The following is a 48,474-nucleotide window of genomic DNA, read 5'->3' as shown; positions in this document are numbered from 1 at the left end:
CAGGATCATAATGAGATGTAGACTCGTAAACGGCAATCATTCCAGTCTTTTTGTTTGTGTACTTCACTATCGACATCTTTCATCCAACCTCCTTAACTGTACTTGGTACTATTTATTATATATCATACCAATATTTATGTCAATACGTGTATTGGTATTATTTAGTTATATAGTACCATTATTTTCCACAAACTTTCAATCAGAAATTAGTGCAAAATGCAGAGAGGCCGTAACCCCAGACATAATCTGAGTTTACGACCTCTTGCATCAATCAGCACTTATATATTTTTAGTCAATCATTAGACCGTGAATAGTAACCTATTATTCGCCATTATTACTTCTGAACAATAAATGCAGCTTCAAAATCAGTTTTTGTTGTAATCCAAATACTTCTATACAATAAATACAGCGCTAAAATAAGATTTTGTTGTAACCCCAAAAAGGCAAAACAACAAATTTTCATATCGAGCCATTTTTGTTGTAATATGAGGGTCCTATGTACAACAATTTTGTGATATAAACTGAATTTGTTGTTTCCAAGTAAAAACCATACAACAAATCTTCTGTCAGCTCATTATTTTGTTGCATCTTAGCTGATACCTATACAACAAATGACATGATAATAGAGTTATTTGTTGCAACAAGAAAAATCTCCAACAAATCTAAAATCTCCAATACAAATCTCCAATAAAATAGAGTATTAATCAGTTTTACCTGGATTCACCAACATCTGTCTCCTTACAAGTTTATGAAAAAATAATAATTCTCTGGTTTCACGAAGATTCTAACTTGCTATAATATACGTATCACAACATTTCGTTATATTTTGTTTCTTATGTGTTTCTTATCGGAAGGGGGATTATATGAAGAATAAATCCGTAAAAAGACGCATCTTTAGTCGATTTTTGTCAATTGCTCTTGTCTTTGCGATGAGCGTATGTCTGCTGCTTCCCATCAATGTTAAAGCTGCAAAGAAGATTACACTTGCTCAGAATCTTTTCTCGACTGAATTAGAGGATATTGAGCCTACCGTGTCTACCATTACCAAGACCGGCAAGTACAACATCGTTACTACCAAAAATGAAGCCGGAAATTTTTGCGGTTTTCTCAAGTTCGTTGCTCCAAAGACCAAGACCTATACAATAACTGCAGGCCCTGTTAAGGGCAAGAAGAAAGACTTCATTTTCGGATCGGTTGAATTCTTTGTACCCGGTAATGCCACCAGTCTTGCCGGAACGACCGTAAAGCTAAAAAAGAGTACCAAGAACCATTTTATGATGATAGCAACCAAGAAATATTCTAACAGCGAAAAGAAGCGCGTCGGCACAATTAAGCTCAGAAAGGGAACTCAGCTTTATATGTATTTCCAGTTCCACCAAGGCAATAAGAGCAGCGCCTGCACTACAACACTCAAAATAAAGTAACAGCAAAACCTCTGAAGTGCCTACCTATTTGCATTTCAGAGGTTTTTCTTATTCTATTCATTCCCCAACTAAATTTGTTTTCCTTGTTCTTCTAATATTCTGACTTAATTTATCGAAACCATCACAGCTTTGCTGTGTTTTTTGTTGTCAGGACATTCGTCCATTATTTCAAAAGCAGCTGACAATAAACAGACTAAGGTGACAGGAACACTGTTAAACGGATCGTATTTTTGTAGTGCTATAAAAAGCTTGTTAAGGCTGTCGCAAAGCAGACAAATGCCACTGTAAAATAGAAAGATACGTGCGCCGCAAGGAGCACATAAAAAACAGCCCCTATCATGCCTCGCACGATAAGGGCTGTTTTTCGTTTTTCCTCAATTATCTAACCTTTACACGTTTTGTGTTTGACCAGTCGGAATAATAGTAGTTGCCTGATCTTCCTTCTTCAAAGGTTCTGATCTGGAAGTAATAGGTTTTATTCTTCTTAAGTTTCTTGATTGTTGCATACAGGTTATTGGTACTGCTGTAGCCTTGCGCAAAGGACTTAGTTTTAACCTTGCCCTTGAAGTTCTTGTTGGTTGAATATCGAATCTGATATCCGGTTACATCATCTACCTTCTTGAAGGTAATCTTGGCAGATTTCTTACCGGCCTTCACCTTCTTAATTGCTGTAGGTGTTACACCTGTTCTCGCAATAGTGAACTTATATTTTGCCTTACGGCCGCCAACAATCTTGATGTAGTAAGTACCTTTAAGGAAATAGCAGTTAGCGGTTTTAAGCTCATTCCCTTTTACACTGATATCATACCAATAACTATTCAGATCATTATCCAATATATTGAAGTCGAAATAACCGGTGTTAGCTATGTAACTGATCTTATACTTATCGTTTTCCGGAATCTCGAACTTATACCAGTCATACTCATCCGTATATCCGACCGCCCCGTTTGCCTCTGTTCCAAGACTGTACATCTTGGGATTTTCATAGACATCGTCGAACTCATCTTTAAAACCAAAACCGGAGAACTCGGTTTTGATCTTGAAATTTTTGCCGGCTCCGTAGAAATACAAATAATATCTTCCGGCTGTTGCAGTAAAGTGCGCAACATAGGGTCTATTCGTACTTATATTCTCATACGCATCTATAAAATTGTATGAGTCGGTGTAAAATTTTTCCAAACACGCATTATCACTGAGAATAGTAATCTTAAGATCGCCGTCCTCAGGCAGATCCAGCGCATAATAGTTGTCGCGATACTGAGTCGTATAGCTGGCATAATCGCCTGTGTTGTACGGAATAATTATAGGATCAAGGCCATTCTCCCCTGCAGCCTTAACACTACTTACAGAAGCATCCGTCATCTGAAAAGCTGAGGCCGTTAAAATTACAGCCAGTAATAAAGAAAGATATTTAGTTACTTTTTTCATACGTCTCGTGATCCCCTTTCCCTCATTCGGCGCTGCGCGCCACCTTCCCCCACACATGTGGGGGAGGGCAGGATTCTTTTTTATCAATGCTTTACAAATTTATACTTTGACTTCTTCATGCCGGCCTTCTTTAAGCGCTTAACAGCCTTATTGAAAGTCTTTTTATCCTTGGCATGAACGTAAACCTTAGCATTTTTAACACCTGTGAAGGCTTTTGCTCCAACTTTTGAAAGGGTGTCACCATTAATTCTTACGGTCTTAAGATTGCTGCATCCGTAGAATGCTCTCTTATCGATCTTGCTTATCGGAGCAACGGAAAAATCAACTTCGCGGAGATTCTTTGCCTTATAGAAAGCTTTCTCGCCTATGCTTCCGAGGTTATGTCCGCCGTCAACTTTTCGAATAGAAGTATTCTTGTAAAATGCCTTCTTGAAAATACCGATAACAGCATACTGCTGATGATACATCTCGATGGTATCAGGAATTGTCAGTGTTGATGTATAGCTCTTGCAGGTCTTAACATCTGATGTTCCGTTTGCATAAGTGTAATAAGTAGTTTCGCCGCTTTCAAATACAGCGTCTTCCCTGTAGTCGGGTGTGTATTCAAACTCTGCTGCGTTGCTTACGCGCATGCTCCATATTCCGTTATCTGTGGATCCGATAATTGTACCTGTTGCAGGATCGATGAAGCCTGTCAGTTCTACGAATGACCAATTTGAAACGCCGTCTTCACTTGCAGGATACTCAATCCATTCATATCCCTGAATGTTGAAGGTTGCCAGTGCCTCATCGTAAGTTCCCTTGAAGTAGTATTTTGCTGTTGCTCCATACTGTGAATCTGCCTTTGATGAAGGGAGCATTCTGTTGACACCCTGGATTTTACCGCCGGCAAGATGTGTTATATGTGTCTTAAGGTTTCTTCTTACAACAGTTGATCCGCTGGATCCGTCATATTCACCTGTCCAGTACTCAGCAACCTTTGTGGCCGGAACTGCCGTTTCAACATAGTTAGCGGAAGTGTGGCTGATAGTGAAAGGTCTGTCTGTTGCGCCATCCATCGTACCATTGATTGTTTTCTTTGAATCGCCGAAAGTGCCGCCGAAAGTGCCGAAACCAAAATTACTGGGATTGTGACGCCATTTTTCACCTTCGAATCTTATCTCACCTTCTGAATCGATAGAGCCTTCGAAGTAGTAGTTTCCATTTCTGTTGTCATCGATTGATGCTGTTCCGGAAAACTTACCGTTCTTTGAATACCTGTTAACATTTAGCGTGATTTTTCTGTCGATTTTAGTACCCGAGTTGGTTCCGGTATAAGTCCCGGTCCAGGTGCCAAGCATATCTTTGTCTGTTACTGAGATTGTTGAATTCGCCGCGTTTACATTGCCTTTAGAGAACACAAGAAAAAGGCACACGACTGTTAGAAGTAGTGCTTTGAGTGATTTCTTCATAGATTCTTTCCCCTTAGAATTATATTTTTTACCGCAGAAAGCGGCGTCCCCTCAAGGAAAGATTATAACAAAAAAAAGATATGTTTGCATGGGAAGTTTCGTCACATTGAATCTATTTTCTGTGATTGTGTTCTTTATTGGCCAGTAATAGCGGAATTAGTGTCATCAGTAAAATGACAACTCCTGCAATAAACAATGTATTGGTGGGGAGATACTCTGTGAATCCATATTCGTCCACAAATTCTCCGCTGGTCTTGATAATTGGATTGGAAATAAGTGGTGCAACAACCATTGGAATCAGAACGTAGAAAATAATGCGGATTCCTTCGAACTGTCCTCTGGCATCTTCCGGGTACAGACGCTTGGACCATACTGTAATGGTCTGCAGGAAAAGGATATAACCGATGCCCACAAACAGTACCCCTGCCAGAAGATGCGGATTCCAGATTGTGGCGGGATTTACATTTGAAGGTGATACGAATAGTCCGATGATAAAAAGTCCTACTGCATTAAGGATTACTGCCACTAATATCAGAAGTGAGGATCTGTCGTCGCGAATAAGCCTGATGGCAGGGATTGCGGAAAACATCGCAATAAGAAGTCCAACACCCTCGATAAGTCCCATCATATCTGCAGTAAAGCCCAGATAATAGATCATGAAATTACCAAGATGAGAAAAGTAAACATTGAAGGAAATGAAGTAAACTGCCAGCATCAGGTTTACAAATACCAGCTCCCTGTGCTGCAGGTATTCTTTGACATTAAATATTGAAAAGAACTGTTTTGAAAAAGAACCTTTCTTTGAGGGCTTAAGACTTTCCGCATCCTTCATGCCAAAAAGGGATACGATTCCCAGCAGGATTACCAGAAGGCCGATAACAACGAAGAGTCTCATATAATTATCATCAGCGCCTACCAAAAGTCCGCCCATGACGGTTCCTGCTATGGTTCCGATAACAGGCTGGACAGCCAGGGCCGCACCGACAGAGCCTGAATTTTTTTCATTCATGTGGTCGTTAATCCAGGCATTGAAGCCTATGTCATTACCCATGGATCCAAAGAAGCTCATGATGGCATCCGCAGCGATAACTGCAAAGGCAACACCTACAAATACCATTTCATCCCCGTTTCCATGCTTCATGAACTGTGTGGTTCCAAAGAGTATGGTGAACACGCCCCAGAGGATATAGCCTATGGCCACCAGTTTTTTTCTGTTTCCAATTCTGTCTGAAATACAGCCAAAAAGGAATGTAGATATAGTTGTGGCGGTGGCAGATATGGCCAGCATCCATGAGATTATGGTGGGATCCTTGGCTATTTTGGCGTAAACGAAAGTATTGAACCACTGATTTTCCATGTTCCAGCACAGCTGCCCTGCAAGGCCAAGAAGCCATACCAGTGACCAGAATCCAAGCGTGCTGTTTTTTGCATCCTTACTCATACCGTTCTCCCCCTACCATATTTTTCTATATCTATGATACCCTAATTTAGGGTAAAAAGTTGCCACTTCTTAGTTCTCGTAAATATTTGTAGCTTTTTTGCACTTTGGTATACATTTTAGACGGATTTATACACTTTACCAAGGGTATTATTTACTTTTCCGTTGATATTATCCCTGGTATTCCAATGGCTTAATCAAAAAGAGCGGCACACTAAATATTAGTGCACCGCCTCGTTTTTCGCATTCAGCTCATAATTCTTATTTAATTTTCACACTCTTGGAGAGCCCCTTCTTAGCAAAGATCTTTCCGTAGCTCTTCTTCATTTTTGCAGGAACCTTGATTGTAGCGTTACTACTAACTCCTGAAAATGCCTTGCCCGCAACTGACTTCTTCGTGAGCTTTGTAGACTGAATTTTAATAGTCTTAAGGCTGGAGCATCCCTTGAAAGCATTTGCTCCGATAGATTCAATGTTGGATCCGAGAGTTACTACTTTAAGTTTGCTGCAACCCTTGAAGGCCTTGGAGCTGACAGCTGTTACTGTGTAGGTAACATCGTCAACGGTTACGGTCTTCGGAACTGTGACTCTTGTAGCCTTCTTATCTGTGAGTCTCTCGAAAGTTACTGTAGGATTAGCCTTATCATCGGAAGTTACTCTGAATCTCTGTCCACGTCCAAATGCAAATGCGCTTCCGCGTCCCTTTGCTTCCTTACCGCTTAATATCTTGTCAGTTTCAGGTCTGTGAATCTTGTCAGGATCTATCTGTGATTTATCTTCTACCCATTCTGCATAAAGAGTAAAGCTGTTATGTACCGGTTTTGAAAAATCGTAGCCTTGTGTGCATGCTTTATCAATATACCATCCACCAAAGCCATATCCTCTGGGGTAATTGCTTATACTGATATGATGCGCACATCTTCCGTCAGCAATCTGCTGAGGCTTGGGAGCAGTTACATTCTGGCCATTCATATCAAAGGTAACCGTGTAAACCGGACGGGATGCATCAAATCTAACCGTCTTCGCATCCTTGGAATCACCACCCATAATTGTGTAGAATGGATCACCGCTTTGACTCTTGCCGAAGCTGTAGCTTTCTGGTTCGAGAATAGCCACAGTATCTGCGACATTAACGCTCCTTTGCTTACCACCGTAAATAGCACACTGACCAGCTTTTATCGTTGTTAATCCGCCCTGAATATCAATAAGTCCTGCGCTTGTTTTGAGGCCATAGGCTTTCGCATCAATATCAACTATTCCATTGTTTATCGTAACTCCGGATCCTCCGAAAATACCTATATCTGTATCTTTAATGGTAAGCTTTGTATTCTTGCCATCAACCTTTACGCCCATTGCTGAGAAAATACTTGTGTTTGCACCACTAATACGAATATCACCGTCAATGGTTACATTCCCCAAATAACTGTAAATCGGGTATGCATTGGCGTCTCTGGCAACAATATCAGCATCTCCTACAATCCTGATTGGCATACCTGTATAAATAAATGATTTAACACTATTTACAGTCTCGCCATCCTGATAAATTCCAAACCATCCGTCAAGGTTAAGGGTATTATTTGCCGGATCAAATGATACCTTGCCATTAGCATTTACCGGAATATCATCCATATTAAGAGTTGTTACTCTGGTACCGTCAACCCAAAGGTTATACTGCTTACCCTTGTTCCACTTTGCATAGAGAGTTATACTTCTTTCTACTTTAGTATTAAAATCATATTCTTCACCATCTCTGCAGTCTCTTGAGGTATACCACCCGCCAAAGAAATATCCTTCCCTCGTAGGATCTTCGGGACGATTAAATGTGCTTCCTTTGGGCCTACCATTCCAAGATGTTTGTTTTGAATTAAAGCCCAATTGTTCATTAGTGTCAAATGTTACATAGCATATGCTATCTTGACCCATAACAAGATCAAGATCATAGGCATAAAGGCGATCCAGCTCACCTTCTTCATGCTTCAGCTTTACTATTGTCGAATAATCTCCATAGGTACCAACTCTTCCCTGTATAGGCTTATTCAGAGTATAACCATAAGCTAAGAAAAGACCGCCTTTTCTAGCCTTTACTGCCATACCTCCATTGCAGGCCATCTTATATGTACCTCCAAATAAGCAGACATCCCCCCAAGATGAATAAATGCCGTCTGAATAGCCCTCAATATTAATTGAGCCATTATTGACACATACTCCAAACAATCCATAGATGGCTGCCGAATCTTGTGGTGTTTTCGTAATTGTGATTTTTGTATTTTCTCCGTCAATAGTAATCTTTTGTCCTGCAAATAGTGCGCCATTACCGCCTTCAAAAGAAAAATCACCTTGAATATCCAGATATGATTCTGTTGATATCGCTGTAACATCATCTTCATTTTTGAGGTTTAATTCAGCGTTTCCTCTGATTTTCAGCGGTAATTTGGAATAAATCTTGGAACGTGTTCCATTATGCATAGTGTTCCCGTCAATTCTAAGAACCTCATCCAGATACAGAGTATTAGTGTCCGGATCAAAGTATGAATGTGTTTTGCGAGCAAATGGCCCCACCACAATATCACTAAGGTCATTGCAATTCTCACTGGTTATCCTGGTTGCGCCAATCCACAAATCATATTCAGTTGCTGCGTGTACCCTTGTCTTCACCCCCGCGAACACAAGCAGCGTCATGCAGAGCATGAACAACCATTTTGGCAATCCTGTTAATAGTTTCCTTTTCTCCATTCTCTTTTCCCCCTTGTGGAATTTTATTTCAAAGAACACGCTTTAAATTGTAATAAAATCACAAAAATTCCACTACCGCCATTTGGGGGTATTTTCACATCACATTTATATTAATTCTGCAGTCTCCGATCTCTTCTGTGATTCGGTGCTTCATCTGTTCCGAGACAGTTCTGACCTCGTCATAGGTCATATCCGGCCTAAAATGCAGGCCGATATCTATATGCTTGTATTTGCCGTTAACTCTGCTGTTTACGTCGCCGAGAAGTTCATAGGAATCGTAGAATTCGTTCAGCACCTTCACTATCTTAAGCTGGCTCTCCTCGTCTATAGTGAGGTCCGCCAGTTCCATGAAGGCTTCACGAATATGGCCGTAGATTATTATTGAAAACGGGATGGCCATGATTATGCAGACGATCGGGGGAAAATAGTATATCCAGGATTTCTTGCTGAAAACAAGGCTTATGGCAAGCGTCAGAATTGATACGAGATCAAATCCAAACTCCTTCTGGGCACCAATGTATGCGGTGTGCAGCATCCTGCTGTGCTCCTTCTTGGAGAGTTCTTTTTCCCTGAAAAATACAAAGATATCAATAAGAACGCCGATAATGCTGACTATGAGCGCAAATACCAGAAATTCCTCCTCCTGTTCCCGCTCTATTAGTTTTCTTACTGAAAAGAACACCACACAGAAAAGACCTGCCATGTCGAACATCTCACAGCTAAGTGCGGAAATTGCCTCAACCTTACCGGTGCCGTAATTGAATTTGAACTTCAGATTTTTTTGAAGTTTTTTGGAAATAATAAAGAGTATAAGGCTCGGTAGGAGCACACTCAGGTTCTCAATGAATTCCATCCACAGGACCATGTAATCACTGGCCATAGCTGCAATTAAAGAAGCTATTGTGCCGGGAATTCTGTAAAGAGTGAGCATGAGTGCAATTTTTTCCTGCCGTACCAGTACTTCATTTTTCATGTTTTCCCCTCATCCGTCAGCTGCGCTGACACCTTCTCCAAAAGGAGAAGGCATTATCATTCGTCGAGTTTCATGCCGTTGATGCTAAGGTCGAAGCCCTCACGGACGCTCTTCTCGGCGTATTTGATACCCTGTTTAACGCCCTTCTTGGCGCTCTCTCCAAGTTCCTTAGCGTTCTCGGAAAATTCCTTTACTCCCTCGGGAAGGTTCTCCTTGAACTCCTCTAGATTCTCTTTGAAGTCTTCCTTGAAGTCATCGAAGTTCTCCTTCATTCCACCGTAGATGTTGCGCGGGATGTCAAAGATATGCTCGGTTCCCTTGACTATCATAGATGCAGACTCGAGGATGTAATCCGAGCTCTGCTTCTTTCTTCGAGGAAGTGTTCCGTCCGCAACCATATCCCTGATCACACCGTATCTCTCATAAGCTGCGTGCACGGCATCCTCCCAGGAGATATAAATCTCATCCATCGCATGCTGACCGGCGTCTCTCATTGTGTCATGTTTATCGGACAGTTCTTCCAGGAGTGCAGCCATAGATTCGGCAGTCTCCTCGATCAGATATCCGTTTCTCGCATGAGTGATTCCCTCTGCTGCGCAGGAGTCCTTTATTAGCACGCTGGCAAGTCCGCAGGCTGCTGCCTCTCTGACAACGATTCCGTTGGTGTCGTATACGGAAGGGAACAGGAACAGGTCTGCTCTGGTATTCCAGGCACGAAGCATCTCTCTGTCGTGTATAGGTCCTGTAAAAATAACCTTGTCCGTTATTCCGTACTCCGTCACCTTCGCCTGCATCTCTTCAAGATCCGCACCGCCGCCGACAAATACCATGCGGTAATTCACATTCTTCTCACTAAGAATTTTGAGTGCATCTATGATAAGCGGCAGTCCCTTGTACTTCATCATTCTTCCGACAAAAAGAAATACCGGAAGTTCCTCGGGAAGATCGTACCCGGAAGTCACCTCTTTTACCTTATCCTCTGAGACTCTCCCCTTAGGAAAATCGACGCCGTTATTCATAACGCGAAGTTCGCCCTCGTATCCGAGTGAACGAAGATTGTCTCCCGCGCCTTCGGATACCACCCAGACTTCGTCACAAGCGGATATATTTTTAACCATAGCCTTCACGGTCTCATTTTTAAGAAAGCCCTCTCCGACTGCTCTTGCAATATCGACATCAAACTTGGTGTGATAGGTAAAGATGATCGGCGCGCCGGTCTCGTTCTGCAGAATCCTCGCCATTATTGTGGAAGCCGCAGGACAGTGCGTGTGTATGATGTCAGGCCCGAACTCAGCCATTTTCATAATCTCGCGCATCGCCAGAGGATTTCCTGTGCGGTAGCCTGCCACAAGGTCCGTGGTATCAAGGCTGCTGTAGGGAATAACCTCGTAAGGATATCCCTCGTAGCTCGCGTCCGGGTATCTGGGAGTCCCGACAACCACCTTTGCCCCTATATCATTCGTAAAAATTCTTCCGTAGTTCATGACCACGTTAGCCACGCCGTCAATAACGGGCGGAAACGAGTCATTGAGTAAACAAATATTCATACACCCCTCCTGTTTTATATTGAAAATTCCGGAATTTCCGGCACATTCATCTAAATGATTCTCATCGTAATTTATGTGATATAATTTAGTAGTCAAAACCACCTGCATACAAATCTGTATGCATTTTCAGCCTTTTGACAATATATATTGTATTACTTTTTGGGAGGATTATATAGTGAGTTTTAAAATAGTTACGGATACATCCTGCAACCTTCCTTTGCGGATCCTTGAGCCTGAGGATATCAAGCAGGTTCCTTTTTCATACTATCCGAAGGACAACGAGGATGACATCCGTCAGTGCTTTGATATAGAGAATTTTGATGGTAAGGGCTACTACGAGAGTATTAAAAACGGCCTCCTTTGCAACACTACCCAGCCCTCACCGCAGTACTACTACGATATAATGTCTGAATATGCCAAGGAAGGCTATGACTGCCTCTACGTCGCAATGTCATCCGGAATCAGCGGCGCTTACAACACTTCGCTTATCGCAAAGGATATGCTGGAAGAGGAATTCCCGGACAGAAAGTTCTATATGCTTGACACCAAGGCCGCATCACTGGCTGAGGGAATAGTTGTTATGAAGGCTATAGAGTACAGAAAGCAGGGCCTTTCAATAGATGAAGCTTATGAAAAGCTGACCTACGACTCAAAGTGCGTCTATCAGATTTTCACGGTGGATTCCCTTCGTCATCTCCAGAGAACAGGTCGTCTTTCCAATGCAGCAATGATCATAGGAACCGTGCTTAACATCAAGCCCATCCTTCGCGGCAATGAATTCGGTAAGATCATCAATTTTGATAAGGTTCGCGGAAACAAAAAAGCAATCCAGGCAATGGCAGAAGTCTACGATAGAATTGTCAAGGATGCCGGCTCACAGACGGTGTGCATAGCCCACGCAGACAACGACGCCGACACTGCTTACCTGATAGAGCTTCTTAATAAAAACAATCCTCCGAAGGAGATTCTCTCCGTAATGTACGAGCCCGTAACCGGCACCCACGTCGGTCCCGGAACCGTAGCACTCTTCTTCATGGGTGACGAGGACTGTCGGTTTAAACAATAAAAAATAGCGCCGGGTGGCGCTATTTTTTTTACATATTCTCACTCAAATATAGCTGAACCCTGCTCTGGATAACATCTGCAACTTCCTCGGCGGTCTTCTGACCTTCGTAGAAGGCTCCTGCCTCCTCAGAGATAATGTTGTTTACGGTATCCTCGTAGATCATCGTCCTTGTTACCGATTTGATGAAGTCCACCAGCTCCTGTGTCTCTTCCTTTGAAAGCTCGGTAATCTCCACCTCTGTATCACCTACGCTCCAAAAATGGGACGTCTCCTGCTTTTTGCCCTGCGCATCGATATAATAAGGTTTCTCCTGAGCCTTGGCCGCAAGTGCCTCGAGAGCATCTTCCCTTGAAGGGAATCCCCACTCAATCTTCTTCTGATATTCATCCGATAAAAATGACTTCATGAACTCCCAGGCTACATCCTTATGTTTGCAGTCACTGTTCATAGCAATCTGAAGATTTGTGGAGATGAAGGATTCACCTCCGTCAGTTGTGGGAAAACCGTTAAATACAATATCTTCCCCAAAGTATCCCTTTTTCAAAACCTGATAATCATCAAAGGAACTTATATAATACTCAAAAAGAAGTGACTTATTCTCTCTGTAGAATGAGTCAAAGTCCTCGTAGTCGTAGCCCGTCTCCTCCATGTCTTCGGGAAGCTGCTTTACAAGATTAAGAAGATCTATGAATTCGGGCGTGTTGAAATTACAGGTGCCGTTTTCATAATCAACAAAGGTACTGCCGACTGTGGAATAGAGCTCGGCGGCTGATGCTCTGTTCATAGAGCCCATTCCGAGCTTGGGATCAATCCCATTATTCTTACATACATCTGTGTAGTTCTTAAGCGTTACTCCGTCATTCCCCGCTTTCTTTTTTGAAGCAACGCAGGTATCAACGTAAAATGAAGGAATTACGCTGTACATCTTGCCTTTTATCCTGGTCGCATCAAGAATATTCTGAAGGAAATCAGAAGTGTTTACATCCTGATCTGCCTCGAAATAAGGATCGAGCGGCTCGAGTGCGCCCTTCTCAGCGTAGCTTTCGATAGGCATGTTGTAATCTAATACCAGCATATCAGGTCCCTGACCCTGAGTGAGTGCCAGACCGATTTTCTTTACGGTGTCACTGTAAGCTTCTGCATCGTCCTCTGTATCATCCTCTGTGTAATCAACAATTTTAATCTTATACTTGTCGTTAGACTTATTGAATTGTACAACCTGTTTTCTGACTGCTTCAGGCACAAAAGTTGTTCCGATCGTAAGAATCTCTTTGTCAGTTACTTCGGAAGGCTCTACCTTGTTCATGCAGGCGAGTTTGCCATAGCCGTAATCAGTACTATTTATCACAAAGAGCTTTCCCTCACCGGCTTCAGCGATATAACTGATGTATTCTGTCATTATATCCGAGGCAGTAAAATCGCAAATGAGCGTTGTCTTTTCATCGCCAAGATTGAATGCCTCGATGTTACCGCGATCCGAGGTATAAAAATCATAAGAATTTCCGGCATACAGACTGGATGCATAAATATTGTCGGGAAGTGATACATCCTTATCAAAAGTCCCGGTCTGCGGATTATATTTATTCAGGATGCTTCTGCTATTATCGTCCCACTCATCCTCCGAGAGATAGACAGTGCCGTCTTTTGATGCAAAGAGACTGCCGTAATAATAGTCGTCGTTCTTATCTCTTGTTGTGATATGCTTTCCCTCACCGGTTTTCATATCATAGAGCGAAATATTACCGTTGCAGCAGGTCATGACGCCCTTGCCCTTAACAAAGACTAAGGACTGAACATATTCTTTTAAATCTTCCTCCAGAAGCTCGACATCAAAAAGGACCTCGCCTGCAGGTGACAGCTTAACAAGATGGTAGTCGGAGGATGCTTCCTCTTCCGCAAACACAGTAGTTTCTGAAGCCACATCATTTGGGTTCATCTCAATGTCTTCGCTCTCGGATTCAGCCAAAACTGCGCCGGCAGAAGCCTCCTCATCCTGTGACTCCTCCTCTTCTTCATCATTCCAGATGCTCTTAATAATATAGATGTTCCCATCTTCATCACAGGTCATGTTGTCGAAGTAGGAATTGTCATCATCACTGATCTCGATTTCTTCAGCCTCACCGGTCTCGAAGGACACCTTGAAAAGTTTGTTTGTCTCCGATTCTTCTCCGTATGTGGTTGCAAGCACATATAATCCGTCTTTTGTGGTGCAGCATTTGTTTACGCCGTAGTCACCCTCCATAGGAAGTTCAATATCATCCATGGTGAAAATATGGTCCTTGTCGATCTGCGCCTTAGTCTGCACAGTGTCCCCCGAAACTTCCTCCTTCTTTTTGCCGCAGGCACATAAAAAAGCCATAGAGCATACCATGCCTATGGCGATACCCCGTCGTATAGCATACTTATTCATACCGTTTCCTCCAAAGTTAGTAATTCATATGTTGTAATATATTGAAGTGGCGGGCCCCTCATCCGGCACTTCGTGCCACCTGTCTACGCTCCGCTCCGGTCCGCGCTGGACCGACGTCCCCTAGACGTCGAGCGCCCCCAAGGGGAAGGCTTTAATATTTCCATTCCCCCAAGGGGAAGGCTTTAAATGCTTCTTATACTATATCAAAAAATGCCTCCCCTGTCAGAGATTTCCGTCGCACTCCTCAAGTGCTTTGATATATATGTTCTCGTCCGTGACGCCCTCATCACTTCTAAGAGCCATGCCCACACTGACCATAACGGTGACGTTATTGCCGTCGACAACATTGATTCCCTCAACGTTTTTCTTCACTTCACCGGCAAGATACTCCAGTGCTTCCCTGGTCTTTACGTAAGTTAGTATCGCGAAGTAGCTCTCCTTCGTCCTTGCAACAGCGCAGGTCTGTCCGGTAACTTCAACGATCTTCCGTCCCATCTCAAAGAGAAGCTTATTAGATACATCCTGGCCATAGGTTGACAGTATTCGCTGATACTTTGTGTTTCTAAGAAGGATTAGTCCGTAGTTTTTACCCTTATCCGCATGTTGAACGGCATACTCCGTCGTACTTATGAAAATACCTTTCGCATTCATAAGTCCGGTTACGCTGTCCACATTTGAAGGAATGGCAATCTTTTCAAGTCTGTAGAGCTCCTCATCCCTATCCTGGAAAAAGCCCACCAGACCTACTATCTCACCGTTTCTGTATATCGGCATCTTTTGACAGGTAATCTCATGCACAACACCGGAGACAATACACTGTCCCTGAACGTCAATCACCTTCGCGCCGTTTTCCAGAACATCAAACTCGTCGTTCATATAAGGATCATCATCAACATGCCATTGCATGTCCTCATCTGTTTTTCCGACAATCGCTTCAACAGAACCAAGTCCGTAAAAATCGAGGAATGACTGACTCGCACCAAGGAATCTCCTGTTTTTGTCCTTCCAGAAAAACTTGATGGAAGAATCCCATATCATATTTTCCCAGAGCTCGGAGTATGTTATTGCTCCGCTGTCAGCAAGATACTTATCGACAAGTGAACGCGCGGAAGCCGTGAGACCATCCAGTATCTTGGATATCTCATCAGGTACGGTCTTATAACAGATAAGGAACTCATTTCCTCCGGCTCCCGGAACCATCATGATGATCACATTTTTCCTCTTGAAGGCTCCATCAGGCTGTTTAATTCTGAATATTTTCTCAATGTATCCCTTTTTGCTGCTCTCCACCCTCTCCCTTAAGGTCTCAATTTCCATAAATTTCATGAAATCCTGCCTCTCGGGAGCGTAAATAACCGACTCTACAAAAATACTGATAGCCTTTTTCAGGTCGGAATAAACATAGGTGGCACTGTCAAGATACTTAAATCTCCCCAGCAGAGGTGCTATAATATTGGTCTCGATATTTACCAGATCAACCACCTCAAACAGACGATTCAGTTCCCTGATCTTGCTGTCGAGTCTGTCTCTCTCGCTGGTATTCTGGTCAAGCGTTATATTTATAATCGAGCCTTTTATAATATGATGTCCGTTATGCGATGCAAGGCACTTAGCCCTGAATCGCAGATAGTATCCGTTATCTGTGTAATAAAAAGTCTCAATATTTGAGCTTTTCTCTATGGTATTTGCGAACTCCCTGTATTTTTCAAGAAGCGGTGTGCCCGGTGAATATAGTTTTCTGTCAATTTCCTCGGGAGTCGTTTCGCCCTCAAAGTCATGAAATACCTGTTCCAAATAAGCTTTATTCACAAACAAAGTATGGAAAGTCTCTCCGTCATCCTCGATTATTTCAAGCGGAATATCCGTATCCTTTACATGGATGCCGGCAACTTCATAGAAATGTCTCCACTCACGTCTTTCAATCTTAATGTCCATTTCTCCGAGGAGTGTCAATGTATCATCTATAGGTCTTGGCTTTCCGAAATAGTAGCCCTGGATCTGTTCACAGCCGATGTTTCTGAGAAATTCGAACTGTTCCTTTGTCTCAACGCCCTCTGCCAGCGTTTTAATTCCTATGTCTTTGGCCATAGCCACAGTCGAGCGCAGAATCGCCTTGGATTTCTCGGTAAAAGATGTAAGGAAGTTCATATCGATTTTCAGCATGTCAAAATCGTAGTCCTTCAGGAGGTTAAGCGAAGAGTATCCACTTCCGAAGTCATCCATCCAGATTTCGTAGCCCACTTTTCTGAACTTATCTATGACATCATGAAGGGAGCCCTCATCCGATACGAATACGCTCTCTGTTATCTCAATATGAATATAATCTCTGGGAATGTCATAATCCTTAATCGCATTTTCCACAGACTCGAACATGTCACACATCACAAAATCCAGGCGTGAAAAGTTGATGGAAACAGGAACCACCGGCAACTTGTTTGCAATACGTTCGCTCAATATCCTACAGACTTCCCTCACCACATAGGCGTCCAGCTTGTAGATGAGTTTATTGTCCTCCAATGGCTTTATAAACCTGAAGGGAGCAAGCATTCCCCAGTGTGGATCATTCCATCTCGCCAGAGCCTCCATACCACAGAGCCTTCCCGTGAGCGCACGAATAACAGGCTGGAAGTATACTTCTACCCAGCCCTGCTCCAAAGCGGTATCAAATTTGCTTATGACATGCTCTGTGATTTGTTTTTCCATGATAATATTTTAGCTGATTTATTGCTAAAAATTATCGACTTTAGATATTCTTACCGAATTTTAGAGATATTTAAGAGACTCCCCTCATCCGGCACTTCGTGCCACCTGTCTTCGCTCCGCTTCGGTCCGCGCTGAACCGACGTCCCCCGGACGTCGAGCGCCCCCAGAGGGGGAAGGCTTTGTCAGGGATTCACCCGTACGTTCGTAATTGCGCAGATATCTCCCGTAATAGCTACGTAGAGCTTGTCGCAGTCCTCCTTGAGGGTGGTCTTGTTCTTGATGAACAGTCCCAGAACCTCGGTGGTCGAGATAACCGTATTGCCGTTGCGCTTGAAGGTGATGGTACAGTCTGTCCCCTCCTTCATGCCCTTCTTCCAGGCTTCCCAGCTGTCAAAGTTGTCATTCATATTGACAATTATCCTGTTCGAAGAGTATTTTCCAGCCTCCCAGGATTCGCCGTCGAGTCTTATAAGTGCATATTCATGATAATCCGGGGCTTCAAAATCGACTTCACCGCTCTTTGAACTAAAGAGCACAGCGTAGGCACAGTGCCAGATAAGTCTTGCTGCCGGAAGGCTCTTTGTATGGAAAGTTAGTGTAAGCTCATCATCTATCGGAACACCCTTCGTTGCCTGGGTTCTGTGACTGCTTATCTGAACATTCGGTACATCGCCCTCAGGTCCCTCAAGATAGCTTACAAGCTCTGCGATCCTCGGAATATAGTCCTCTTCAACCCTTTCCTTGGACTTGGCTATGCTGACATCACTGATATCACAATATTCCCCTGTAAGCCCCATATAAACAAACCTGGTGGAGTCAGGAAGCGCAACTATTACTTCAACCTTCTTAACCCCGTCATCAATTCTTACAAGAAGATGATCGATGCACTTAACCGCTTCTATATCATATACCCTGTCAATCGGCGCAGCATCGTCGCTAACTACTGCTTCCTCAGAGGTTTCGTACTCTATCACATTAGTCTTTACTTTTCTCGTGCCATCACCGATGACCGTGCCGTCTGCGGTAACCTCACAGTACTCAAAATAAGCCAGCTCCCTGATGATGCTCTCCTCTTCATGAGCTCTTCCGTCAAAGGAATCAAAGAACACCATTGAAGGCCCCTTCCTGTTCTCGGAAGTAACCTCATCGCAGTGATATTTGAAATTCATCTTTGTGATAAACGGAGAAAGCAAAACTCCGACGGATATCTCGCTTCTGTACTCCCCAAAATGCATTCCGCCCTTGTCCAAAAGCTCCTGCAGGGTGTTTTTTTCTCTCTTACTGAATTCGCCGTCGATATCTACAAGACACTGTGCAATCTTAACTATCTCAGGATCAAACTGTGTTCCGGATCCCTTTATGATTTCTTCCCAGGCAAGCTGCTGAGGAAGTGCATCCCTGTAGCTTCTGCTGGAGGTCATGGCATCAAAAGTATCTGCCACCGCAATAATCCTGGCAATCTCGGGAATATCCTCACCCTTTAGACCATCCGGATAGCCCTTTCCGTCGAATCTCTCGTGATGGTAATGCGCACCGATACTGAGATACGGGTACTCACTGATACTGGAAAGAATCTGGTTACCGATAATCGGATGCTGCATGATGACATCGTATTCCTCATCTGTAGGCATTCCGTTTTTATTAATAATAACGTCGGAGATACCGATTTTTCCTACATCATGAAGAAGTGCAGCATAATAGACCTCTCTGCAGTCCTCCTCATCCTTACCCATAGCTTTTGCAATCTTCACCGAGTACTCAGCCACCCTGAGGGAATGACCTCTTGAATACTCATCCTTTGCATCGATAGCACTTACAAGTGCTGTAGCCGTCTGTTCAAACAGTTTTTGTGAAAAGACCTGCTGCTCTTTAAGGTGTTTTATCTCATTATTCTGCAGTTTTTCAATTTCCCTGTTTCTGCGAAAAATAAGCACTACCGCCAAAAGAGAAACAAGACATGTGAAAAATCCCGGGAATATCAGGAGATTATGTGAGAAGATAATTCCGCTCAATAAATTAAAAATGGTGATTGCATAGAAAAACAGGCTTATGACAAAGCCCGGTATGCCGTAAAACACGACAAGACATATGATAATTCCGTTTTGCACGGAATCAAAGGCACCTGCAAAAGACATGAGCGCCAGCTGCTGCCCCATCACAACCAATACATCATCTGAATTAGCGCAGTACCTCGTGAACCTTGCCGCAATCAGATAAAAAATAATCAGAATAAAAAAACCTATCTTAGGTAGACGCAGATCCCCTTTTCCGCGATTGTTCCCCATGACTTTCCTCACAAAAATTCCCTTATAGTATCGAGCATCTTATTAACTTCAATCGGCTTTGCAATGTGACCGTTCATACCGCTGTCTTTCGCGTTATTGATGTCCTCTGTGAAAGCACTGGCGGACATGGCAAGTATAGGAATATTGGCAAGCTCCGGATTAGAGAGCTTTCTTATCTCTCTCGAAGCTGTGTAGCCGTCCATAACCGGCATTTGTATGTCCATCAGTATTATACTATAAGTTCCGGGAGTTGACACAGAAATCATGTCCAAAGCAATTTTTCCGTTCTCGGCTGTGTCATACTGAAATCCGAATTTCTTCAAAAGTCTTGTCGCAATCTCCCTGTTGATTGCCTGGTCTTCAACCAGAAGAACCTTGTATTTACTATAATCAATCTCTGTTACTTCCTTGGTGGGCACATGTTTTTTCACAAAATCCGCATCCGGAATCGTCTCAAAATCAAGGTCGATAATAAATTCCGATCCTTTACCCTGCTGACTCTTAACACGGATTTTGCCGCCCATAAGATCAACTATGCTCTTGGTAATGGCCATTCCGAGTCCTGTACCCTGAATCTTACTTGCGGTATTTTCTCTTGAATATGCCTCAAAAACAGTCGCAGCGAACTCAGGACTCATGCCCATTCCGTTATCCTTTACGCTTATCTCGTATTTTCCCTTATTGCCATCCATTCCTCTCTGCCTGATAGTAAGGGTTGCCTTGTAGGGAACATTATATCTGTTGAGACTCATGAGCCACTTGGGGAACAGATTGTCCCTGGTCATGGAATACATAAGTCTGCTGGCTGCAATCAGGTTGCCTATAAGGCCTGTGATAATTGCTGATGCCACAGAGAGTCCCAGTATAACGAAACCGAGATTCCCCAGATAAGGGCGCCCACCATTATACCTATAGTCCTTTTTGTGGAGAAATTGAATTCCTCGGTTGAATGAGATATGGATTCGAATCCAACGTATGCCCAAGGAGCCAGTGCAACTATCTGAAATACCTGAAAATACTTTGATTTTTCAGGCACAAATGATGGCTTCACATTAAGAAGTGACACATTTCCTTTTACTGTTATCAGAACTGCAACGAGCACGATGCCGCCGATGAGTACGAGCGCAAATACCGTCTGAACAAGAGAAGATATCCGTCCACCGCAGACACAGATAAAGCCGGCGATTCCGATTACAAGAGATGCCACAACGGATTCAACAAGGTAAACTTCAAACCCTGCCACGATAAATTTAGGACCAACTTCCAGAACTCCGGGGAACAGATTTCTGCAGATTATCGGAATGGCCGTAGCATTTGCCCACACTATCGCCATGTAGACAAGGAGCAAAAACCACGCACCAAGAAATCCCTGGTCATATCCAAACTCATGCTTGGAGAATGCATAGGTTCCTCCGTCATCGGGATACAGGTTCATCATGTAGTGGTAGTTGATTCCAATAAGCAGCATTACTGCAGCCCCCAGAATCATTCCAAGCATTGTGCCTATGGGTCCTGCAAGCGGAAGAAAAGTCGTTCCTGGCATCACAAAAGAGCCCCATCCTACAGCGCAGCCAAAAGCAAGCGCCCACGTCCCGATAGGAGATAAACACTTCTTAAGTTTTGGATTATCTACCGTGGTATTTTCCTTGAACATACTCCCTCACATAACCGCTTTTTCAAAACCGTCAATCCGGAGCCATGTACTCCTTAAGCATGCTGACGGTATAGCCTGCTGCCTCGGGATCATCTCTCCATTTGGCTTCTATTCTGTCGATCGGAACCTGACAATCTGGCTCTGTCACCTTCAGGAAAATTGCGAGCACTTTGTCATTTCCATACCTTGTAAGGACATCGCTTCCTCTGAGGGAGCTCGCCGCAACCTCAAGAAAATGATCCGCTGCCTTCTGCAGTTTTTCTTCATCACCGTTTTCAGCTTCTACCTTAAAGCAAAGGAAATGGACATCCCATGCATAGTTTTTCTGAAAACGCATCATAAATCTGTAAACAAGTTTGAATTGATCCTCAGAGAGAACAAAGGCGCCGCGTGCAGGATTTCTTTCCTTAAAGAGCATGTTGATTTCCGCCATTCCTTCCGGACTTTTCCTGCCGCCATCATTTTCTTCGTGCCGATATAATGCATAATTGTGTTTTCCGCTCTGCTTTACCTCGTACAGCGCTCTGTCTGCCTTTTTATAAAGCGCCTGATAATCCGACCCATCATCGGGGCAAAGCACCGCACCCACAGATACACCGATCGGTATATTCATGTCATCACCCAGAAGCTCCTTGGCAAAGCTCACGATTTTCCGGTTCATGTACTGTGTTCTCTCGGCAACCATTTTCTCTTCTTTGGTGTTAAGACAAAAAGCTGCAAACTCATCGCCGCCAACTCTTCCGATGATATCGGTGCTCCTCATAATACTGCGCAGCATCTCGGCAAACCAGATAAGCACTCTGTCGCCCTTTTCATGACCGTACAGATCATTCACCAGCTTAAAGCTGTCGAGATCTATCATCATGAAAATTCCGCGACCTTTAGATGCTGCCTTATCGACTTCTCTCTCCGTAGCAATTTTATTAAGGAGACCTGTCATCGGCTCAACCTCAGCCGCCATCTCAAGGCCTCTTATGCGGTCCAGATTGCTCATTACGTTGTCAATTCTGTATAAGAGAACATCGGGCTTAAAAGGTTTCCTGATATAGTCGACAGCCCCGACTTCGAGGCCCTTGGACTCTGTGTCATCGCCTGAAAAAGCTGTCATGAACATAACCGGAATGACATAGCTGTACTTCTCACGAAGAGCCTGCATCATCTCAAAGCCGCTCATTCCCGGCATCATAAGGTCAGACAAAATCATGTCGGGCTTTTCCTTCTCATAGATTTCTATCGCTTCCATGCCCGACGAAGCAGTTATGACATGATATTTAGATTTGAGCATTCTGACTGTCATCATGCGAATCATTTCATCATCGTCGACGACAAGAATTTTTCTACCGTCCATATGGTCTGTCACCCCGATCAGATATTTTTTAGTACTTCCTTATAATGCCTGTAGGCTTCAAGTAAATCGCTGTTATTATCTCTTATGTAATCAAGATTTCCCTGTTTTCCGGCTTCTTCCAGAAGTCTTGCCTTCTCTGAAAGGTCCTTGGCTCCGATTATTCTCGCAGAGCTCTTTAGGGCATGAACCTTAACCGTATAGTCCTCTATCCTTTCTCCCAGATAGAGTTCTTCAATCTCATCCGCCTTTTTATCTATCGCATCCCTGAAGAATCCGAGAGTATCTATGAAAAGTTCCTCAGTTCCGGCGTATTCAATGCCTGCTGCGATATCTATGTAACCTGCATCCTGAAGATCTTTTATCTCTGAGGATTCCGTTGAAGGTTCCGCTATTTCTGAGACGCTCTTATTATCTTCCTTGTTATCGCCCTCAACGTACTCCAGCTGCTTCTCCTTAGGAAGGTATTTCTGCAGTGCCTCCTCAAGGCGCATTCCACTCACCGGCTTTTCCAGATAATCATCAAAACCGGCCCTTAGATACATTTCTCTGACACCGGCAACCACGTTAGCTGTAAGCGCTATGCACGGCATATCGTGGTTCTCATTGCCCTCGTCATATCTTATGTGCTTAAGAAGCTCCATACCGTCCATCTCGGGCATTCGGTGGTCGATAAGTGCCAGATCATAGCGGTTTGCACTCATGAGCTCAAGAGCCTGTCTTCCACTTATTGCTGTGTCAATCTTGATCCTTGTAGGTCCGAGAAGTCCTGACAGGACCTTAAGGTTTATCTCTGTATCATCAACAGCAATGATTCTTGCATCAGGTGCAATAAAGCTTGGCTTATAGCTCTCCTGCTTGGATACAACTCTCTCGGCAGCGGCCTCATAGTCGCCGATCGGCTGCCAGTTTTCAACCTTCTGATGAATCACAAATGAAAACTCCGAGCCTGCGCCGTATACACTCTTTACCTCAAGTGTTGTTTCCATCGCATCCATAATCTGCTTAACAATCGCCATTCCAAGGCCTGTGCCCTCGATGGTCTTATTTCTGTCCTCATCAAGTCTTTCGAAGGCATTGAACAGTTTTGCAACGTCCTCAGGCTTCATGCCTATTCCGGTATCCTTAATGGATATCCTGAGATCTACATAATCCTCACCCTTCTCTACCATATCTATGGTCAAATGAACAAACCCTGCCATTGTGTACTTTACGCCATTGGTCAGAAGATTTACTATAACCTGCTTAAGCCTTGTCTCATCTCCGATAAGTTCATCGGGAATTGTCTTATCAACCTTTGCCTGATAAACCAGACCTTTCCCTTCCGCTCTGGACTTGATCATTACATTCACGTCAGTGAGCACAGAAGAAAGATAATACGGATCATTTCGAAGTGTCAGTTTTCCGGCTTCCATCTTCGAAAAGTCAAGGACATCGTTAACCAGTGTCAGAAGCTGAGTTGCGGAGTTTTTGATACTAAACGCATACTGCTGCAGCTTTGCATCATTCGTTTCTCTTGTAATAAGTTCTCCCATGCCCATGATTGCATTGATGGGAGTCCTGATCTCATGTGACATATTTGCAAGGAATTGGCCCTTGGCCTTTGATGCGTCCTCGGCCTCCTGTTTTGCCTTCTTAAGCTCTACGCTTTCTCCTGCCTTAACAGAGGTAATAATCAGGAAAAACGAAAGTATGGTGGTCATGAGAACCAGGGTTCCGTATACAGCCAATACAACAAGCGGAACTTTGGCAGCATATCCCACCGCATCCTCATATTTCATGACGCCATTCAGCATGAAATGCGTATTTTCAATATAGGCGTTATAGAAATACATATCGCCCTTTACTGTTTTTACTTTTTCAACCGCAACCTGTTCAAGATTGTGATTATCGCGGATATTTTCAAAGGTCTTCCTTACGGATTTGCTTCTGAAAAAGGCTTTGTCTTCCTCAGCCACATTCGTAAACGGCAGTACCTCATCGCCATCCCTTGTCATAAGTGCAATATTTCCAAGGTTATGTATTATATCAAGACTATGATTCTTACTTATATATGATTTAGAACATATTGCATAAACTACGTACGCAACATTATCACCATGAATAATCGCATGCGAAAACAGGAATGCACCTTTCGGCATATAGGAAATGCCATCATTACCCGTCATTGAGCTAAGAAGTCCGTCATATTCATTGGGCGGAATTCTCTCACCGTATACCGCTTCGCTCTCACCGTTCATAACTCCTATAAGAATACTGGGTTCTGACCTGAAAACACTTTCAATGGCACGCTGTACTCTTTTTAAATTTTCTTCCTGATTTTCCTCTCTGTCATCCTCAAGAATAGACCCAATATACTCGATGACATGCATCTCGTTACTGAGTTCCTCATAATAATATTTAGTTGCTTCCTCAGCCTCCCTGACTATTTTATGCTTGGCGACACTATCTATGATATCCATAAGATATAAATAGAAGTGAACTCCCAAAAACGACATTATAAGAACAAAGGCTATAAGGATGGCAGCGCGTCTGCTTGTGAAAAGGCGGACCTTTTCATTCATATACTTCCACCCCCTCTACGAACCAGTCCATTTTTCTAAAAAGGGCATCATCACTTATTCTTTGACCTTTGGAACATTTCTTTGTTCCATCGTTCGAATACAGATCCCCATAGAAGACATCCTGAACATTTATAAGCTTTTCTTTTCTGTCATCTATCTCCTTTATAACTTCCTCGGGTATAACCTTAGAGTATGTTTTCATCTCCACGGTTCCGAATACTACACCATGCCAGTAATACTTTCCCGGATACATATCTCCATTAAAGAAATCATCAAGTATCGTCTTATACATTTTGCCCCAGTTGAAATTAACAGAGGCAAGATACTTCTCGGAATAGTCGGTTCCGTTGTTGTTATATCCTATTGAATAGACCGAATGTTCCTCAGCTGCATCAACAGCTGTGTGAATACTTGCATGATAAGTAATGAGGTCGGCGCCATCCTCCTCTATGAGTTTTGTCGCCAGCTCTTTTTCCTTTTCAGCATCCGTCCATGAATTGATGAATCTTACCTTTACCACAACGTCGGGATTGACCGATCTCGCGCCCAGAGCAAACGCATTTATTCCACGATTTACCTGACATGATTTTTGTCCTGCAACATATCCTATAATATTACTCTTTGTCATCCTCCCCGCGAGCATACCGGTCAGGAATCTGATCTGGTATATCCTTCCGAAATATGTGGTTACATTTTCGGGAGATGAATCCGTGGAAACCGTATAGAATTCAATGTCAGGATAATTTTGTATCACCGGATAAAGTTTTTCATCATATTCATCACTTGTAAGGAAGATAACACTGCAGCCCTTTCCTACTAATCTGTCTATTGCAGGCTCTGCATCCTCAAGCGTCTCAGATATATTTTCTTCTACTTCCAATGCAATTCCCAAATTATCACAGGCGTTTTTTAGCCCATTATAGTGGCTTTCACTCCATCCCCTGTCATCTACTCCATCAATAAAAAGCGCACCTACTACTATTTTCTTCACATCCTGCGGGCGTGCATAATTTATAAGCCCCACCACAATAGCGAGCAGGATCAGTAAGAGCGTACTAAATATAATTGTCCATAAGTTTTCTTTTAGTTTTTTCATACTTTTAATCCTTAGGTGGATAAGTATCTGCCTTCCCCTTTGGGGGCGCTCGACGTCCGGGGGACGTCGGTTCAGCGCGGACCGAAGCGGAGCGAAGACAGGTGGCACGCAGTGCCGGATGAGGGGTCAGTTCTGATAATAATCACTAAAATCATGCGCAATTATATACTTAATGCACGCTGAATCTCCTATAACACAATCAACCTCTTCGTTGCTCAGAGCTATAAGCGCATCCTTAAGGTTTGCACATCTCTTAATATTGCAATTAACTCCGGCAAATCCTCCCGGATCCTTCCCCAACAGATAATCTTCACCACTGGTTGCATCTTCCACTGCAACAGTCTTCGTCTCATCAAAGCCAAGAATGATTTTTTCAACATCCTCCTTAGTCTTTGCGTAGATGAATTCTTTATTATCCTTCCTTACAGCAATGCTCTGCCCCGCATGAAAATATGGAACTGAGAAATCTACATATTTTTCCCTCTCTTCCTTAATGGTGATTCCCGCAATACAGGCATCGCATTTCTTCTGAGATACAGTCATGAATAATGTGTCGAAATTAACCGGTACAAGCACAAGCTCTTTTCCCAGATAATCCGCTATAGCCTTGATCAGCTCCTTATCTATGCCGTAGTATGCATTCCCCACATCGTAGTCAAAGGGCTCAAAATCGCCTGTAGTCGCCACAACAAGCTGGTCCTTGCTATTGTCCAGCTTAACTGAGTACACCGGCACCGGTTCCTTGCTTCTGTCAAAGTAGTGGCTGGCGATCTCATCATAAGTTCCATCCACAAGTCCCTTTTCTATAAAGGTATTTATCTGCTGAAGAAGCTCGGGATTATCCTTATCCACGCCTATTCCGTAATCTTCCGCAGTCAGCAGAATATCAACAACCATCACGTTGTTTCCATCCTCTTCGGCATCCGCCCCAACAATCTCATCAGACGAGCCTTTGCATGACACCAGCATACTTGCCGTCATAGCTGCCACCAGAAGCAGCGAAACCACTTCCTTGTTCATAGATTCCCCTCATTACTGAAGTATTTTTATCCAAATAAGTCTAAAAATACGTATAAAAATGCTATGTTACATACAATCACATTATTATTATGAAACACTCGTATTAAATTCTGATAAACAAGACGTGAAATTACGATAAATAATTATTATAAACAGAAAAGGTCGCCCATGCTGATATGCCGGGCGACCTTTTCTGTAAAACAAATCATTTTAGGGTATTTAAATGAAGAAAAAGCTTTTTAATAATTTATGCAGCTTTCTGAACTGACTTGCCGTTTTTGCCGGATCTTCCTTTTCCGAGGATCAGTCCGTGTAGTTTCTTAAGAAGTATAGCTGACGGTACACCGAGGGCAAATACCACGAGCACATACAGGAATACATTCTTGATCGGGAAGGGTGACTTTACACCACCGTCAAAGGTGTGATCACAGAACTCAACGAAGAGTCCGTGAATCAGGTAGAACTCAAGTGTAATGGTGCCCATGAACTTCAGGAATTTGTTTCCGATTTTCACCTTCATTCCAAGAAGAATTGCTGCAAAAACAAAATCCAAAGTAACAAGAACCTGAGTAAGAAGAGTGATTCGTCTTCTAAGGACTGTGTCCGGAGCACCCCAATTCTCACCATAGTAGGAGAACACATTCTGTGCATTTACCGAAAGAATATACAGAGGATAAAGTGCAAGCACTGCAACGATCACATATACCCAGAAATATTTTCTGAGATGAGGAACAATCTTGTCCTCATATTTTGCAAACACAATTCCCACAGGGAAGAGATGAACACAGTTCCACCACCACTCACCGCGAATGAGATAGTCGTTGTGGTCAATCGTTGTTCCCACAAGCATATATCCGATTACGAAAGCAGCTACAACAGCAACTGCGAGGCCATCCTTTTTAATAAACTTGAACGCAAGATAAAATGCAAGATAGAAGAACGGCAGCACGATCACGTACCAGGTATACGGATTGCAAAGCTTGATGCTTGAAAGATACAAAAGTGCACCGTTTAAGTCCATCTTCTCACCAACAAGAAGTCTTGCAACAAAGAAAATCAGTGTTGTTGAGTACAATGCAAGAACAACGGGCAGGATTCTCTTTTTCACAAATCCATTAAGATAATCTTTCTTCGTATGGAAGCTCTTGTAAGCACCGTATCCATTGAAGAATACAAAAAATGCCACCATCACGTATCCGATCGGAACGAAGAACTCAAGTCCCGGAACAATTCTGCTCTTAGGAAAAAGCCATGAAGCACAGGTCTTCTGACCGATGTGATGAAGCATAATGCAGATTGCAAGGAACCCCTGAAATGCCTTGGTCTGCTCAAGTGAAAGACTGTCGTTCCACTGTCCCCTACCTGCGGGCCTTGCGTTCCACAGCAGCAGAACCGGTAGTATAAAATACACCGAATAAATTAGTTGTTTAGCCATAAAAATAAAACCTCCCAAGTTTTTTGCTATAACTTTATAATCCCAAAAAACAAGGTCATTGTCTTAGATAATCTTGCTTTTTTAATGTGTATCTTTTGCGATTATGGAAGATATTTATGCTATATTAGTATTACTGAGTCAAAATATATAACTCCAGAGGAAACCACATGAAAAGAATACTGATCACAAATGATGATGGAATAGATGCAGGTGGAATTCACAGACTTGCGGAAGCAGCAAAGGAATTCGGAGAAGTCTGGGTTGTCGCACCGGCGCACCAGAGAAGCGCAGCTTCACACAGCATAACCTTAAGAGATCCTATTGATGTGTTCCCGCATGATTTCCCGGTCGAGGGCGTGCACGCCTTTGCCTGCAGCGGAACTCCCGGAGATTGCGTCAGAGTCGGCGGTCTCAATATCATGCCAAAGAAACCGCACATTGTGCTCTCCGGAATCAACTATGGCTACAATGTGGCTACTGATATCCAGTACTCCGCGACAGCCGGAGCCGCATTTGAAGCTGCTTTCCAGGGATATCACGCCGTCGCATTCTCCGAGCACATAGATGACAATCACGAAGTCACAAACAAATACCTGCGAGATATGCTTAAGGAAGCCCTTGAGGTAAAACTTGAATACGGCCAGATCGTGAATGTCAACTTCCCCGGATGTCCCCTTTCAGAATTCAAGGGCATCCGCAGAGATGTAGCAGTCTCCAGAGGCTCCTTCTTCAAGGACAGATATAAGGTCATCGAGCACTTTGAGGGTGGCGGAGTTCGACTCATGGTAGACGGAATCTATAATGAAAAGTGCGAGGAAGGAACCGACTTCAGAGCACTTGTGGAGAACTATATTTCCTTCGGAATTGTTAACAACATAGGCTGCTGACATAATAATCTACTATCTACACAAAAATCAACACATAATGTCTGATAAACAATACTTAACAGCAACTAATACAAACACCAACAAATGAGAAATAAAAACCAACCACAAAACAAAAAACTGAAAATTTGCATGATCGTTCAGGATCCCAGTGTAAAGGGCGGAATTGCCGCCGTTACCCGTGGCTATTACGGAAGCCGCCTGGAGCAGGATTTTGACATCACTTATGTGGAATCCTACCGCGACGGAAGTAAGCTGGACAAGCTGACCAAAGCGCTTAAGGCCTACCGCGAATTTCGCAAGGTCTTAAAAAAAGACCGCCCGGACGTAGTGCACGTTCACTCATCCTTCGGTCCCAGCTTTTTCAGAAAATATCCAATAATAAAGATGGCACATGATGCCGGGATCCCTGTCGTAAATCATATCCACGGCTCTGCGCTCGATGAGCTCTACACCAACGCGCCCGCATGGAAAAAGCGCATGGTGGAAAAGAGTTACGGAAGCTGCGACAAACTCATAGTTTTATCTGAGGATTGGAAGAAAAAAATCTCAGCCATCGTACCTGCTGAGATGATAGAGGTTGTTCCAAATTACAGTGTGATCGTTCCTGAAATGGTATCTGACGAAGTGATGGATAAGCGCTTTGAAAAAAAGCAAATCCTCTACCTTGGAAGATTCGACAACCTTAAGGGCGTAGTGGATATCCCCGCTATCGCTGATAAAGTAATAAAGAAATTCCCCGAGGCAAAATTTATCCTCGGTGGCACCGGCGAAACAGAGCCTACCGAAGCCGAAATAAAAAGACTGCATCTCGAAGATACAGTCCTTTTGCCCGGTTGGATCCGCGGCGATGAAAAGATAAAGCTTCTTAAAGAAAGCTCCATCTTCCTTCTGCCCTCTCACATGGAAGCTATGCCCATGTCCATTCTTGAAGCTATGGGCTACGCCCTTCCGATCATCTCCTGTGAGGTCGGCGGAATTCCGCGCGTAGTCTCAAAAGATGTAAACGGAAAGCTCTACAAGCCACAGGACGTTGACGGTATGGCCGATGGCATCCTCTCCTACTTCTCAGACAGATCAGCCTGGGAAGAGGCAAGCCGCCAGAGCCTTAGACTTGCGGATGAAGGGTATAGCTTTGATTCACACATAAATAAACTTGAAGAAGTCTACTACACTGTTGCAAGAAAGTAAATAATACCTGCACTGCATTCTTATTTACTTCTTCAGTTCCTCAAACTTCGCCTGCATAGTGGGGTTGCCCTTGGTGAGTCTCTTCACGCTGACATCGTCCACTTTGTTGTTGGCGATTCGAAGCTGATTGTCTGATCCGAGCAGTTCCTTCTTGACCTTCTCAAGGTGTTGGATGGTCTTATCAATCTCATCGATAGCCTTCTCAAAATGGTCATGTGCTATGGAATAATTCCGTCCAAAGTCATCCTTGAATTTAAGAAGACTCTCCTCAAAGTGAGTGATATCAATGTCCTGATTCCTGATCTCCGCCAGCTCCTGCTTGTACATAAGCGCATTCATCGCAGCGTTACGAAGCAGGGTTATCATAGGAATAAAGCACTGGGGACGAACCACATACATCTTGTCATATCTATAGGAAACGTCCACGATTCCCGCATTGTAGAGCTCATTATCAGCCTCAAGGAGTGATACAAGAACCGCATATTCGCAGCCCTTTTCTCTCCTATCCTTATCAAGCTCCTTGAAGAAATCCTCATTCTTATGCTTCGTGGAGGTCGTATCCATTTCGTTTTTCATCTCGAACATGATGGAGATAATCTCGTTGCCGAACTCATCATTCTCGCGGTAGATGTAGTCACCCTTACTGCCGGAGCGGGCATCATTGTCCTTCTCGAAATATGCATTAGGAAAAGCAGTGGCCCTAAGCTGATTGAACTGAATCTCGCAGTGCTGCTCAAGCGTCTCGCCGACCATCTTGGTTGACATCTTGGTCTTTAGATCCTTGTAAAACTCGATTTCCTTTTCCTTCTGAGAAAGCATATACTGATTCTTCTCCTTCTCAGCCTGAAGAGTTCTCTCAAGATCACTTCTTTTATCCTCAACCTCTTTTACAGCCTCAAGCACTGCAACACGCTTCTTATCCTCAGCACTCTCGATCTGGGATGAGAGTTTCTGCTTCTCAAGCTCCGCCTTTGATACCTCGTCCCGAAGCTTTTTTAGTTCCTCATCATAGGAATTTCTTAGTTTTTGCACCTCGGAGGCCTGCGCATCCCGGAGCTTCTGCGTGTCTTTATCATAGCTCTCGCGGAGCTGCGCCATCTGCTTTTCATAATTCTCCTGGAGCTTTAGCTTAACATCGGCTCCCATAGCATCAAGCTCGAGCTTGTGCTTTTCCTCAAGATGCTTCTCAAGCTCCCTGGTCCTCTTCTCAACGTCCTTGTTAAACTCCTCGTCCCTTATCTGACTTACGATGGAACTAAGCTCCGTATCATCAATCGAAAACACCTGTCCGCAATGCGGGCACTTCAATTCTGCCATGCCTTAACTCCTTATCACTCCACGTTCTTAAGTGCTTCACTCATGGGAATACGCCCGATCTTGCGATATTCGATCACGGCCACCACCACATAGGTCAGCACTCCCATAAGAAACATTTTAACGTAAACTGACGGATCAAGCCATATAATCATCCAGCCGCTCATCATCTGCTTCAGCATCACCCTGAATATCTCCACCATCACATAGGACAGTATCGGATACGAGATCAGCAGTGAAAAAATCACCACAAGCGCAGTCGGAATAATATAAAGCGCTGCAATCTCTTTTCTGGAATATCCCAGAATCTTCGTCATCGATATCGACTGAACATTTCTCTCGATAATAAGCTTCGACAGCAGATACATCAGCACGATGAACATTATCACTGAAAAGCCGTCCACCATATACATAAGATTCCCCATAGAAATCATAAGCTGCCTTGAAACTCTTGTAAGCGACTCCTCACCTACAGTTGTGCCGATATATTTTTTGTCTATGTCAGTAATCTCCGTGTCCGAAAAGTATCCCGAGAAAAATTCCTCGTCATAGCCCAGTACACTGTTCAGATGCTTCTGACTCATAAACACAGTAATTCCGCCGTCGTAGTCATAGATTCCCGTGACCTTGAAACCATAATACTTATCCTCGTAAGGTTCCTTCAATGTTATGACGGCTCCCTTTTTAAGGTCATACTTATCTGCATACGCCGATGAAATCAGCACCGTTTTTTCATCAAAATCGGCGTTTATATACCTGCTGTTTTCCTTGACGCCGTAGATGGTCACATCCTCGACTCTCGTTCCGCCATCTCCGGTTGTTTTCAAACTGCTCGCTGAGAACTTCTCCGCGTCTCTGTTATTGGTATTTATCTTACTCTTCAAAACCACATAGGAAAAAGCTGCCGAGAGTTCATTATCTGAATCTATAGCACCTGCCGGAATCTGCAAAAGATAAATGTGCTTTGCCAGCATAGTATCCGTCACAATTCCCTGATAATGAACGAGTATCGGTGGAAGCATCATTCCGAAAAAGAGCAGCATGTTCGCAAACAAAAGTCCCAAAAACAGAATAATGTAGCTGCTTTTATTCTGTATGAGTATTCTTATTCTGAACCTGTTGAAAAAGCTGATGTTCTTATTTAAAGGCACCGCAGCTTTCTGCTTCTTTGCCGACAGATCGCGCCTTATCAGCTTTAGCGGACTTATCGAAAGCTTTCTTCGTAGTACAACATAAGTGATTACCATCATGATTATCAGCGGGATAATTGTCGTCTTCAGGAAAGCCTCGGCGCTCCACACCGTCACATAGGTCGGAAGTGAATAACTCCCGTAGTACATTGCAACGCATTCCTCTTTGAAACAGGTATAACCGAGAATATTTCCTATGATAGCCGCGATAACGGTAACCAGAAGAGGCATCGCCATGTAATGCCTTATCAGCTCATTTATGGTATATCCGGAAGCCCTGAGAGTCCCTATAACCGTGGCTTCTTTATGAATCGTATTATTTATGGTAACTCCGAAAACAAAGGCAACAATAATGATGATTATGTATAAAAGGACTGTCATCATCGCCTTATCTTTTCCCAGGTCGTCACCCGCAAATTTGATGGACTGATTAAGATACTGAGGTGTAAAACTCTCAAGGTCTGCCTTATTCGAAATGGCCTCCATAAGCTCATCGGAGACCTCTTTTTCCTCCTCTTCACCTGTCGGTTTCTTATCATATAGCCAGGCGTAGTTATACTGAACCTCACTGTCAGGATACTGCGCAAACTGTTTTCCCGATACAACCGCAACTCCGAAGGCTGATGAGTCGAACATCATATCGTTATTACTGTAAAAAAGCGCTGTATAATCCGACAATGCTACAAGCCCTACTATGTTGTAGGTTTTCCCGCCCGAAACCAGCGTATCCCCGACACCTAAGCTGTTATTGTCCGCGTACATCCTGTCAATTGCGATCTCAAGATCAGCCTCAGGAAAACTCCCCTTCATTAAACAGGCTCTGTCTATCTCTTCTCTGTTTGGATAGATTCTAAGCTTTGTGTTATTATCAAACTCCTTTTCCACATAGAAATTTTCATATATTGTTACTCCCTTTTTCTCTATCCGCGCCTTCTGCGATGCGGTGAGAGGATCTTCCGTCCTGAAATTTCCATCCTCGACAGCGTACTTTTCAAAGCTCTCATTATAGGCCTTGATCATGCTCTCCCCGGCAACCAGGAATCCCGAAACGAACCCGATGGACAGAACCATTAATATGAAAATGACTATGTATTTTCCGATGTCCCCTTTTAGCTCGCGAAGGAGCCTTTTATTTAACGGATTTTTCATACCATGCTCCTTTACCAGTCAAGCTCCGCCGCTGAAAGCTTCTCTTCGTTTCTATAACTCTTTCGGATAACACCGTCTCGAAGTTTCACCACAAAATCAGCCATATTCTTTATGGCATCGTTATGTGTTACCATGATGACCGTATTTCCGTATTTCTGATTGACCTCTTCTATGAGTGCCAGGATTTCTTTTGAAGTATTGTAATCCAGTGCACCTGTTGGTTCATCGCAGAGCAAAATGTCGGGATTTTTAATTATGGCTCTTCCTATTGCACAGCGCTGTTGCTGGCCTCCGGAGAGCTGACTCGGAACCTTATTCTGGTGTTCGGTAAGACCCAAAACACTTATTATTTCATCTATGTCCAATGGATTTTTGGAGAGATATGCTCCAACTTCGATATTTTCTCTTACCGTCAGATTCGGTATAAGATTGTACATCTGAAAAATGTACCCTAGATGATCTCTTCTGTATGCCGTCAGCGTCTTTTCATCCATATCCGACATACTCTTATCCCGGATGATTATCTTCCCGGAATCGGCGTTATCTATTCCGCCTATTATATTAAGCAGGGTGGATTTGCCCGATCCCGACGGACCCAGAAGTACCACAAACTCACCCTTTTCCACACTCAGACTTATGTCCTTTAGAACCTCCACACGGCTTCCGTTTTCGCCGTAAGATTTTTTGATATTCTGTAATTCCAGTTGCATAACTTTCCCCTTCATACCATGAATCTTATGCGCTCAGTGAAGCTTGATCATATCGATTCTTTCAACAATACCGATATCCTCAAGCGCTTTGATCATGCGATATACCGTGGCAGTCCCGATGGATTTGTCCTTCGTTCGCACAATGCAGCATATATCCTTGCATGAAGCACCGTCATTTTCGGCAATGACATTTGCCACGATTTTTCTCTGCTTTGTAATTCGCATTCCCTTATCTCTAAGCGCTGTAATTATCTGTTCATTACTCATTATTATATCCCCAATCCAATTATTTTTCGTCGCCACAAATAAGTAAATAACTGATAAAAAGTTGCCCCCTCTCGCAAGTTAGCAAATGCTAACTCTCTGTTTAAAACAAGGCCCGCACGAGGCGGGTCTTGTCTTATTTACATTCATTTGCAGGTCTTTGTCTTATGACAGTTTCCTGCCATGGGACAACCTATGCAATGAGTTCCTTTTTTCTTTTCTTTATAGATATAACCTGCGGCCAATCCCACCAGCAGTACGATAACTGCACCTGCAATAAAATTACTCATAATAACTCCTAAATCTGTAAATCCTTTTAATCAAGCTTGTACTCAAGAACCATTTCTCTCTGGTTTCTCTTAATCAAATATACTACAATGCCTGCAAATACTGCAATTGCAATAAGTCCGAATACGAAGCCTGTTCCAAAGGAACCTGTGGTAATAAGTGTACCTACCTGATATACAAGGAAACCAACGGTGAAGCCTGTAGCAAGCTGAAGTCCGATTGCACCCCAAAGCCACTTAGCTGACTTCATCTCTGAGTTCATAGCTCCGAGAGCAGCAAAGCACGGAGGTGTGTAGAGGTTGAACATCAGATATGCAAGAGCTGCTACCTTAGTGATACCCATAACTGCTGCAACTGCGTTGCCTTCTCCGATGAGCTCAAGCTCCTCTGTATCGATAAGATTTGAAATAGCATAAACTGTAGCGATTGTACCTACAACGTTCTCCTTAGCAATGAAGCCTGTGATAGCTGCTGCTGCGAGCTGCCAGCTTGCAATACCAACAACCGGAACAAGAAGGTAAGCAAAAGGTCCTGCGATACCTGCAAGGATTGATGTGCTCTCCATACCCTCTTCTACAGGTTGGAAGCTGAAGTTGAAGGTGCTCATGATCTGAACTACTGTGTTACATACAAGAATTACTGTTCCTGCTTTTACAATATAAGCCTTACCTCTCTCAAGCATTGACTTAATTGCAAACATAAGGCTGGGTACCTTGTACTCAGGAAGCTCGATAATGAAGAAGCTCTTTCTGTACTTCATACCTGTAATAGCCTTGATAAGAAGTGCTCCAAGAAGGATGAGAAGGATTCCTACAAAGTAGCTTACAAATCCAACCCATCTTGACTCAGGGAAGAATGCGCCTGCAAAAAGTGCAATAACAGGAAGCTTTGCTCCGCAGGGCATGAAGGTTGCAAGCATTGCTGTAGAACGTCTTTCTCTCTCGTTTCTGATTGTACGGCAAGCCATGATAGCGGGGATTCCGCAGCCTGTACCGATGATCATAGGGATAACGGATTTTCCTGAAAGACCTACTCTCTTGAAAATAGGATCAAGAACTACTGTCGCTCTGGCCATGTAACCACAGTCCTCAAGAAGTGCGATGAGGAAGTACATAACCATAACAAGAGGAAGGAATCCAACAACGGCACCGACACCGCCGATGATACCATCAACAAGGATCGCATAGAGAAGCGGATTGGCATCAGCCATCTTATCTCCGACAAAGCCCTGGAAGGACTCAATGTAGCCTGCAAGAAGCTCTGAAAGCCAGGTTCCTACAGTTGTCTGTGAAATATAGAATACAAGCCACATTACTGCAGCAAAGATTACAATACCGAGAACAGGATGTGTAACAACGCTGTCAATTGTATCTCCGAAGTTCTTATCCTTTGTAAGAACTTTACGATTCTCAACTTCTTTTACAATGCTGTTTACAAATTCGAAACGCTTTCTGTCGGCAGTCTCAACTGCAGCCTTATCGGTAAGGTCGATGTCACCCTGAACGTAAGGCTCCTTCTGTCCCTTGCCTTCAAGCTCTGCAGCAGCCTTTACAACTTCCTTAAGGCCTGTCTCAGAGGTTGCCACTGTCTTAATTACAGGACAGCCAAGCTTTTTGGATAACAGCTTTTCATCAATAGTGTTACCCTTCTTATCATTGGTATCAGTCTTATTTAATGCTACAACAACAGGAACCCCCAATTCCAGAAGCTGAGTCGTAAAGAAAAGACTTCTGCTAAGATTTGTAGCATCAACGATATTGATGATAGCGTCGGGATGCTCATTTTTTACATAACCACTGGTGATACTTTCCTCGGATGTAAAAGGTGACATTGAGTATGCACCGGGAAGATCTACCGCTATCAGCTCCTTTCCGCCATCATAGAAACTCTTTTTGATGACACTCTCTTTCTTGTCAACGGTAACACCTGCCCAGTTACCGATCTTCTCGCTACGTCCGGTGAGGGCGTTGTACATGGTCGTCTTACCGCTATTGGGATTACCTGCCATTGCGATTCTCATAACTTTTCCTCCTAAAAAACTTTTAAAAATTTATAATTATCCAGAGTAATTACTCTGAGAAGTTATAACACATTTTGATAGCATATGCTAACACCCAATCGATTTTATTAGTTGATAACGTTATGTTCCATTTTATATTAGCAACTAATTGTAATGGGTGTTTTGCTTAGCATTAAGCTTGAATTTTGATAGCTTTCGCTAACTCCGGATCAATATTATATCTTGCATCCTTGATAGCGACAACAAGATTTCGCTTCCTGTCTACAACAGTAATCTTTTCTCCGCTGTAGCATCCAAGTGAAAAGAGAAAACTCTCCATATCCTCATCTCCGCTGGTGTCGATAGCTTCAATTATATAGTCTTTACCAGCCTCTACTTCGTTAAGTGTCATATAATCCTCCTTACACTAGTTAGCAGAATGCAACAATTAATTAGCCGCCGCTAACTTCATACATAGGATATTCTTATTAAGAATAATTGTCAATAAGAAATCTTATAATTTAAAAGTTTTTTAATATAAATGAAAGCCGCATTGGCAAGATGCGGCTTTTCAGGTAGGAGATTTCTTATGACTATGTGCGTCATACGTTAGTTATTACTAACAAAATGTATGTTAGCACTTGCTAACTTGACTGTCAACCCTGTTTCTGAATTTTTTCTAAAAACCATTTTTTACACGCTCAAAATTTTGAAAAAATAATTCGACTGTTCAAAGAAAGCACTTTTATCAACATCACTTAAGTGCACTTATCATGAACATCTTATCCGGAATATAGAACTCATCCTTTTCCGAGAAAATTCTGTCGCAAAAAGTTCTATCTGCTTCGACAGCACTAAATCCGATCTTCTTAAGTATCTCTTCATCCCATGCAGGTCTTTCAAGAGCGCTTATCGTCAGCATATGATATATCTCGTGGCACTCATCCTTAAGTTCATCGCTTATATCCTTATGAGCCAGGTTCTCATGGGTCTTGAGATTGTGCGCACCCTTCGCGTATTCGGCATCGAAATTAAGGAGCAGTCCGCCCTTCTTAAGAACTCTGAACCACTCTTTATATGCATCTATCGGATGCGGCAAAGTCCAGGTCAGATTTCTTGTGACGATCACATCAAAGCTCTCGTCCTCAAAGGAAAGCTTCTCCGCATCCATCTGCATAATCCTGATATTCTTCTGATAGGGCTCGTTCTCCTTTACAAGCTCCCCGGCCTTTATTACCATCTCTTCCGTTAAGTCTATTCCTGTAACCTCATATCCGTCCTTACCGAGAAGCACAGGAAAATATCCGGTACCGCAACCAATATCAAGTATTTTTATCTCTTCATCGGGAGCGGAAGTTACCTTCTTTATCTGCTCTGTTATCTCAAAAAGCCACTTCCCTGCCTTGGGACTTGTAAGCTCATGCTGTCTCTGCGTAAAAAAACTGCCGGCTCTTTTGGTCCAATAGCCGGTAACTGCAGTCTTTATATTTTCATTTTCTTCCTCAAAGGGAATGTATTTAATCTCACTCATTTATTTCTCTGCCTTTATCATAAACATTGGTGTAGAAGCATAGTTGACCTTCTCTTTTTCCGAGTAAACAACGCTCCCGATATCCTCTTTTGAAGTAACCCTGGAGGCTCCAAGCTTCCTAAGAACCACCTCATCCCACTCAGGTCTCTTACGTCCGGTAAGCGGAAGAGTCATCGCGATCTTATCCATCACATCGAAATTCTCGCCGATATTGTAGTCATCATAGCCTTGCTCTGCAACATTATTTCTGTCGTTTTCGTATTCTGCCTTCTTATTTTCATCAACCAGAAAGGCATACCAGTTTGCATCGAAAACCAGCATCAGCCCGCCCCTCTTAAGGACTCTTAACCACTCACTGTATGCCTTCTCGGGATCCTGAAGATTCCAGGTGAGATTCCTTGATACTATGACGTCAAAGCTCTCATTCTCAAAACTGAGATTCATAGCATCTTCCTGTTTAAAGGAGATATTCCCTGCAAGCTCGCCTGCATTCATCTTTGCTTCCATAAGCATCGACTCCGCAAAATCAGCCGCCGTGACGTTATATCCAAGTTCCGCCAGGATTATTGATATAAATCCAGGCCCTGCTCCGATATCAAGAATCCTGATATCACTTCTGTTAAAATTCTGAATCCCAGACTTATGCTCTGCCAGGGCCTCTTTACGACTCCCAAAATGCTCCGCTATCTCTTTATCAAGCAGTGTCGGCCAAGTATTTCTCTGAATTCCACCAAGCTCCTCTTTATTAACCTCTGAATATCCCGGAGCCCTTTTCATCCAGTACTCCAGGTTCTGTTCATATATATTTTTATTCAATACTCTGCTTCCTTGCACTTTCTATAAGCTGCTTAGTATAGTCATCCTTCGGAGAGTTTATCACCTTAGCGGCATCTCCCTGCTCCACGCATCTTCCATCCTTCATGACCATAATACGGTCGCATATCGCAGACACGAGAGCAATATCATGTGAAACGAAAATTGCGGACAGTTCAGGATAACAAGTATGATAATCAAACTGCCTATTTTCTTAAGCGCTTTTACTATCATTCAATATCTGTCTCCGCATCAACTCCGTAGAAATCGAAAGGAATGTTCTCAGCAAAGCCGGAAACTCCTGGACGAAGAACTGTTGTGGAGTTGAATAGTCCAACAAAGCCAAAAGCATTGTCATCAATTACAATCTGTACAATCTCGTTTGCAAGCTCTGCTCTCTTAGCTGTGTCTGTCTCATACATAAGCTGTCCGATAAGCTCCTCGCAGTGATCATCGCTGAAGCCTCCGCAGTCATAGTATGCACCTTCCTTGAAGGCAGACTCGATAAAGTACAGGGGATCTCCTGCCTTATCAGCTATCATGCAGTAAAGAGCAAGGTCAAAGTCGCCGTTTGCAATATAGGTTGAATCGGGATCTTCTTCAACGCCGAGCACCGAATCGATTCCCACTGCCTTAAGCTGCTCCTGAATAAGAAGAGCCAGTGTGTCGAGAGATCTTGCTGCATAATATTTTATATTTATTGAAAGCTTTTTGCCATCCTTTTCATATATTCCGTCGCTTCCAAGAGTGTAGCCGTCTGCCTCAAGAACCTCTTTTGCCTTAGCTGTGTCAACTGCGGGAACAGTTACCTTTCCGTATGCTGCGCTGGGACTGAAGGGACCGACTGCTGCCGATACGGTACCTTCAAGATATGCTGCGATGGCATCCTTATCTACAGTCAGGTTGATGGCTTCTCTTACGGCATCATCAAGATTGTTTTCATTTAAAATATAGAACTGAAGTCTTGCGCCGGGAATGGACACAACGTTGTACTTATCAGGTTCCTGCTCATATACGGCAAGGGCTGCAGATGAAACGCTGTTGTAGCAGTCGATCTCACCGCTCTGCATAGCAAGGAGCTTCGGATCATCCTCCTGCATATAGTAGAAAATTGCTCCGTCAAGCTTTACATCACCGCCCCAGTAGCTCTCGTTTTTGGAGACTTCCACATCACCTTCCGGCTGGAAGCTCTTAATAACAAAGGGTCCTGTACAAACCGGTGCATTGTCAAAATCTGTTGTGGCATCAAGATCAACCATTCCAAGCTCAGGGCTTGCAAGCTCGTTTCTGAGTGTGGGATAAACCTCTTTGGTGTCGATAGTTATTGTCTTATCATCTGTAGCTGTCATCTCAAAATCAGAGAGATATGCAAAGCGCTCATTTACCTCTGCTACACGCTGAAGGTTCTTGATCACCATCTCTGCAGTAAGGGGATTTCCGTTTGAAAATGCCACGCCATCGTTAAGAGTAATGGTCCAGACACTTCCGTCTGAAGTCGCATCCTTAGCAAGGCAGGAAGCTGCGTTCATATTCTCATCCATCTTGAAAAGAGCCTCTGAAATTCCATAGATTGATGTGTACCAACCATAGTATTCCTTGTGTACATCAAGACTGGGATAAGCAAAGGATGCTGCTGCCTTGAGAATCTTGGGCTCAGATGAAGCATCAGCCTCAGTAGTATCACCTGCTGCCTCTGTGGTATCTTCTGCTTCCACAGCATCGTCTGTCTGCTCTGCAGCTGTTTCTGTCTGTGTATTCTCTGTTTTAGCGGTATCTTCAGCCGGCTGACTCTCGCCTGAGCCTCCGCATCCGACTGCGCTTACAGCAAGAACTGCCGTAAGAATCATTGATAAAATTTTCTTTTTCATAATTAAACTCCTATCTGTGCATATTTATACAGATAAGAGTTTAAATCAAAACGATATTGCATATAAGCCCCCCAGGGGGTTATTTACGCGAATTTCTTCCAAACTTATTTACGTCGTCCAACGATTTTCAGACCATTTTTATGACTGCCGTATCTGCATAAGTTATCGGATCCGAATGCATGAAGAAAAGCGTCCCCTTCTTAGGCGCATAGAGAGTTTCCATTATTGAACCATCGTACGGATTGATTATTTCAGCTAGCGGAGTTCCTTCATCAATTTCTTCTCCCACTTTTACAAGCGGTTCAAACAAACCTGATTTCGCAGTCCTGACACTGATCAGCTCTTTATCGTCTATTATTCTCGTATGGTGTTCCCCGTGCTCATGGTATTTTACAAAGCCCTGGCTTTTACAAAATCTGAGCACTGAAAGAACTGCCTGTCCTGCACTCTTCTTGTCAATTCGACTTGTTGTGGATGTATAAAGACTATAGGCCTTCGTATTCCATACCTGCCAGTTATAATTAAGTGTTGCTGTGTCATAGGGTCTGACTGTCCTTTTAACGACAAAAGGAAGTCCGAATTTCAAAGCAGTATCAACATCCGAATATCCTTCATCCATCATTCTCACATGAGGAATGAACTCTCCGGGCATATAAAATGAGGTGAACTGGATTCCGAATTCATAGTCTTTTATCTTTGAGAATACTCCATCGGCAATCCTCTGGGTGGTCTCCCCAAGCCCATAGCCCGGGAACATTCTGTTAATATCAGTATTATCAATTGTCCAGAATCGCTTCTGAATATTCATGGAATAAGGGTTGCTGCATGGGATAATCAAAATTTTAATATCTTTACTGATTCGGTTTTCCTCCTCCAGTTGCCTGAATTTCTTTACAAGCTGTGAGCAACAGTATAACTGCTGAACTTCATTTCCTCTCATGCTGCCAACGATGCAAAGAGCCTTTTTCCCCTTGCCGAATTCATAACCGGTTATTCTGAAGCTGTCTCTGTATAGCCCTTTTATCTCATAGATTGTCTTCTTTTTCATGCTGTCATTATTTCCTTTTTCAATAACCTGCCAATCAATGACCCTTCATCAACTATCGGATACTCCCTTATGGTGAACAGAATTCCATCCACAGGACTTTCTACATTTTCCAAAACCTTTCCGGAAAGCGGATCTATTATCCGCCCTATTCTTTCTCCCTTATTTATCACTTCCCAATGCTTTACATCAGGTATAAATAATCCCCCGGCTGTCGCATTAAGGAAACATACATCATCAGGGTTATGCGAGATAATAGGACTTCTGACCGGCTGCTTTTTCCCCTTCCACATTCCCAGGGTTCTCATAAGATTGAAAATACCCTCAACCAGCTGATTGCCATATTCTCTGGTTATGCGCATTCCGACACCCATCTCAACAACAAGGCATGGCGTCCCCGTGCTGTTAAGGCTGTATGCAAAAGTCGCCTCCAAAACAGTACTGGCTTCATGTATCCAGACAAAATCGACATTGCACTCTTTTGCAAGCGGAACAAGCTCATCCTCATTCAATCTGTTAATCCTTATCTGCGGAATCTCGGTAAGATAAATATTGCTGGCGTGTATATCAAGAACTACATCCGATCCGGAAACGTCTTCCATGATATTGGCTGCCAGGGATTCTGTCATATTGCCTTCAGCATTTCCGGGGAAAATCCGATTCATATCAAGATCAAATGCCGGAATGCCTCTCGTTATCGAATCAATTCCAAGAGGGTTCATTGCCGGATAAATATCGACAATGCCCTCAAGGTTATCAATATTTTCCTCTATCCTTCTTGCAAGCTCAAAGCATACATACTGACCTTCCAGCTCATCACCGTGAATTCCGGTCACAATGCTGATACGCTTCAGATTCTTTTTCTTTCCGGCAGGCATAATACGCCTCTTTTTTATTCGCAGTACCTCATCAACGGGCAACAGAACTTCAGCTACTGTCTTTATCATCAAAACAACGCTCCTCTACTGATAATACTCTGTCCGGGACTCACTTCGGCTACATTCACGTAGATATCCTGTACCTGTTCGCCCCCTCCATGCATGATGCCTCTGTTTATCTGGCACTCTGTGGCATCTCTTCCGCACCCGATTTTTATATGGCAATCTTGTACCGGAATGTTATTGGTCGGATCAAAGCCATACCACTTCCCGGAGTCGGCCACTTCCACCCAGGCATGTGACTCCCCTTCACCTATGATCAGCCCTGTGACGTACCTTGCCGGACAGCCTGATAATATCAGGAGCGATATCATGATATGCGCATAATCCTGGCAAACGCCTTTTCCCAGTGAAAAAGCTTCCTCCGCTCCTGTATCAACTCCAGTACAACCCTTTTCATATACGAAATCTTCATGGAGCTTCTCCATAATATATTTCGCTTTTTCCAAAGGAGACATCGCATCAAAAGAAGGCATAACCTCCTTAAGCTTTTCATAATATCCCTTGAGTTTATCCCCGGGCACGGTAAGGCCATGACTATGCCTGTATATCATTTCTTCATTCCCTGTGGAAACAGATTCATAGGGAACAATACCGCATTCGGCATCCCCCTTTATGTGGTATTTGAAATATGAATGTGGTATCTCATTGCTTCCGTATATGTATCTGTTCCCATGAGAATCAGTTGCCCATTCTGCCTTTGTTTCCGGTATCATATCGATTTGCATATTCGATATTTTCTGCCTGTCTGTGCCCTTAGGAATACACTTGATTGTATAGCAGCACCACGAAACATCAGCTGAATAGCGGATTTCCATACAATAATCAAAATGTAGTTTTTTCACAACATACCTTCCTTAAAAACTCAGGCTATAAGCGTTTCCACAATGCCTATAACACCATAATAATCTACTTCCTGCTCTTCAACGGCTTTCCGGAGTTCATCAAGCTTTTCTTTTGCTATGTTCATCCCGCTTTTTTCTATTCTCGGAATCATCCTGTTAGCCTCTCTGATAAGAACTTCTCTTCCAAGTCCAAGTCTCGCATAGAGATCGAATCTTTCTATTCTTTTTCCCGACTTGACTATATTTCTTATGTGATCGTCATCGAGCTTATCATCGATCATTCCCCAGAATGCAAGAATATCATCGATAACATATTGAAGTTCAATAAGCGGAGCATCACTGAGTTTTGCCTTGTTCATATCATAAATTGCAAGCTGAATATATGAGAGGGATTCCGAGCCTATACTCTCGCGAAGTACTATGGCATTGTCATAAGCTCTTATCAGATTGCTGATTATAGAATCAGGATTGTTCTCATCAAATGGATATGCCTTCATGAAATCTTCCTTGTCGGCATAAACATCCGGAATATCAATCATCTGACAAAACTGGTGGTAACTGTCATAACTTTCATCAATCATTGTGTCATAGCCTTTAAAATAACACCTGACAAGTGTATAGACACGCTCCGCATACCTGCCAAGCCAATACATTCTGTTTGTCTGTTCTACTGAGATAATACCCATGTATCCTTGAAACCTCCTCCCTGTGAAGAATTAACAATAAATGAATCCGGATTTCTTGAAAAACGCGTAAGCCCGCTTCTCCACACAAGCGGTTCATCCGCCATAAGGACAAATGCTCTGAGATCTGCCTTTCTGGGAACCATCTCAGTGCCTTCGAGTATGTCCAGATCCTGAAAATCAATTACTTCCTGTGCTATGAATCTCCTGGGTTCAGCCTTTAACAGTGCCAGGAAGTTTTCCTTCTGTTCCTTCGTCATGGAGCTTCCAAACACAACTCCGTAACCTCCTGCCTCAGCGACATCCTTTAATACCAGGCTGTCGAAGTTATCAAGAACATATTTCATATCCTCTTCATAGAACGGCAGATATGTAGGTGCATTATTAAGCACTGCATCTTCACCCAGATAATATTTGATCATTTTGGGGACAAAGTAATATATGCCCTTATCATCTGCTATTCCGTTACCCGGTGCATTAATCAGCGCAACATTCCCTTTTCTGAAAACATCATAGATATGCGGTATACCAATAACCGACTCGGGATTGAAGGTCATGGGGTCCAGATACTCATCTGAAATTCTCCTGTAGACAGCTCCCACTCTCTCATGTTTTCCGTCTGCAGTGATAAAATAGAGCTTATCGTTTTCCACTATCAGCTCAGAACCATTTGCCAGATGTGCACCGGTCTGCTCTGCAAGATACGAGTGTTCAAAATATGCAGCATTATATCTTCCCGGAGTCAGTATTACTGTGTGCCCACCCACGTTTACATTGTCCATTGTTCTTCTTAAAAGTCTGGCATAATTTCTGTTATCCTCAATCCTTGCCCGGTTGAATGTACCGGGAGAGCTTCTTCTGCACAGTTCTCTTGCTATCATCGGATAGGATGCACCGGACGGAACTCTCAGATTATCCTCAAGAATATACCACTCTCCGTCCTTCCCTTTTACGAGATCAATACCGGATATATGCGAATATATACCCTTAACCGGACACACACCGTCGCATTCTACAAGATAACCGCTCGATGCAAATATAAAGTCCTCGGGAACAACACCATCCTTAACTATCTTTTTTTCGCTGTAAATATCCTTGAGGAAAAGATTTAGTGCCACAACGCGCTGCTTTAATCCCTTTTCCAGATATTTAAATTCATCGTGCTCTATAATTCTGGGGATTGCGTCAAACGGAAACAGCTGCTCCTTAAACTCATTATTTTTATAAATTCCAAACTTTACACCATACCTTGCAAGAAGCGCATTGATATCATCGGTATGTTTTAATAGGTTGATGTTGTTCATAGGCAGCTCCCTTCTTCTCTTCCCTTTAGCACAGGAGACTTTTGTGTATTAGATTCGTTATGCATTTTCCACATGTATCCGACATTCAGGACGATACCCAGAATAATTCCGATAAGAGTATCAAGAGTTCTATTTGCGACAAATACATATGGATTCTCATCCATGAGATGATTCACAACTATGCTCAGGAAGACAACGCACGAAAAATATGATGCTTTCTTCTGCTTGAGTATCACGGTGGTATATATTATCGGAATAAGCGCAGCCGATATTATGAAATAGTGGATAAGGTCGTCATTAAGAATCGGTATGCTCTGTCTTAGCAAAATATAGAGAAGCCCATAAGAAGCCCCTATAAAGGTACCTATTGTACGCTGCAGAGCATTACCTATCGTGTTGTTCGTCCTGTTTTGAATACACCAGAGCACTGCAAGAGCCGAGTAAAACGGTGTCCCCTGTTTTCCTCTCAGAATGTAGATCACAAAACAGATAAGAACCCCGAGTGCAGATTTAATTATTCGCATCCCTATAGGCGGGAAATGTATCCTGCTTTTTTTCATCTATCAACCACATCTGCTCCTTATCTTCTCTCCCAAACAAAAACGGCGCTTCGGTATAAAGCCGAAACGCCATTGTTTGAATACAGTATACGAATTCAAAAGCCATTGAGCAATTGTCATTTTTAGACAAAAATCTTAAGTCAATCAGCAAATCTTATACTTACTTTTTGCCAAATACAGCGTCAAAACAGCGCTATCGCCATTCCGGTAAAAACAATCACTCCGACAATCCAAACAAGAGAAAGCATTATTCTTTTTTTCAAAATATGATTCCATGTAAGCATATGCCCACCTCCTCTATTAACTTGCTACAGTCAGTTTATCCAGTGATATGCCGTGCTTATGAGCTCTGCTGTATATTTCCGTGCACTTTTTGTATCTGTCAAAAGTTTTAAGTGCCGAGTCCATATCGCCATAAACCTTCCAGAAACCTGTATACTTCACGCCCTCCTCCGGGCTTCTCATAAAACCAACAACATCTTCAACCGGGTAGCCGAGAAACAGCCCTATCTCATGAGGGAACGTGCCATCCTTTGCAAGATGCCTTGCAAGCTGCGCCACGCACAGGTCTGCGTTACTGTATGAATATCCTTTTTCCTTTAATATTCTGCAAACCTCATCGCTCCTAAAATCTCTTTTAAGGTAAGAAGGCCTGTATAAATATATGAGTACGTGACCCTTCGAATATTTAACGGGTATCATGCGGATTCCTTTGGATAAGAATCTGCTGTTAAACTCCCTGACCTCCTTGTTGAACTGTTCCCTGTCATCAATGTCCACCGTAAAAAGATTACCTGTCTTTAGTCCCGCCAAGGTAGGCGAGCATAACCTGATCAATAATTGATCCCCCATTGGTATGTCCCTCCGCCGTAAATGTTAGATATTGCTAACATTTGTCTCAAATAAAAACCCGCCTGTCATCGGGATTTTTTGTCACTTGTTTACATCGTGATAAATGTTATCAATTACCTCTCTTGATTATTATGTTAGCATTTGCTAACTTATTTTGCAAGGAAATTTATTTGTTAGATAGGGTTGTTTCATGAAGAAGTTTTTGTGCAGGAGAATGCCATAATCAGGTGGAGTAGTTGCTTTTTGAGATGTTATTATCCTATATTCAGCATAAAAAAGCGCATAGTTATCCCTATGCGTCATCAAAAGGAGTAAAGGTATTGTTATTCTCAAAAATCAATACATACTGGGAATTGGTTCAAAAATAAACTTTGCCACACATGTAAGATCCGAGTCCACTTCATCCATTATATCTATCATCTGTATCCGGTTCACAGGATCTTCTAATTGCATCAGCCTTGCTACGTTATATGA

General features: G+C 43.1%; 37 protein-coding genes. 4 read left to right on the top strand and 33 right to left on the bottom strand.

The window, feature by feature from the left end; translation table 11 throughout:
- Positions 1-863 precede the first annotated feature (863 nt).
- Complete coding sequence (locus BLR42_RS14970) at positions 864-1,424, top strand: hypothetical protein (protein ID WP_091870784.1); 561 nt, start codon at positions 864-866, stop codon at positions 1,422-1,424.
- Between the two features lie 378 nt (positions 1,425-1,802).
- Here the strand turns inward: BLR42_RS14970 and BLR42_RS14965 are convergent, their stop codons facing one another.
- From BLR42_RS14965 to BLR42_RS14940, 6 genes are all read right to left on the bottom strand, one after another.
- Positions 1,803-2,852, bottom strand: a complete 1,050-nt coding sequence (locus tag BLR42_RS14965) for a fibronectin type III domain-containing protein (RefSeq protein WP_091870782.1) — start codon at positions 2,850-2,852, stop codon at positions 1,803-1,805.
- Positions 2,853-2,935: 83 nt separating this feature from the next.
- Entirely contained in the window at positions 2,936-4,303 is a 1,368-nt protein-coding gene (locus BLR42_RS14960) for a leucine-rich repeat protein (protein WP_091870779.1), read from the bottom strand.
- A gap of 112 nt (positions 4,304-4,415) precedes the next feature.
- Positions 4,416-5,744: an MFS transporter gene (locus BLR42_RS14955; RefSeq protein ID WP_091870776.1), complete on the bottom strand. Its 1,329-nt coding sequence runs from the start codon at positions 5,742-5,744 to the stop codon at positions 4,416-4,418.
- A 258-nt stretch (positions 5,745-6,002) separates the two neighbouring features.
- Positions 6,003-8,474 (bottom strand): InlB B-repeat-containing protein, encoded by a 2,472-nt coding sequence (locus BLR42_RS14950; protein WP_091870773.1) that lies wholly within the window; start codon positions 8,472-8,474, stop codon positions 6,003-6,005.
- A 94-nt stretch (positions 8,475-8,568) separates the two neighbouring features.
- Entirely contained in the window at positions 8,569-9,447 is an 879-nt protein-coding gene (locus tag BLR42_RS14945; RefSeq protein ID WP_091870770.1) for a cation diffusion facilitator family transporter, read from the bottom strand.
- Positions 9,448-9,503: 56 nt separating this feature from the next.
- Entirely contained in the window at positions 9,504-10,994 is a 1,491-nt protein-coding gene (locus tag BLR42_RS14940) for a glycosyltransferase (protein WP_170832807.1), read from the bottom strand.
- Positions 10,995-11,169: 175 nt separating this feature from the next.
- Between BLR42_RS14940 and BLR42_RS14935 the strand changes: the two genes are divergently transcribed.
- Entirely contained in the window at positions 11,170-12,060 is an 891-nt protein-coding gene (locus BLR42_RS14935) for a DegV family protein (RefSeq protein ID WP_170832806.1), read from the top strand.
- A 28-nt stretch (positions 12,061-12,088) separates the two neighbouring features.
- Here the strand turns inward: BLR42_RS14935 and BLR42_RS14930 are convergent, their stop codons facing one another.
- From BLR42_RS14930 to BLR42_RS14885, 10 genes are all read right to left on the bottom strand, one after another.
- Positions 12,089-14,470 carry an ABC transporter substrate-binding protein gene (locus tag BLR42_RS14930; protein ID WP_091870762.1) on the bottom strand — a complete coding sequence of 794 codons (2,382 nt, stop codon included), beginning with the start codon at positions 14,468-14,470 and terminating at the stop codon, positions 12,089-12,091.
- A gap of 222 nt (positions 14,471-14,692) precedes the next feature.
- On the bottom strand, positions 14,693-17,173 hold the full coding sequence (locus BLR42_RS14925; protein ID WP_091870760.1) for an EAL domain-containing protein: 2,481 nt from the start codon (positions 17,171-17,173) through the stop codon (positions 14,693-14,695).
- 182 nt (positions 17,174-17,355) lie between these two features.
- Positions 17,356-19,458, bottom strand: coding sequence for an HD-GYP domain-containing protein (locus BLR42_RS14920; RefSeq protein ID WP_242879361.1), 2,103 nt, complete (start codon positions 19,456-19,458; stop codon positions 17,356-17,358).
- 8 nt (positions 19,459-19,466) lie between these two features.
- Entirely contained in the window at positions 19,467-20,309 is an 843-nt protein-coding gene (locus BLR42_RS14915) for a hybrid sensor histidine kinase/response regulator (RefSeq protein ID WP_091870757.1), read from the bottom strand.
- Entirely contained in the window at positions 20,279-21,112 is an 834-nt protein-coding gene (locus BLR42_RS14910) for an APC family permease (RefSeq protein ID WP_091870755.1), read from the bottom strand. The genes BLR42_RS14915 and BLR42_RS14910 overlap by 31 nt, the downstream gene beginning before the upstream one ends.
- Before the next feature lie 31 nt (positions 21,113-21,143).
- Positions 21,144-22,460 carry a GGDEF domain-containing response regulator gene (locus BLR42_RS14905; protein WP_091870752.1) on the bottom strand — a complete coding sequence of 439 codons (1,317 nt, stop codon included), beginning with the start codon at positions 22,458-22,460 and terminating at the stop codon, positions 21,144-21,146.
- Between the two features lie 17 nt (positions 22,461-22,477).
- Entirely contained in the window at positions 22,478-25,021 is a 2,544-nt protein-coding gene (locus BLR42_RS14900) for an ATP-binding protein (protein WP_091870750.1), read from the bottom strand.
- Entirely contained in the window at positions 25,014-26,117 is a 1,104-nt protein-coding gene (locus tag BLR42_RS14895) for a BMP family ABC transporter substrate-binding protein (protein WP_091870748.1), read from the bottom strand. Before BLR42_RS14895 ends, BLR42_RS14900 begins: the two co-directional genes overlap by 8 nt.
- Before the next feature lie 126 nt (positions 26,118-26,243).
- Positions 26,244-27,137 carry a transporter substrate-binding domain-containing protein gene (locus BLR42_RS14890; RefSeq protein ID WP_091870746.1) on the bottom strand — a complete coding sequence of 298 codons (894 nt, stop codon included), beginning with the start codon at positions 27,135-27,137 and terminating at the stop codon, positions 26,244-26,246.
- A gap of 247 nt (positions 27,138-27,384) precedes the next feature.
- Positions 27,385-28,572, bottom strand: a complete 1,188-nt coding sequence (locus BLR42_RS14885) for an acyltransferase family protein (protein ID WP_091870743.1) — start codon at positions 28,570-28,572, stop codon at positions 27,385-27,387.
- Positions 28,573-28,739: 167 nt separating this feature from the next.
- Here BLR42_RS14885 and surE point away from each other — a divergent pair, with 167 nt between their 5' ends.
- Both surE and BLR42_RS14875 read left to right on the top strand, forming a co-directional pair.
- Entirely contained in the window at positions 28,740-29,459 is a 720-nt protein-coding gene (gene surE / locus BLR42_RS14880; protein WP_091870740.1) for a 5'/3'-nucleotidase SurE, read from the top strand.
- A 129-nt stretch (positions 29,460-29,588) separates the two neighbouring features.
- Entirely contained in the window at positions 29,589-30,647 is a 1,059-nt protein-coding gene (locus BLR42_RS14875; protein WP_207648555.1) for a glycosyltransferase family 4 protein, read from the top strand.
- Positions 30,648-30,671: 24 nt separating this feature from the next.
- Here the strand turns inward: BLR42_RS14875 and BLR42_RS14870 are convergent, their stop codons facing one another.
- The 17 genes from BLR42_RS14870 to BLR42_RS14795 all read right to left on the bottom strand — a co-directional run bounded on the left by BLR42_RS14870 (position 30,672) and on the right by BLR42_RS14795 (position 48,000).
- The gene (locus BLR42_RS14870; protein WP_091870735.1) at positions 30,672-31,964 is read right to left on the bottom strand and encodes a DUF2130 domain-containing protein; all 1,293 of its coding nucleotides are present in this window, start codon (positions 31,962-31,964) and stop codon (positions 30,672-30,674) included.
- A 14-nt stretch (positions 31,965-31,978) separates the two neighbouring features.
- The gene (locus BLR42_RS14865) at positions 31,979-34,300 is read right to left on the bottom strand and encodes an ABC transporter permease (RefSeq protein ID WP_091870732.1); all 2,322 of its coding nucleotides are present in this window, start codon (positions 34,298-34,300) and stop codon (positions 31,979-31,981) included.
- Positions 34,301-34,311: 11 nt separating this feature from the next.
- On the bottom strand, positions 34,312-35,010 hold the full coding sequence (locus BLR42_RS14860; protein WP_091870730.1) for an ABC transporter ATP-binding protein: 699 nt from the start codon (positions 35,008-35,010) through the stop codon (positions 34,312-34,314).
- A 33-nt stretch (positions 35,011-35,043) separates the two neighbouring features.
- The gene (locus BLR42_RS14855) at positions 35,044-35,277 is read right to left on the bottom strand and encodes a Fur family transcriptional regulator (protein ID WP_091870727.1); all 234 of its coding nucleotides are present in this window, start codon (positions 35,275-35,277) and stop codon (positions 35,044-35,046) included.
- A 143-nt stretch (positions 35,278-35,420) separates the two neighbouring features.
- On the bottom strand, positions 35,421-35,564 hold the full coding sequence (locus BLR42_RS22375) for a FeoB-associated Cys-rich membrane protein (RefSeq protein ID WP_139165181.1): 144 nt from the start codon (positions 35,562-35,564) through the stop codon (positions 35,421-35,423).
- Between the two features lie 26 nt (positions 35,565-35,590).
- Positions 35,591-37,582 carry a ferrous iron transporter B gene (locus BLR42_RS14850; RefSeq protein ID WP_091870725.1) on the bottom strand — a complete coding sequence of 664 codons (1,992 nt, stop codon included), beginning with the start codon at positions 37,580-37,582 and terminating at the stop codon, positions 35,591-35,593.
- A gap of 172 nt (positions 37,583-37,754) precedes the next feature.
- Positions 37,755-37,973: a FeoA family protein gene (locus tag BLR42_RS14845; protein WP_091870722.1), complete on the bottom strand. Its 219-nt coding sequence runs from the start codon at positions 37,971-37,973 to the stop codon at positions 37,755-37,757.
- Positions 37,974-38,315: 342 nt separating this feature from the next.
- Positions 38,316-39,092, bottom strand: coding sequence for a class I SAM-dependent methyltransferase (locus BLR42_RS23605; RefSeq protein WP_091870719.1), 777 nt, complete (start codon positions 39,090-39,092; stop codon positions 38,316-38,318).
- Complete coding sequence (locus tag BLR42_RS23600) at positions 39,093-39,908, bottom strand: class I SAM-dependent methyltransferase (protein ID WP_242879359.1); 816 nt, start codon at positions 39,906-39,908, stop codon at positions 39,093-39,095.
- A 227-nt stretch (positions 39,909-40,135) separates the two neighbouring features.
- Positions 40,136-41,773: an ABC transporter substrate-binding protein gene (locus BLR42_RS14830; protein WP_091870716.1), complete on the bottom strand. Its 1,638-nt coding sequence runs from the start codon at positions 41,771-41,773 to the stop codon at positions 40,136-40,138.
- A gap of 127 nt (positions 41,774-41,900) precedes the next feature.
- Positions 41,901-42,821 carry a M14 family metallopeptidase gene (locus BLR42_RS14825; protein ID WP_091870714.1) on the bottom strand — a complete coding sequence of 307 codons (921 nt, stop codon included), beginning with the start codon at positions 42,819-42,821 and terminating at the stop codon, positions 41,901-41,903.
- The gene (locus BLR42_RS14820; RefSeq protein WP_091870711.1) at positions 42,818-43,765 is read right to left on the bottom strand and encodes a M14 family metallopeptidase; all 948 of its coding nucleotides are present in this window, start codon (positions 43,763-43,765) and stop codon (positions 42,818-42,820) included. The genes BLR42_RS14825 and BLR42_RS14820 overlap by 4 nt, the downstream gene beginning before the upstream one ends.
- Positions 43,765-44,601: a transglutaminase-like domain-containing protein gene (locus BLR42_RS14815; RefSeq protein ID WP_139165180.1), complete on the bottom strand. Its 837-nt coding sequence runs from the start codon at positions 44,599-44,601 to the stop codon at positions 43,765-43,767. The genes BLR42_RS14820 and BLR42_RS14815 overlap by 1 nt, the downstream gene beginning before the upstream one ends.
- A 20-nt stretch (positions 44,602-44,621) precedes the next feature.
- Complete coding sequence (locus BLR42_RS14810) at positions 44,622-45,287, bottom strand: alpha-E domain-containing protein (protein WP_091870705.1); 666 nt, start codon at positions 45,285-45,287, stop codon at positions 44,622-44,624.
- Positions 45,269-46,588 (bottom strand): circularly permuted type 2 ATP-grasp protein, encoded by a 1,320-nt coding sequence (locus BLR42_RS14805; protein ID WP_091870702.1) that lies wholly within the window; start codon positions 46,586-46,588, stop codon positions 45,269-45,271. Before BLR42_RS14805 ends, BLR42_RS14810 begins: the two co-directional genes overlap by 19 nt.
- The gene (locus BLR42_RS14800; protein ID WP_091870699.1) at positions 46,585-47,148 is read right to left on the bottom strand and encodes an FUSC family protein; all 564 of its coding nucleotides are present in this window, start codon (positions 47,146-47,148) and stop codon (positions 46,585-46,587) included. Before BLR42_RS14800 ends, BLR42_RS14805 begins: the two co-directional genes overlap by 4 nt.
- Positions 47,149-47,448: 300 nt before the next feature.
- Entirely contained in the window at positions 47,449-48,000 is a 552-nt protein-coding gene (locus BLR42_RS14795; RefSeq protein ID WP_091870696.1) for a DUF3793 family protein, read from the bottom strand.
- Between the last annotated feature and the right edge of the window lie 474 nt (positions 48,001-48,474).

This window comes from Butyrivibrio sp. INlla16 (assembly GCF_900104155.1).
GTDB lineage: Bacteria > Bacillota > Clostridia > Lachnospirales > Lachnospiraceae > Butyrivibrio.
The sequence above is the reverse complement of the archived record's forward strand: the minus strand, read 5'-3'. Positions and strand labels throughout refer to the sequence as shown.

Coding starts and splice junctions, on each gene's coding strand:
- BLR42_RS14970 (WP_091870784.1), top strand. CDS start 864: ATGAAGAATAAATCCGTAAAAAGACGCATCTTTAGTCGATTTTTGTCA.
- BLR42_RS14965 (WP_091870782.1), bottom strand. CDS start 2,852: ATGAAAAAAGTAACTAAATATCTTTCTTTATTACTGGCTGTAATTTTA.
- BLR42_RS14960 (WP_091870779.1), bottom strand. CDS start 4,303: ATGAAGAAATCACTCAAAGCACTACTTCTAACAGTCGTGTGCCTTTTT.
- BLR42_RS14955 (WP_091870776.1), bottom strand. CDS start 5,744: ATGAGTAAGGATGCAAAAAACAGCACGCTTGGATTCTGGTCACTGGTA.
- BLR42_RS14950 (WP_091870773.1), bottom strand. CDS start 8,474: ATGGAGAAAAGGAAACTATTAACAGGATTGCCAAAATGGTTGTTCATG.
- BLR42_RS14945 (WP_091870770.1), bottom strand. CDS start 9,447: ATGAAAAATGAAGTACTGGTACGGCAGGAAAAAATTGCACTCATGCTC.
- BLR42_RS14940 (WP_170832807.1), bottom strand. CDS start 10,994: ATGAATATTTGTTTACTCAATGACTCGTTTCCGCCCGTTATTGACGGC.
- BLR42_RS14930 (WP_091870762.1), bottom strand. CDS start 14,470: ATGAATAAGTATGCTATACGACGGGGTATCGCCATAGGCATGGTATGC.
- BLR42_RS14925 (WP_091870760.1), bottom strand. CDS start 17,173: ATGGAAAAACAAATCACAGAGCATGTCATAAGCAAATTTGATACCGCT.
- BLR42_RS14920 (WP_242879361.1), bottom strand. CDS start 19,458: ATGGGGAACAATCGCGGAAAAGGGGATCTGCGTCTACCTAAGATAGGT.
- BLR42_RS14910 (WP_091870755.1), bottom strand. CDS start 21,112: ATGTTCAAGGAAAATACCACGGTAGATAATCCAAAACTTAAGAAGTGT.
- BLR42_RS14905 (WP_091870752.1), bottom strand. CDS start 22,460: ATGGACGGTAGAAAAATTCTTGTCGTCGACGATGATGAAATGATTCGC.
- BLR42_RS14900 (WP_091870750.1), bottom strand. CDS start 25,021: ATGAATGAAAAGGTCCGCCTTTTCACAAGCAGACGCGCTGCCATCCTT.
- BLR42_RS14895 (WP_091870748.1), bottom strand. CDS start 26,117: ATGAAAAAACTAAAAGAAAACTTATGGACAATTATATTTAGTACGCTC.
- BLR42_RS14890 (WP_091870746.1), bottom strand. CDS start 27,137: ATGAACAAGGAAGTGGTTTCGCTGCTTCTGGTGGCAGCTATGACGGCA.
- BLR42_RS14885 (WP_091870743.1), bottom strand. CDS start 28,572: ATGGCTAAACAACTAATTTATTCGGTGTATTTTATACTACCGGTTCTG.
- surE (WP_091870740.1), top strand. CDS start 28,740: ATGAAAAGAATACTGATCACAAATGATGATGGAATAGATGCAGGTGGA.
- BLR42_RS14875 (WP_207648555.1), top strand. CDS start 29,589: ATGATCGTTCAGGATCCCAGTGTAAAGGGCGGAATTGCCGCCGTTACC.
- BLR42_RS14870 (WP_091870735.1), bottom strand. CDS start 31,964: ATGGCAGAATTGAAGTGCCCGCATTGCGGACAGGTGTTTTCGATTGAT.
- BLR42_RS14865 (WP_091870732.1), bottom strand. CDS start 34,300: ATGAAAAATCCGTTAAATAAAAGGCTCCTTCGCGAGCTAAAAGGGGAC.
- BLR42_RS14860 (WP_091870730.1), bottom strand. CDS start 35,010: ATGCAACTGGAATTACAGAATATCAAAAAATCTTACGGCGAAAACGGA.
- BLR42_RS14855 (WP_091870727.1), bottom strand. CDS start 35,277: ATGAGTAATGAACAGATAATTACAGCGCTTAGAGATAAGGGAATGCGA.
- BLR42_RS22375 (WP_139165181.1), bottom strand. CDS start 35,564: ATGAGTAATTTTATTGCAGGTGCAGTTATCGTACTGCTGGTGGGATTG.
- BLR42_RS14850 (WP_091870725.1), bottom strand. CDS start 37,582: ATGAGAATCGCAATGGCAGGTAATCCCAATAGCGGTAAGACGACCATG.
- BLR42_RS14845 (WP_091870722.1), bottom strand. CDS start 37,973: ATGACACTTAACGAAGTAGAGGCTGGTAAAGACTATATAATTGAAGCT.
- BLR42_RS23605 (WP_091870719.1), bottom strand. CDS start 39,092: ATGAGTGAGATTAAATACATTCCCTTTGAGGAAGAAAATGAAAATATA.
- BLR42_RS14830 (WP_091870716.1), bottom strand. CDS start 41,773: ATGAAAAAGAAAATTTTATCAATGATTCTTACGGCAGTTCTTGCTGTA.
- BLR42_RS14825 (WP_091870714.1), bottom strand. CDS start 42,821: ATGAAAAAGAAGACAATCTATGAGATAAAAGGGCTATACAGAGACAGC.
- BLR42_RS14820 (WP_091870711.1), bottom strand. CDS start 43,765: ATGATAAAGACAGTAGCTGAAGTTCTGTTGCCCGTTGATGAGGTACTG.
- BLR42_RS14810 (WP_091870705.1), bottom strand. CDS start 45,287: ATGGGTATTATCTCAGTAGAACAGACAAACAGAATGTATTGGCTTGGC.
- BLR42_RS14805 (WP_091870702.1), bottom strand. CDS start 46,588: ATGAACAACATCAACCTATTAAAACATACCGATGATATCAATGCGCTT.
- BLR42_RS14800 (WP_091870699.1), bottom strand. CDS start 47,148: ATGAAAAAAAGCAGGATACATTTCCCGCCTATAGGGATGCGAATAATT.
- BLR42_RS14795 (WP_091870696.1), bottom strand. CDS start 48,000: ATGGGGGATCAATTATTGATCAGGTTATGCTCGCCTACCTTGGCGGGA.